This window comes from Achromobacter insolitus (assembly GCF_002209555.1).
GTDB classification, from domain to species: domain Bacteria; phylum Pseudomonadota; class Gammaproteobacteria; order Burkholderiales; family Burkholderiaceae_B; genus Achromobacter; species Achromobacter insolitus.
In genome coordinates this window covers 505,218-562,888 of the sequence record NZ_NJIF01000004.1, presented here as the reverse complement: position 1 = coordinate 562,888, position 57,671 = coordinate 505,218, and the positions used below count along the sequence as shown (strand labels likewise).

Sequence of the window (57,671 nt, the reverse complement as noted above, 5' to 3'; positions counted from 1 at the left end):
ATCCGCCGTGCCGTACTTTTGCCAATGGGAGTCGGCGCATCTGGCAGGCGACATCATTCAAGGCAAGTTGGCGCTGGCCGATGACCCGGCCTGGCGCGGCTCCGGCGCGCGCGATGTGGACGAGTATGCGCGCTGGGCCAGCCACGTCTGCGGCATGGCCTGCCTGAAGATGGTGCTGGCTGCGCGCGACGGCCGGGATTACCCGACACTGGAGCTGGCGCGGGGCAGCCTGCCTTATGGCGCCTATACGGTGGAAGGCGAGCAGATCAAGGGCATGATCTACGCGCCGTTCGTGCGCTATGTCGGTGAGGTGTTCGGCCTACAGGCCCGGGTGCACGTGGATCTGCGCGTGGACCAGTTGCCCGGCCTGATGTCACAGGCCGCGTACTTCATGGCGTCCGTGCATCCGTGGATACGCTGGCCGGAACGGCAGCCGCCCAAGAAGGGCGGCCATCTGGTGCTGGTGACGCGCGCCACGCCGGACTCGGTGGTTTTTCACAATCCCTCTGGAGAGCCGGGCACGCAGGCGGACGTCGCCTTGCCGCTGGCCGTATTCGACGAGTTCTTCGCAGGACGCGGCGTGGCAATTCTTCCTGCCACGAACGCCTGAACGAGGCTGCGGTCGGGATTTTGCGTTGGCGTTCAGGCGTTCAGGCGTTCCGAGCATGCAGCAGATGCCGCCAGGCCAGCATGGCCGCGAGCAGGTAGCCCAAGGTGATAACGACGTAGGACACGGGTAAATTCGCGTGCCAATCAGGCAGCAGATGCAGAATCGCGCCCATCAGGGCGACGCCGACCAGCGCGCCCGATTGACGATTGGCATTCAGCGCCGCCGCCGCGCTATTGGCATGGCTTATGCCCGAAACCTGCATGACCACGCTGGTCATCGCGGGGACGGCGACGCCCACGCCCAGGTTGGCAACCGCGACGATGAGGGCTAACGGCCAGTACGCCATGTCGGGCGAGAAGGCGAAGATGCCTGCGGCGCTCATGGCCGTGGCCAGCGAGACGCCGCCCACCAGGGACGCCGATACGTTCCAGCGCGCGGAGACGCGGCTGGACAGCAGATTGCCGATGGAGAACACCGCAAGCATGGGCACCAGTTGCACGCCCGTCTGCAAGGCGTCCGCGCCGCGACCCTGCTGCAGGAACAGGCTGAGTAGAAAGAGCTGTCCGTAGGCTGCAAGATTGATCAGAAAGCCCACGCCATTGGCCGCCGCGAACTGTGTGGTGGCAAACAGGGCGCGCGGGATGATGGGTTCGGCGTGGCGGCGTTCGCGCCGCACCAGCAGCACGGCGGCAGCCAGGCACAGGGCGACCATGGCCACGATGGGGCCGGACGACCAACCGTAGGCATTGCCCTGGATCAGTGCGAAGCACAGCGAGGACAGTGCGATCACGCCCAGCAGGTGGCTGACCGGATTGAGCGCGCGCGGCCTGCGCGGAGCCGCAAGAATACGGTTGCGCGCCAGCCATAGCCCGACCAAGCCCAGGGGTATGTTGATGAGGAAAATCCCGCGCCAGCCGAACTGGTGGATCAGCACGCCGCCCAGCAGCGGGCCGGCGGCGCCGGCTACCGCCACGATCGCGGACCAGGCCGCCAGCATGCGGTTGCGGACTTGCTCATCGTCATAGGCATGGGTCAGCAGGCTGAGGGAACTGGGCATGAACAGGGCGGCGCCCAGCCCCTGCAGCATACGCGCCAGGATCAGCATGTCGGCGTTTGGCGCCAGGCCGCAAAGCAAGGATGCCAGGGTGAATACACCCAGGCCGGCCAGGTAGACCCTCTTGGCGCCATAGCGGTCGGCCAGCGCCCCGGCCACGAGCAGCAGCGCGGCGAAAGTGAGGGTGTAGCCATCCACGATCCAGACCAGGTCCGTCAGGGGAACGGTGAACTGGAGCGCGATGCTGGGCAGCGCGACGTTGACGACGGTGACGTCCAGCATGGCCATGACGAAGCCGATGGCCAGCGTGACGAGCGGCAGCAGGCCGGTGGCTGGCTTGGCACCGAGAGTGGGGGCCGGAATGTTGGAACAGGCGGAGTTCATGATTGATGAGGAGGCGGCGGCTTTCGAGGAGTGAAGCTTAGGCCTGTAGTCCGATGCAAAAAAGCCGAATAACTGCTTTATAGTGATGCAAAAATGCATCATTGGAAGGCTGCCATGGACTGGGACAACGCCAGGATCTTCCTGGCCATCTATCGGGTAGGCACGTTGCGCGGCGCTGCGGCGCTGCTGCAAATCGACCAGGCCACGGCCGGGCGCAGGCTGGCTGCGCTGGAGTCCTCGCTGGACGCGCGGCTGTTCCTGCGCACGCCCGGGGGCTACGTGCCGACCGCGGCAGGCGAGCTGGCATTTGCGGCGGCTGAACGCATGGAGCAGGCGGCCGATCAGTTGCAGCGGCAGATGCAAGGGCTGGACCACAGGTTGTCGGGCGGGGTCCGCGTGGCGACCTCGGAAACCGTCGCCAGCTACTACGTCCTGGAGGCGGTGCGGCGGGTGCATACCCATCATCCCGATATCCGCGTGACGCTGTCCACGGCGATCCAGCTGAGCAATCTGACGCGCCGCGAGGCAGATCTGGCAATCCGCAACATCAGGCCGGACAATCCAGATCTGATCTACCGGCACCTGGCCCGCAAAGAGGTCGGGCTGTACGCATCGCGAACCTATCTGGAGGCGCATGGCGAACCTCGCCTGGGCACGGCATTCGCCGGGCACGCGCTGGTGACGTACCAGCAGGCGGTACTGCCGGGCTGGTCCGACACATTCTGCGGCGAGCCTACGGGCAACGGGCGCATCGGCGTGGAACTGAACTCCGGCATGATGATCATCGAGGCGGTGGTGGCAGGACTGGGCATCGGCCAGGTGCCGATTCACATGGCGCCGTTGTACCCGGATCTGGTGCGCATCTGGCCCACGCGCAGCGAACCCTATGATCTTTGGCTGGTAATGCACGGCGACCTGAATCGCACGGCCCGCGTGCGCGCCGTGGCCGACGCGATCGTCGAGGTCTTCGAAGAGGACAAGTAGGCGAGGACCGCGGCATGGCTTGTGGGCGGGCGCGGCAGGCGCTAAGGTTTGCCTGACCCGTCAACACACACAGGAACAGGAGTCGCGCGTGTCCGATCTTTGGCGTTTGTCCGCAGTTGAGCTTGCCGCCCGCGTCCGCAAGCGCGAAGTGTCCGCCCGCGAGGCCGCGCAAAGCGCGCTGCAACGGCTGGATGCCGTCAATCCCGCGATCAATGCGGTCGTGGACCACGACCCGGAAGAGGTATTGGCCCAAGCCGCGGAAGTGGACGCCATGCTTGCTCGCGGAGAGGACGCGGGACCGCTGGCGGGCGTGCCGGTCACCGTGAAGGTCAACGTGGACCAGGCAGGGCATGCCACGACCAACGGCGTGCGCCTGCAAAAAGATGTGATCGCGGCCCAGAACAGCCCGGTCGTGGACAATCTGCGGCGCGCGGGCGCCGTGATCCTGGGACGCACCAATACGCCGGCCTTTTCCTTGCGCTGGTTCACCGGCAATGCGCTCCACGGCAATACGCTGAATCCGCGCAATCCGGCTCTCACCCCAGGCGGTTCGTCGGGCGGCGCGGCCGCAGCCGTGGCGGCCGGGATCGGTCACCTGGCGCATGGCACCGATATCGCCGGCTCCATCCGCTATCCTGCCTATGCCTGCGGCGTGCATGGCCTGCGTCCCTCGTTGGGACGCGTGGCGGCATATAACGCCGCCTTGCCGGAACGCTCGATCGGCGGGCAACTGACCGCCGTGTCGGGCCCGCTGGGACGCAGCATCGCCGATCTGAGGGTGGGGCTGGCGGCGCTGGCGGCGCGGGACGCGCGCGATCCCTGGTGGGTGCCGGCTCCGCTGGTGGGGCCCGAGGCGCCGCACCGGGCAGCGTTGTGCCTGAACCCGGACGGCATGGATACTGAACCCGCCGTGGTCAAGGCCTTGCAGGAGGCCGCTCGCCGGCTCAGCGAGGCCGGCTGGACGGTGGATACCCTGGACGCGGTGCCGCCCATGCAGGAAGCGGCAGACCTGCAAATCCGGATGTGGTTGGCCGATGGGTACGAGGCCCTGGTCGCGGCAGCCGAGAAAGAAGGCGACCGCGGGGCCCTGGTGGCACTGGCCGGCCAGCGCGACAATGCCGCCAGCATCGACCTCGCCAGTTTTTCTGCCACTTTGACGCGGCGCGCGACGTTGACGCGCCAGTGGGAGCTTTTCTTTGCCGAGTATCCCGTGCTGCTGCTGCCCGTCTCTGCCGAGCTGCCGTTCCCAGACAACCTGGACCTGCAGGGCGATGCGGCCTATGCGCGGGTCTGGCGCGCACAGATGACGCAGATCGGCGTGCCGTTCATGGGCTTGCCGGGTCTGTCGGTCTCGATGGGTAGCGCCATGAGTGCAGCGGGGCCAAGCCCGGTGGGCGTGCAGGTGCTGGCGGGCCGTTACCGCGAGGACTTGTGCCTGACGGTGGGGGAGATCATTGAAGCGGCCGCCGACCCGGTCGGCGTCGCGGAGCCCGTGGCCCGCTAGCTTCGTGCGTATCCGTCGGCAGGGGTGTCAGGCAGCTGGCGACGCCGGCTGCGCGCCGCGCCATTCCGAGCGCAGCAAGCCCATCATCCCGGTATCCCAGCGTTGCGCGCCTGCTTGCGTGGACGACCGCCTTACGCCTTCTAGGGTGAAACCCAGCGCCTGGTAGGTGCGTATGGCGGGCTCATTGAACATGTATACGTTGAGCTCCAGGCGCTCGATTCCGGGCGTCTTGAACGCTTCATCTATCAGCAGCGCAACCATGGGGCGGGCCAGTCCCTGGCCGCGCTCGGCCGGCGCGATGGCGACGCGGCCCAGGCGGGCGTTGCCGTCGCGCCAGTCGTATGCCAGTTGTGCATGGCCCACAGGCGAACCGTCGCGGCAAGCCATCCAGCAGCGGCGGCTGGGCGGCGTGCTCTGTCCTTCAGCGAGCATAGCGGCCGCGTCGGCCTGCGTCAGTGGAAACGACAGGTGCGAGCCGCCCCACTGCACTACCTCGGCCAGACTGGAAAACCAGCTGGCCAGAAGCGGAAAATCCGCCAGGGCAAAGGGGCGCAAGGTAAGCATGGGCGGGGGCTCCGGGCGCTGCTGGCGCAGGCCTATTTGTCAAAGCGCAGGCGCAGGACGCCGAGATCGCCATAGGTGAGCGCCAGATCGCGGTTGGCAGGCACGTCCAGGAATCCCGCATAGGAACCCGTGATGACATGCTGGCCGGCGCGCAGCCCGAGGCCTTGTTCGCGCAGGAAGTTGGCCAGCCAATAGAGCCCTGCCTTGGGGCGGTCATTCGGATGGATGCCCGCGTGCTGTTCGGTTTCGACCCCGTCCATGGACAGGGTGATGCTCATGCTGCCGGGAGCCTCGTGCGGTGAGGCGATGCGCGGTCCCAGCACCAAGCCCTGGTTGAACATATGGTCGGCGAGGAGCTCAGGCAGGCTGGCATGCTCCGGCGCGGCGTAGCGGCAGCCGAGTACTTCCAGGGCCAGGCGCGCGCTGCCGATGGCGGCATCCACGTCCGCTTCCGAGTACGGCTGGGGGCGGGCGGGCAGATCGTGGGCGATTTCGAACGCGATTTCCGGCTCGATGCGCACAATGTCGGTGCGGGCCGCGATGGGCCCGGCTTCGGCATAGGCAACGGTGGACGCGTAGATGGGCGCCACGACGCTTTTCTCGGGCGTGGGCAGCGCGCTCTTCCAGGCGCCGATGTCGTCTTGATGGTGTTCTCGCAGCAGTTGCGCAGTGCGCTGCTGCACGGCGAAAGCCTGGTTCAGCGACTGCGGCCGGCAGTCGACCGGCAGGCGCGGGCCGGGGATGCCGGATTCACGTGCCGCGATCAGGTGGCGGGCAGCGTCGAGGCTGCCAGGATAGTCTTCGATTTTGATCTGCATGCGTTCAAGCTCCCAGATACAGCATGATCCAGAGGACGATCATCGCGATCAGGCCGAGCCAGCAGGAGCCCCAGAAACCGACGATCGGCCACTTCAGGGACAGCGGCGTTTTCTTCGGGTCGACGTGGGAAAGCAGATCGTTGGCGTTACCGATCAGCCAGAACCGCGTGCCGGGGAACATGAGGCGGAAGAAATAGTCCAGCATGATGGCCGCCTGGATCGATAGCGGATATTGCTTGAACGGGCGGTGCTGGAGATACGGATGCTTCAATGCGGCGTTGATCTGTTTGCTTTTGAAGAACAGCACGATGCCGCACAGCGTGCAGGTAATGAAGCACAGCAGGAAGAGGCTGAAGGCCATGGCCATCGCGGGTGAATGCATGGGGGATCTCAAGAATGCGCGGTGCGCCGCGTTCGGATGGTAGGAATGCCTGCGGGAAATCGCTGGCGGTATTGTAAAAGGCTAATTGCGGCCCCGTGTTCAGGGCCGCGTCAGCCGTTTTGCGGCTAGGGACGGGAGTCCGTCAGCCGCGTACCTGGCCTTCGCCGCTCAGCACCCATTTCAGCGTGGTCAGGCCCTCCAGGCCGACCGGACCGCGCGCGTGCAGGCGATTCGTGGAAATGCCGATCTCGGCGCCCAGGCCGTATTCGAAGCCGTCTGCAAAGCACGTCGGCAGATTGACGTACACCGAGCTGGAGTCGACCTCGCGCTGGAAGCGCTGCGCCGCGGACAGGTCCTCGGTGACGATTGCGTCGGTATGGCCGGAGCCCCAGCGGGCGATGTGCTCGATGGCCTCGTCCAGCGAATCGACGATGCGCACGGCCAGGATGGGGCCCAGGTATTCCGTGGCCCAGTCTTCTTCGGTGGCCGGCTTGGCATGCGGCAGCAGGGCCAGCGTTCGCGGGCAGCCGCGCAATTCGACGCCATGTTCGATGAGAGCGGCGGCCAGGCTGGGGAGGATGGAAACGGCGGCCACCGCGTCGACCAGCAGGGTTTCCATGGCGCCGCAGATGCCGTAGCGGTAGGTCTTGGCGTTGAACGCGATGGCATGCGCCTTGTCCGGATCCGCCGCCGCGTCGATATACACGTGGCAGTTGCCATCCAGGTGCTTGATGAGCGGCACGCGCGCTTCCTGCGAGAGGCGGGCGATCAGGCCCTTGCCGCCGCGCGGGACGATAACGTCGATGTGCTCGGTCATGGTGATGAGCTTGCCGACCGCGGCACGGTCTGCCGTGGCGACGACCTGCACGGCATCCTGCGGCAGGCCCGCGGCGGCCAGGCCGGTTTGTACGATGCGGCCCAGCGCGATGTTGGAGTGCAGGGCTTCGCTGCCACCGCGCAGGATGGCGGCGTTGCCGGACTTCAGGCACAGCGCGGCCGCGTCGATGGTCACGTTGGGACGGGATTCGTAGATGATGCCGATCACGCCCAGCGGAACGCGCATTTGCGCGACGCGCATGCCGTTGGGGCGCACGCTGGTGGCGGTAACGCTGCCGATCGGATCCGGCAGGGCCGCGATCTGGCGCAGGCCTTCGGCCATGTGCGCGAGCGTCTTGTCCGACAGGGTCAGGCGGTCCAGCAGGGCCGGCTCCAGGCCGTTGTTGCGCGCAGCCGCCAGGTCCTTTTCATTGGCGGCCTTGAGGTCGTCATGGCTGGCGGCGAGGGCGTCGGCCATGGCCAGCAGCGCCAGGTTCTTGGCGGCGCCGTTGGCGCGCATCATGGCGCGCGAGGCGCGGCGGGCATTTTCGCCCAGGGTGAGCATGGCTTGTTCTATGGAGGACGAGGACATGGCAGCGTCGATCAGGATGGTGGGGCGGCGCGGGCGCCGCCTGGGGATTCAGTGTATATCCGGCGGCTAGGCCGGGCGAAGTCCAGCTGAAGGGCTGGAGAGAAAGCGAGGGTGGCGGCTATGCCGCCTTCACGGTCGTCCGCCGGCGGCGGCGACGCGCAGCGCGAGCCGCGTCATTTCTTCCCAGGGGTCGGACAGGCGCCCGGGCACCGACAGGCCTTTGATCAGCCGGTCCACCTCGTGGGCGTGTTGGACTGCGGCGGGCCAGACATTCGGCTGGACCCGGCCGAGCGCCTGCAGCGCCAGGCGTTCATGCGCACCGAAAATGCGCAGACGGCGCATCAGGCCGTTGACGTCCTGGCCCAGCGCGCGCGCCTCCGCGACGCGGGCAAGCAGGCGGATTTCCTCGCCGACCGCCCACAGCACCAGCGGCAGGGCTTCGCCCTCGGCGCGCAGGCCGTCGATCATGCGGATGGTGCGGCCGGTATCGCCGGCAAGCATGGCGTCGCGCAGGCCGAATACGTCGTAACGGGCCACGTTCAGCACGGCGCGCTCCACGTCCTCGGCCGCGAGCTGGCCTTCCGGGTAAAGCAGGCCCAGCTTCTGGATTTCCTGGTGGGCGGCCAGCAGGTTGCCTTCCACCTTGTCGGCCATCCATTGCAGCGTGGCGCTGTCGGCCTTCTGGTTCTGGCGCGCCAGGCGCATGCCGACCCAGGCGGGCAGGCGGCCGCGCTCGATGTTGGCGATATCGACCATCATGCCGCCGCGGCCCAGGGCCTGCACCCAGCGGCTTTCGCGGGTGGCCTTGTCCAGGCGGGGCAGGGCGATCAGGATGAGCGTGTCCGGATCCGCCTGCTTTTCGGCCTGTTCGGCCAGCTTGGCCAGGGTATCGGCGCCGGACTTGCCGGGTTTGCCGGTCGGGATCTTGATTTCAAGAATGCGGCGATCACCGAACAGCGACACGCTCTGGGTGGCGGCGATGACCGCGCTCCAGTCGCTGCGCGCATCCATCACCATGGACAGGCGATCGGTGTAGCCGGCGTTGCGGGCCGCAGCGCGCAGGGCGTCCACGGCCTCGGTCACGAGCAGGGGTTCGTCGCCGGACACCGTATAAAGCGGCGCCAGGCGGTTGCCTGGGCGCTGCAGGTGTTCGGCCAGGCGATCCGCGTCCAGAGGCTGTGCCATTTAGCGCAGGATGGCCGGGTCCGTGGTGGACGGGGTCTGCCACGGCGAGGGCGTGCGCTGTTGATCCGGTGCGGTCGGATCGTACAGCGGGGTTTCGCCATCTTCGCCGCGCTGCTCGGCGTTCTCGAACGCGTTGCGCACTTCCGGCGCAGTCATCCGGCGCAGCAGGCGCGACACCAGGTCGCGCTGCATGGCACGGTACAGCGTTTCGATCTGGCCTTGCTTGGCCTGCACGACCTGGTCGTCATACGGCATTGCGCGGTAGATCGACAGCATGGTGTCCGGAATCAGCGCGCGGCCCTTGGCGTCGATGAGGCGGAACGTGTAGTTGATGCCCAGCTCGTATTCCTCGACGCGGCCCTGGGCATTCAGAGAGACTTCCCGCAAGGTCCGGGTATCCGCGACCTGCTGGAGGATGGCCTGCGCTTCCTTGGGGTTGGTCACGAGCTTCGTGTTCGGAGAGGCCGCCCGCAGCGCGCGGCGCACGTCGGCGCCGAACTGCGTGGTGTCCGGGATGCCGATATACAGCGTCTCGAACGGCATGGGGGTGACTCCCCGCAAGGCGAAGCCGCAAGCGGAGAGCAGCATGAACAGCGCCAGGCAGGCGCCGCGCAGCAGCCAGGGTAGGCGGGAGGAGTGCGTTTGTTGCCCGGCGAAGTGCATGCTTGACCTCATCAGCCTACGACGTTGACCAGTTTGCCCGGAACCACGATGACACGCTTGGGCGGACGGCCTTCCAGGAAGCGGGAGACCTCCTCCTGGGAGGCGGCGAGCTTCTCGATATCTTCCTTGGCGGCCTTGGCGGCCACGCGGATGGAGCCGCGCAGCTTGCCATTGACCTGGAGCATGAGTTCGATTTCGTCGGCGATCAGCGCCGCTTCGTCTACATGAGGCCAGGGCGCGTCGAGCAGGTCGCCCAGTTCGTGTGCGTGGCCCAGGTCGCGCCACAGGTGCCAGGTGATGTGCGGCACCACGGGGTACAGCACGCGCAGCAGCACGCCCAGCGTTTCGGCGTAGGCGGCGTCCGCGGCAGCACCTTCGGGCAGCTTGGCGTCGTCGATGGCGTTGAGCATCTTCATGCACGCCGACACGACGGTGTTGTACTGGATGCGCTGGTAGTCGTAGTCGGCTTGCTTGAGCAGGCCGTAGACTTCGCGGCGCAGGTCCTTGACGGCGGCTGGCGCCTGCGTCCAATCGGCGCCATTGGCCAAGCCGCGTGCCACGGCTTCGCGCTGGCCATAGCTGATGGACCAGAGGCGGCGCAGGAAGCGGTTGGAGCCTTCGACGCCGGAGTCGGACCATTCGAGAGTCTGTTCCGGCGGGCTGGCGAACATGACGAACAGGCGGGCCGTATCGGCGCCCAGCGTGTCGATCAACGACTGGGGATCGACGCCGTTGTTCTTGGACTTGGACATCGTGCCCACGCCGCCATAGTTGATGGCGGAGCCGTCCGACTTCAGCTTGGCGCCGACGATGGCGCCGCGGTCGTCATAGACGTTTTCGACGTCTTCCGGCCAGAAGTATTCGATGCCGCCCTGGGGGGTCTTGCGCGAATAGATGTGGTTCAGCACCATGCCCTGGCACAGCAGCTTGGTGAAGGGCTCGTCGAAATTGAGCAAGCCCATGTCGCGCATGACCTTGGTCCAGAAACGGGCATACAGCAGGTGGAGCACTGCGTGCTCGATGCCGCCGATGTACTGGTCCATGGGCATCCAGTAGTCATTGCGCGAGTCGACCATGGCGTTGTCATTGCCAGGCGAGGTGTAGCGCATGAAATACCAGGACGAGTCCACGAAGGTGTCCATCGTGTCCGTTTCGCGCCGCGCCGGCTTGCCGCACTTGGGGCAGGAGCAGGACAGGAAGGCCTCGTTCTTGGCCAGCGGGTTGCCGCTGCCGTCCGGGATGAGGTCGTCGGGCAGCACGACGGGCAGGTCCTTTTCCGGAACCGGGACCGGGCCGCAATCCGCGCAATGGATGATGGGGATGGGCGTGCCCCAATAACGCTGGCGCGAAATGCCCCAGTCGCGCAGGCGCCAGGTGGTCTGTTTTTCGCCCAGGCCCAGGGCGCCGAGATCTGCGGCAATGGCGTCGACTGCTTCCTTGTGCGTGAGGCCGTCGTACTTGCCGGAATTGATGGTGCGGCCGGCTTGTTTGTCGCCGTACCACTCCTGCCAGGCGTTGGTGGAATATTCCTTGCCCGCCACGTCCACGACCTGGACGATGGGCAGGTCGTACTTCTTGGCGAAGGCGAAATCGCGTTCGTCATGCGCCGGCACGCCCATGACGGCGCCGTCGCCATAGCTCATGAGCACGTAGTTGCCGACCCAGACCTCGATGTCGGCGCCCGTGATCGGGTGCGTGACGAACAGCCCGGTGGGCATGCCTTCCTTTTCGCGCGTGGCCATTTCGGCCTCGGTCGTGCCGCCCAGCTTGCATTGTTCGATGAATGCGGCCAGTTGCGGATTGGACGAGGCGGCCTGAGTGGCCAGGGGGTGCTCCGGCGCCACCGCGCAGAAGGTCACGCCCATGATGGTGTCGGCGCGGGTGGTGAATACGTACAGTTTGCCGTCCTGGATCAACTGGCCATCCTGACCGGCGATCTTGTGCGGGAAGGCAAAGCGCAGCCCCTCGGACTTGCCGATCCAGTTTTCCTGCATCAGGCGCACGCGTTCCGGCCAGCCGGGCAGGTCGTTCTGGACGGCGCCCAGCAGCTCGTCGGCGTAATCGGTGATGCGCAGGTAGTAGCCGGGGATCTCGCGCTTTTCCACGAGCGCGCCCGAGCGCCAGCCGCGGCCGTCGATGACCTGTTCATTGGCCAGCACGGTCTGGTCCACCGGATCCCAATTGACGACCTGGGTCTTGCGGTAGGCCACGCCCTTTTCCAGCATCTTGAGAAAGAGCCACTGGTTCCATTTGTAGTACTGGGGATCGCAGGCGCACATCTCGCGCGTCCAGTCGATCGCCAGACCCATCGCCTTCATCTGCTTCTTCATGTAGGCGATGTTGTCGTACGTCCACTTCGCCGGCGGAACCTTGGACTTGATGGCGGCGTTTTCCGCCGGCATGCCGAAGGCGTCCCAGCCCATGGGCATCAGGACGTTGTAGCCGCGCATGCGCAGCTGGCGGGCCATCATGTCGTTGATGGTGTAGTTGCGCACGTGGCCCATGTGCAGCTTGCCGCTGGGATAGGGCAGCATGGAGCAGGCGTAGAACTTCGGCTTTTCGGAGCCGTCGGCGTTCTTCGCGTTTTCATGGACGAGATAGACGTCGCGGGCCTGCCAGTCTTGGTGGGCGGCTGCTTCGACGGTATTGGGGAGGTAACGTTCCTGCATGGGCTCGTGCACGGTGGCAAAAAAAGGGTGAGCCGCCTCGCCGCGCGGGCGCGGAGGCGGCCAAAACCCCTGATTATAGGAGGTGCTAGGCGCGGGCAGGGGACGGAGCCGTTTCGGGGATGCGCGCGCTGGGCGCCAAGGCGCCGTATGCCAGCGTAATCACCCCGAGGACGGCGCCCGCCGTGACCACGCCGGGCCAGCCAAAATGGGCGTACAGCCAGGACGATACCAGCGAACCGGATGCGCCGCCGATGAAGTAGCTGGTCATGTAGCCCGCTGTCAGCCGGCTGCGCGCTTCGGGGCGCAGCCGGTAGAGGGAGCTGCTATTGGTGACATGGACGCCCTGGATCGCCAGGTCCTGCACCAGGATGCCGGCCAGCAAGGCAAGCACCGATACCTGGCCGAAGGCCATCAGCCCCCAGGAGCCCAGCAGCAACAGCAGTCCGACGCGGGTGGCCAGATTGCCCATGCCGCGGTCTGCCAGGCGACCGAAGCGGTTCGCGGCATACGCCCCGGCGGCGCCGGCCAGGCCGAACAGGCCGATGGTCGTATTGCTGTATTGATAGGGCGGGCTGGCCAGCAGGAAGGTCAGGGGCGTCCACAGCATGCTGAAGGCCGCGAACAGCAGCGCGCCCAGGAGCGAACGGGCGCGGAACAGGGGCTCTTCAACGAACATGCGCAGGATGGAACCCAGTAGGCGCGGGTAGCTCAGCCCGGCGGGGCTCTGGTGGCGGGGCAGCAGGCGCCACAGGGCGGCGGACATGAACAGCATCAGAATGGCGGCCACCCAATAGACCGTGCGCCAGCTGCCTACGTCGGCGAGCGCGCCCGCGACGGTACGGGCCAGCAGGATGCCCAGCAGCAGCCCGCTCATGACCGTGCCCACGGCCTTGCCCCGTTCATGGGGCGCGGCCAACGTGGCGGCGAACGGCACCAGGATCTGGGCGACCACGGACAACATGCCGGTCAGCGCCGTGCCCAGGATCAGCACGGTGATGTTGGGGGCGAACGCGGACACCAGCAACCCGCCCGAGGACAGCAGGCTCATCAGCACGATCAGGCCGCGGCGTTCGAACATGTCGCCTAGCGGCACCAGCAGTATCAGGCCCACTGCGTAGCTCAGTTGCGCGGTGGTGACGATGCTGCCGGCTGTCGCCGTGGACGGCGAGAATTGCTCGCTGATCGTGTGCAACAGCGGCTGCGCGTAGTAGTTGCTGGCGACGGCGAGGCCGGTGGCCACCGACATCAGCAGGATGATGGGGGCGGTCAAGACCGGCGTCTGGGAAGGCTGGGTAGCGGAAGTCATGGATTTGAATCGGGGAAAAGCGGCTGCGGGGACGTTCGGGCGGCAGGCTCAAGTGCCGATGCCGCCGGGCGTTTCCTGGTCTTGCTTGATCAGCAGCTTCTTCAGCAGGCCCGCCAGTTGCTTGCGTTCGCTGGCGGACAGCGGTTCCAGCAATTCGTTGAGGTCTTTCAGGTAGTCCTTCAGTACCAGCTTGATGACGCGCAGGCCTTCGGCCGTGAGCGACACGATGACGCCGCGGCGGTCTTCCGGATTGGGGCTGCGCGTGAGCAGGCCGGCCTGTTCCAGGCGGTCAAGGCGGTTGGTCATGGCGCCGGAGGTCAGCAGCAGGGCTTCCACCAGTTTCTGGGGATTCAACGCGTAGGGGGCGCCGCTGCGGTAGAGCGTGGCCAGGACGTCGAATTCGCCCTGATGCAGGTCATAGCGGCGAAAGCTGCGGTTCACATTGCGCGCGGCCAGCGCATTCAGGCGGAATACGCGGGTGACGACGGACATGGCGGCGAAATCCTGGGCGGGACATTCCCGCGTCCATTGCGAGATCACCAGATCGACGAGGTCATTCATGGGGCAGGCCGTATTTGTTTTTACGTGAAGTATCTTAACATAAAGATAAATTCGGACGAGGCTCAGTGCATGGCTCGCGGGAGCGCCGCAAAAAAGAAGGGCCCGCCTCTTGCGAGGCGGGCCCTTCCGGCTTGACCGGATGTACGCGCGGAATTACTGCGCGGCGTCCTTCAGCTTCTTGAGCGGGCGAACCTTCACCTTGACCGAAGCCGGCTTGGCGGGGAACCAGCGCTCTTCACCGGTGAAGGGATCCTTGCCGAAGCGCTTGGCCTTGGCGGGAACCTTCTGCACGGCAACCTTGAACAGGCCGGGCAGCGTGAATTCGCCAGCGCCCTTCTTGTCCACGGAGCTCAGCACCGAGGTTTCCAGGCTGGCCAGGACGGCCTTGACCGACTTGGCTTCAACGCCGGATTGCTCAACGATGTAAGCGATGAGCTGGGTCTTGTTCAGGGCTGCCTTGATGGCCTTGGGGGCAGCAGCGACCTTCTTGGCGGCGACGACCTTTTTGACGGCCGGCTTTGCAGCGGGCTTCACAGCGGGTTTGGCAGCAGTTGCCTTCTTTGCGGGCGCCTTGGCGGCGGGCTTGGTGACTTTCTTGGCAGGAGCTTTTGCTTTCGTGGCCATGGTCAAAATCCGTATGTTGAGGTCATGGAGCAGCGCGCGCCGGTTATCGGCATTTAACGCTACGCGGCCGATGATAGCGGAAGAGTGGTGATTTATGCGGTTTTCCAGCGGGTTTTTGACCTTTGTTTGTTGTTTTCGACACAGAAAGTGCTTTGTAGAAGGCGTCTTGCAAGATGTCGTGACATTCCTCGCCCATCTTTTCATATGCCGACGGCGCTGAACCAACCGCGCCGCGCGTGTTCCAATTGCGGGCGCCGAGCGGGCTCTCGCGCGGGAAAAAACCAAGCATGGAAGTGAAGCAGCGATATGTTGATGAAGAAGTTGGCGGCGGGCTTGCTCGTCGCGGCCGCGTGCGTGTCGAGCGCCTTGGCACAGACGGCGCCGGCCTTGTCGGCCAAGGCCTGGCTGTTGCTGGACGAGACCAGCGGGCAGGTGATCGCGTCGCACGCGGCGACGGCGCGGATCGAGCCGGCGTCCTTGACCAAGATCATGACGGCCTACGTGGTGTTCGAGGCCCTGAGCAAGAAAGAACTGTCGGCCACGCAGCTGGTCACGGTGTCGACGCGCGCCTGGAAGGTGCCGGCCGGCAGCTCGAAGATGTTCCTGGAGCCGGGCTCCAAGGTGTCGGTGGATGACCTGCTGCGTGGGCTGATGATCCAGTCGGGCAACGACGCGGCGATTGCGCTGGCGGAAGCGGTGTCGGGCAGCGTCGAGGCCTTCGTGGCGCGGATGAACGATACCGCCGCCAAGCTGGGCCTGCATGCCACGCGCTTCGCCAGCCCGCATGGCTTGCCGGATGCGGGGACCTATTCCACCGTCAGCGACCTGTCGATCCTGGCGACGCGCTTCATCCGCGACTATCCCCAGCTCTACAAAACCTACGATTCGGCCAAGCAGTTCACCTACAACAAGATCACGCAGCCGAACCGCAACCGCCTGCTCTGGCTGGATCCCAGCGTGGACGGCCTGAAGACCGGGCACACCGACTCGGCCGGGTACTGCATCGTGGCCACCGCGCAGCGGCCAAATGGCGCGGACCAGCGCCGCCTGATCACCGTGGTGGTGGGCACGGCGTCGGACAAGTTGCGCACGCAGGAAAGCCGCGAGTTGCTGGAGTGGGGCTTTCAGGGGTTCAATACCATCAAGCTGTACGCGCGCGGGCAGGCCGTCGCCACGCCCGAGGTATGGAAAGGCGAGCACGACAGCCTGAAAGCCGGATTCGCGCGCGATGCGTATGTGACGGTGCCCGCGGGCGCCAAGGTCGAACCGGTCTGGACGCCGCAGGATCCGCTGATTGCGCCGATCGCTGCCCAGTCCACCGTGGGCGCGCTGCGCGTGATGGTCGACGGCAAGCCGGCCATGCAGTTTCCCGTGGTGGCCCTGGAGCCCGTGGCCGAGGCGGGATTCGCGGGGCGCGCGTGGGATTCCATCCGCTTGTGGTGGCGCGGCCACGCCGGATAACGGAGGTGTGCAATGGCGGTGAGCTTTCCTGGAGGTCCGGCCCCGGCGCCCGGAGCCGATGATCCGTTGGCCTTGCTGTCGGCCTGCCACGGACGCATTTCCCGCCAGTGCGCCACGCTGGAGCGCTTGAGCCGGCACTTGCCCGCGCACGGGAGCGACGCGGCGGCCCAGACCGCCGCGGCCAGCGTCCTTCGCTACTTCGATACGGCGGCCGTGCATCACCACGAAGACGAGGAAGAGGACTTGTTCCCCGCCTTGATCGAGTCGATGGCCGGGTCCGACGCGGTCTGCCTGCATGCGCTGGTGGACGGCTTGATCGCCGAGCACCGGCAACTGGCGCAGCGCTGGGAGCCCTTGCGCCAGGCGCTTTCCGACATTGCGGCGGGGCGCCAGGCCGAGCTGCCCATGAGCCAGGTCCAGGATTTCGCCAGCGCCTACGCCGCGCATATCCAGCGCGAAGAGAGCGAACTGCTGCCGATGGCGGCGAGGTTGATTGCGGACGACGTGCTGGTTGCCATTGGGCAGGCCATGAAGTCGCGGCGCGGGGGCGAGGCAGGCTGACGTCCCGGCGAGACCGGGATTGGCGCTACGATGGCCGGAGCCGGCGCGCGGCGCGCCGGGTTTACGCCCACGTTCCCGCCATGAATAGAAACGCCCGTTTTCGCCAGAAATTGCAGGATCCCGCCTTGATGCACGCCATGTCGGCGCACAACCCGCTGGCCGCCAAACTCGCGGCCGACGCCGGGTTCGACGCGATCTGGGGTAGCGGCTTCGAACTGTCGGCGAGCTACGCCGTGCCCGACGCCAATATTCTCTCGCCATCGCAGCACCTGGACATGATGCGGGCGATCGCAGCGACGGTGGAGGCGCCCGTCATTGCCGATATCGACACCGGGTTCGGCAATGCGATCAACGTTTCCTATATGGTGCCGCAGTACGAAGCCGCCGGCGTATCGGCGGTGGTGATGGAGGACAAGACCTTTCCCAAGGACACCAGCCTGCGTGCCGCCGGCAGGCAGGAATTGGTGCGGGTTGCGGAGTTCCAGGGCAAGATCGAAGCGGCCTGCGGCGCGCGCCGCGACGCGGATTTCTGCGTGATCGCCCGGACCGAGGCGCTGATTGCGGGCGCCGGCGAACGGGAAGCGCTGGCGCGCGCCCGCGAATACGAAGCCGCGGGCGCGGACGCCATCCTGATCCATTCCAGGCAGAATACGCCCGACGAGATCCTGTCGTTCGTTTCCGCCTGGCAAGGCCGCGTGCCGCTGGTGCTGGTGCCCACGGCCTATCCGCAGTTGCGCGAATCCGATATCCAGGCGCTGGGCAAGGTCGGCCTGGTCATTTATGGCAATCACGCCATCCGCGCCGCGGCGGGGGCGATGCGGGACGTGTTCGCCCGCATCCGCCGCGAGGGGGGCATCCACGAGGTGGACGCCGTCCTGCCGACGGTCAAGGAGATCATCGCGCTGCAGGGCGATGCCCAGATGCGCGAGCTGGAGCGCCGTTACCTGAAGTAAGCGGAACGCGTTGCGCGCGAGGGGCGCTAGCGATTACGCTAGACGGCCCCGATGCCGGCTCAAACGCGCCGCGGTCGGGACCAAAGGCCTCGCCGCCACGGCGTGACGCGGGCCGATTCAAAAGCAGATGCCGAGGGACAAGAAAGAATGATGCAGGGGGGGATGAGCGTAGCGCGCCGGCTGTTTGGCTCGTGGGTGGATGAGGTCAATGCGCGGACCTTGCGCGCGGATGCCACGGCGGGCCTGCTGGGCGCGTTGCTGGTGCTGCCGCAGGGCGTGGCGTTCGCCATGCTGGCCGGGCTGCCGCCCGAGTATGGCCTGTATTCCGCCATCGTTCCCTGTATCGTCGCGGCGTTGTTCGGATCGAGCCGCCATGTCATGTCCGGCCCGACCAATGCCAACTCGCTGGCGCTCTATGCGGTGCTGACGCCGCTGGCGGTCGCCGGCAGCCAGGGCTACATCCAGCTGGCGCTAGCCGTCACCGTGCTGGTCGGGCTGATGCAATGGCTGGTGGGCACCCTGAGACTGGGATCGCTGGCGCATTTCATCTCGCCTTCGGCGTTGTTCGGCTTCACCAGCGGCGCGGCCCTGCTTATCGCCGTGCATGCGCTGAAGGACGCCCTGGGCATGCCGGCGCCGGACGCGCACGGCGCGGGCGCCCTGCTGGCGACGCTGGCCACGCACCTTGGGCAGGTGCACCTGGGCGCCTTGCTGGTGACGCTGACGACCTTGGCCGTGGCCCTGTTGCTGCGGCGGCTGGATAAACGCAAACCGTACATGCTGGCGGGGCTGGCGGCGGGGGCGCTCGCGGCCGCGGCCTTCAATGCGCTGACCGATGGCGAACCGGTGTCCGTGCTGGGCGCGCTGGCCCGGCCCTGGCCGCCATTTCACATACCGAGCGTCGATTGGCGCGCCTTGCCGGAGCTTTTGAGCGTGGCCTTCGCGCTGACGATCGTGGCGTTGGCGCAGTCCATTTCCATCGCCAAGGCCGTGGCTACCCGATCGGGCCAGCGCATCGACGCCAATCGCGAGTTCGTGGGGCAGGGGCTGTCCAACATCGTGGGCGGCTTTTTCTCGTGCTACCTGTCCTGCGGATCCCTCAACCGCTCCATTCCCAATTACGAAGCTGGCGCCAAGACGCCGCTGGCATCCGTATTCTCGGCCTTGTTGCTGGTGGCGCTGGTGGCCTTGTCGGCCCCGTTGCTGGCCATGATTCCGCATGCCGCGATCTCCGGCCTGCTGCTGCTCGTGGCCTGGACCCTGTTCGACATTCCGCGCTGGCGGCAACTGATCCGTACCCAGCGCGGCGAATGCATCATCGCGGCCGCGACACTGGCCGCCACCATCACCATACGCATGGAAGTGGCGATCCTGCTGGGCACGGTGCTGTCCTTGATGGTCTATCTGCACCGTACCTCGCGGCCCGCGATGCGCACCATGGGTTTCGATTCGCGCGGGCTGGAGCGCCGTTTCGTGGTGCTGGAGCACGCGTCCGATGCCTTGCCCGAGTGCCCGCAGCTCAAGCTGCTGCGCATGGAGGGCTCGGTGTATTTCGGCGCGGCCACCCATGTGGCGCAGCGTCTGCATGAGCTGCGCGCCGCGCCCGGCGCTGCTCGCCATCTGTTGGTCATGGCCAAGAGCATGAACTTCATCGATATGGCTGGCGCACAGGTCTGGGAGGACGAGCTGGCTGCCCGGCGCGCCATGGGGGGCGACCTCTATTTCCATCGTCCGCGGCCGGAAGTGATGGACATGTGGCGCCGCACGGGATTCCTGGAGCGCCTGGGCGAGGACCACATCTTTCCCGACAAGGCGACGGCATTGCATTCGATCTACGCCAAGCTGGACCGCGGCATTTGCGAGGGCTGCCAGGCCAAGATCTTCTGGGAATGCCAGCCCAATGGGCTGAGGAACGACTGATGCGGCGCGGGCGCTGCCGGCTTCAGATCGGCTGCGGCGCTTCCGTGCCGAGGTAGGCGGCCCTTACCCGCTCGTCGGCGGCAATCTGCGCGGGCGCTCCCTCGGCCAGCACGCTGCCGCGCACCAGCACCGCAATGCGGTCGGCATGCTTGAACACGACGTCCAGGCTGTGCTCCGTAAAGAGGACCGCCATGCGCTGCGTGTCGGCCAGTGTGCGCGTCAGTCGCATCAGCGCATGACGTTCATTGGTCGCCATGCCGGCCGTGGGTTCGTCCATCAGCAAAAGACGGGGTCGGTGCGCCAGCGCCATGGCCAGTTCGACACGCTTGACGTCGCCATAGGCCAGCGTGCCGCAATGCGCTTCCGACTTGTCCGTCATCTGTACTTGCGAAAGCAGCGACATGGCCTCTTCGACCGCGTGCCGGGCCGCCCGCCGCCACGGATTCAGCAGCAAGCGGTCGCGCGACAGCAGCGCCGTCTGCACGTTTTCCCGCACGGTCATGGAGCGGAAGGTGGCGGCGGTCTGGAAACTGCGGCCTACGCCCAGCTGACAGATCCTGCGCGCCGAGAGCCCGACCAGCTCGCGCCCGTCCAGAAGGACCGATCCGGAGTCGGGCCGGAGCTGGCCGCCCAGCGCGTTGAAGCAGGTGGACTTGCCTGCGCCGTTGGGGCCAATCAGCGCCAGCATCCTGCCAGCTTCCAGCGTAAAGGAAACGCCGGCCAGGGCATCGATGCCGCCGAAGGATTTGCGCAGGTCGCGGACTTGGAGCAGCGGGGCGGGCGTCATGCGCGCCTCCCGTTCCAGCGCGCGGCAAGGCGGGCCGCGGCGCCGGCCAGGCCCTCGGGAAAGGCCATGACCAGGGCCAGGATGGCCAGCCCCAACACGGCATGCCAGTATTCGGTGCTGCGGGCGGCGGCGTCCTGCAGCCACGTATAGGCGGCCGCTCCCACGAGCGGGCCGGCCAGGGTCTGCAGGCCGCCCAGCAGCACCATGACCAGTCCGTCCACGGACCGGCTCACGGCCAGCGTGTCGGGCGCGATGCTGCCTTTGGAGAACGCATAGAGCGAGCCTGCCACGCCCGCGGCGAAGGACGCGGCCACGAAGCCTGCCCATTGCACGCGGCGGGTGTCCATGCCCAGCGCTTCGGCTCGCAAGGCGGAATCCCGCACGCCGCGCAAGGCATAACCCAGGGGCGAGAACGCCAGCCGGCGCAGCCAAGCGATGCCGGCCGCACAAAGCGCCAGCGTGAGGTAATAAAACCAGGGGCCCTGGGTGAGCCAGGCGGAAGGCCACAGGCCGATCAGCCCGTTGCTGCCGCCGGTCACATCGTCCCATTGATAAGCGAGCGCCCAGAGGATCTGCGCCACTGCCAGGGTCAGCATGGCCAGATAGACGCCGGACAGGCGCACGCAGAACCAGCCGAAGAGCAGAGCGCCCAGCGCCGCGGCGAAGGGCCCCAGAAGCAGCGCAGCCTCCATCGGCACGGCCGCCAGCTTCAAGAGCAGCGCGGCGCCGTAGGCGCCGAGGCCAAACCAGGCCGCATGGCCGAACGAGGTCATGCCGGCCAGGCCGGTAAGGAAATGCAGGCTGGCGGCGAACAGCGCGGCGATCAGGATCTCGGTCAGCAGGATGCCCAGGTAGGGGTTGTGCGCGGCCACTACCGGCGCCAGCGCCAATAGCGCCAGCAGCACGCCGTAGGCCAGGCGCAAACGCCGGCCGGCGGGAGCGATGGGACGCTCGGCGGCGGTGGCGTAGGAGGCGGCTTCGGAGGGCTTGCCCAGCAGGCCCCAGGGGCGGACCACCAGCACAACGGCCATCACGGCGAATTCGGCCAGGAGCGTGAGCTTGGAAAGATTGAAGACCCAGGGGCCGATCTGCACCTGTCCCAGGAAAACGAACAGCGCCTTGACGGAGCAGATCAGCAATGCAGCCAGGAAGGCGCCGGGGATCGAACCCAGGCCGCCCACCACGACCACCACAAAAGCGCTGGCGATGATTTCCAGGTCCAGGCCCAGCGTGGCCGGCACGCGGGGCGCCGCCAGCGCGCCGCCCAGTCCCGCCAGGAACGCGCCCAACGTGAAAGCCGAGGTGAACAGCCAGGCCTGATTCACGCCCAGCGCAGCAAGCATCCGGCGATTTTCGGCCGCCGCGCGCAGCAGGCGGCCCCAGCGTGTGCGCATCAGCAGCAGCCAGAGCAGACCCAGTACCACGGGACCTGCGGCAATCAGCAGCAGGTCGTATTCGGGATAGCGGCGTCCCAGGATCTGCACGGCGCCGGACAGGCCAGGCGCGCGCGCCGCGAACAGGTCTTCCGGCCCCCAGATCGCCAGCGCCGCGTCGCCGATGATGAGCACCAGCGCAAAGGTGGCCAGCAGTTGGAACAGTTCGGGAGCCTGGTACAGGCGCCTGAGCACCAGCCATTCGGCGGCCGCGCCGACTAGGCCGGTCACCAGCGCCGCCAGCAGCAATCCAGCCCAGTAACCCGCCCCGTCGCCAAAATATCCGGTGAAGGTCCAGGCCAGGTAGATGCCCAGCATGTAGAACGAACCGTGCGCGAAATTCACCACGCGTGTGACGCCGAAAATCAGCGACAGGCCGGCGGCGACCAGAAACAGCGCGCTGGCGTCCGCCAGCCCATTGAGCAGCTGCAGCAGCAGCCCGGACAGGCTCATCAGTGCGCCGGACGCATCTTGCGCACTTGCTCGTCAGGGGGCTGGAGGCGCGCGCCGTCGATGTAGGCGAAATCCTTCATCACGCCCTTGCCGTCTTCCACCGCGGTCACGCCCACGTACACGCCCATGGTGGATTGGTGGTCGATCTTGCGATACTGGATCTGGCCGTAGGGCGTGTCCACCTTCAGGCCGGCGAAGGCGTTGACCAGCTTCTCCGTATCCACGGCGCCGGCGGCCTTCAGGCCCTCGGCGATGGACATGAGGGAGGCGTAGCCCACCACCGAGCCCACCTTGGGCGTTTCGTTGTAGCGTTTCTTGTAGGCGTCGACGAAGGTGGTATTGGCCGGCGTGTCGATGGCATACCAGGGATAGCCGGTAACGATCCAGCCCGTGGGGGTGTCGGCGCCCAGGGGTTCGAGATATTCGGGTTCGCCGGAAAGCACGGAGACGACGGCTCGGTTTTCGAACAGGCCGCGGGTATTGCCTTCGCGCACGAATCGGGTCAGGTCGGCGGCGAACAACACGTTGAAGATCGCATCGGGCTTGGCGTCCGCCAGGGCCTGCACGACGGCGCCCGCGTCCACCTTGCCCAGCGGCACGGCTTGCTCGGCAACGAATTCCACGTCGGACTGGAACGAGGTCATCATGGCCTTGAAGGTGGCCACGGCGGACTGGCCGTATTCATAGTTGGGGTAGACGATGGCCCAGCGTTTCTTGCGCAAGGCCAGCGCCTTGGGGGCCAGGGCCGCCACGTGCATCCAGGTGGAGGGGCGCAGGCGGTAGGTGTAGCGGTTGCCCTCCTGCCAGGTGATCTTGTCGGTGAGCGGTTCGGCCGCCAGGAAGAACACCTGCTGCTGCTTGGCAAAGTCCGTCAATGCCAGGCCGGTATTGGAAAGAAAGCCGCCGAACAGCAAGTCCACCTTTTCGCGCGCCAGCAATTCCTGGGCGGCACGCACTGAATCGCCCGGGTTGCCGTTGTCGTCGCGCGAGATCACCTCCAGCTTCCTGCCCAGCACGCCGCCGCTTGCGTTGACCTCTTCCAGTGCCAACTGCCAGCCCTTTTTGTATGGGCCCAGGAAGGCGGGGATCGCTTTGTAGCTGTTGATCTCGCCGATTCGGATGGGAGGCTCCTTGTCCTTGGCGGAGGCGGTCGGGGCCAGCGCCAGGGCCAGGAGTGCCGGCGCCGCGGCGCGGCGCAACAGGGTAAGGCAGGGACGGAACATGGCGGATATCGCGTGGAAAGAGGACCAGGCGCCTCGAGGCGGCGGATGACAGCGGCCCAATTGAAACATGCACCCCGGCGCCGGGCAACAGGGAATCAAGGGATGCGCGGCGGCGGGCAGGCGAAAAAAAAGCCCTGCGATGCAGGGCTTTTTTTGTCTTGCGGGAATACCGGCTGAATTACTTCAGCTTGGTTTCCTTGTAGTCAACGTGCTTGCGAGCGACTGGATCAAATTTCTTGATCAGCATCTTCTCGGGCATGTTGCGCTTGTTCTTGGTGGTCGTGTAGAAATGACCCGTGCCGGCGGTCGACTCGAGCTTGATCTTTTCGCGGATACCTTTGGCCATGTCGTGCTCCTAGTATGTAGATTGGCGGGGAGGCCGATTAAGCCAGTTCGCCGCGGGCACGCATTTCGGCCAGCACGGCGTCGATGCCGTTCTTGTCGATCGTGCGGATGGCCTTGGCCGAAACACGCAGGCGGACCCAGCGGTTTTCGCTTTCAACCCAGAACCGGCGCGATTGCAGGTTGGGCAGGAAGCGACGCTTGGTCTTGTTGTTCGCGTGCGAAACATTGTTGCCCACCATCGGGCCTTTGCCGGTCACTTGGCATACGCGTGCCATGGATGCACCTCTTTAGGTCGTTCTTTTGCGCGCATCGCTTGGGGGGTAGACGGGGTTTCAGCCGCCGGGCTGTAAAGGCGTTGTACGCTGCTGCAGTACCTTGCCTATGCCGGCCACCCAGTCTTAGTGGATGAGGGGAGATCGGAATGGTCATTAAAGCCCAGACTGGTCCGCCCCAGTGCTTATACCCGCTGCCTGCCACCCGACGAATTCTTGGAATTGCCGGGAATTCCTGAGGAGTTCGCTCCTGGGGGAATCGCCAGACTTAGCCAATTACGCGGTTGGGGTCAGAGTGCTGAACTACAAAGCATAGTAGTCCGGCACGGGAAACTTCATGTGAAGACTTAGATTCTAATACGAAAAGTCTAAATAAATCAAGCAGCCAGGCTAGCTGGTGTGCGATTGCGCCACGCGGCCCGAGATCCAGGACAGGCAGGCGCAGGCCGCGAGCGTGGTTGTCAGGGGCAGGGCACTGTCGGTCTGCCAGGCGCTGACAGCGAAGCCGGCCAGCGCGCCACAAGACAATTGCAGCGTTCCCAGCAGCGCGGAAGCCGCGCCCAGCCGCTTGCCCTGGTCTGCCAGGGCAAGCGCCGCCGAATTGGGATTCACGAAGCCCTGGCTGCCCATGTAGCTGATGAGGCACAGCATGAGCAGGGGCAGGGTCATCCAGCCGACCAGCGTCAGTGCGACCGCGGCCAGGCTGGCGCAGGCCAGCGAGGTCAGGGCACGGCGCTGCAGCTGTCGCGGTGTGTAGGTGCGCAACAGGCGGGCGCTGATCTGCGAGCAGACGATGAGCGACAGCGCGTTGGTGCCGAAAAGCAGGCCGTAATACTGCGGCGCGACGCCGTAGAGTTCGATGAAGACGCGCGGAGAACCAATGATGTAGGCAAACATGCCGGCCTGGCCGAAACCGCCGGCCAGGCTGTGCGCCATGAAGCCGCGGTGGGCGAACAGGTCGCGGTAGTTCCGCAGTATGGTCTCCCAACGCAGCGGCACCACGCGTTCGGGCGCCAGCGATTCCTTCATGATCAATATCACGGCGGCCATCAGCATGGCGCCGCCAGTCAGCATGACCCAGAACAGGCTGCGCCAGGAGGTGATGGCCAGCAATTGCCCGCCGGCCAGCGGCGCGAGGATAGGGGCCAGCCCCATGATGAGCATCAGCAGCGACATGGCGCGCGCGGCTTCATGGGTTTCGTAGTGGTCGCGGATGACCGCGCGCGGGATCACGATGCCTGCGGCGCCGCCCATGGCCTGCACCACGCGCCAGCCGGTCAGCGCTTCGACCGATCCGGACAGCGCGCAACCCAGCGAGGCGATCATGAACAGCGTCAGGCCAACCAGCAGCGGGGGCTTGCGGCCGTAGCGGTCGGCCATCGGTCCGTAGAACACCTGCGCCATGGCCAGGCCGATCAGATAGGCGGCCAGCGTGCGTTCGACGTCGCCGCGGGGCACACCCAGGTTTGCCGCAATCGTGGGGAATGCGGGCAGGTACATATCGATGGCGAACGGGCCGATGGCCGTTAGCGCGCCCATGAGTATCAGCCAGCCGGGCAGGCCGCTGCGAAAGGAATTTGCTGGGGGCATGTGGATCGCGGTAAAGCGCAGAGACAGGGCCCGGATGCGGTTTGTTGCACGTTTTGGGCCAAGTAAACGACTGTATCACGGGCAACCTTACAAGCAAATTGCAAGTTTTTTCCGATACAGTCATCGAGGTCCGTAGCTAGTTCAGAGGAGCAGTCGTGAATCCTTTGTTGTCTGTAGTGGAACGCAAACTTCAGGCCTTGCCGGTCCCGGTCCAACTGGTTCTGCCGGATGGCGCCGTGCTGGGGCCACCAGAACCCCGCGTCCGTTTCGTCACGCATGACAAGACCGCGCTGGCCCATCTCGCCGAAGGCGCGGTGGGCGTGCTGGGGCAGGATTACGTGGAGGGCCGTATCGACATCGAAGGCAATATGCGCGATGTCATGACCGCCGCCGCCGCCTTGCTGCCGGGGTCGCCCGTGGATGCCGCCAGGGGCGGTTGGCTCACGGAGCTGGTCCGCAAGGTGATGTCGGTCTGGCGCCATTCGGTCGAGCGCGACGCCAAGCAGATCGAGTTCCACTATGACCTGTCGGATGATTTCTACGCGCTCTGGCTGGATCCGCGCCGGGTTTATTCCTGCGCCTATTACCGCGAGCCGGGCATGACGCTCGCCCAGGCCCAGGAAGCCAAGCTGGATCACATCTGCCGCAAGCTGCGTCTGCGGGAAGGCGAACGTTTCCTGGATGTGGGCGCGGGTTGGGGCGGATTGCTGCTGTGGGCGGCGGAAAACTACGGCGTGGACGCCACCGGCATCACGCTATCGCGCAATCAGCATGCGCATGTGAGCAAGCTGATCCAGGAAAAGGGGCTGGCCGGCCGGGTCCGGATGGAGCTGCTGGACTACCGCAAGCTGGATGAGTCCGCACCCTACGACAAGATTGCATCGGTCGGCATGTTCGAGCATGTGGGCCGCGCGCAGCTCGAGGGCTATTTCGCCAAGCTGCGCCGTCTGCTCAAGCCGGGCGGGCTGATCATGAACCACGGCATTACCGCGGCCGGCGTCTACAACGCCGAACTGGGCAACGGCATGGGTGAGTTCATCGAGAAGTACATTTTCCCCGGCGGCGAGCTGACCCACGTCAGCGTGGTGATGGAAACCTTGACCAACGGCGGGCTGGAAGAAGTGGACGTGGAAAACCTGCGGCCGCACTACGCGCGCACCCTGTGGGCCTGGAGCGATGCGCTGGAGGCGCGCCTTTCTGAGGCGGCGCGCATCCTGGGCGGTGAGCAGGGCGAGCGTTCGCTGCGCGCCTACCGACTGTACCTGGCGGGCTGCGCCATGGCCTTCGAGCATGGCTGGATCGCATTGCACCAGATCCTGGGCCAGCACCCGGCGACGGGGCGCGCCGATGAGCTGGACAATCCACCGGACCTCGCCTATCCCTGGCGCCGGGACTATATGTACGGCGAGAACGTGTACGGCAAGAACGGCTAGCGGCCGTTAAGCGTCCACAGTGTGGCCGTTTCCCCTCGAAAATTCGGGGAAAGCCTGCTGCTGGCGTGTCCATGCACTGGCCGGAACGCGTATTTCCGGCCATTTTGAGGCGGTTAAAGCGTGTGGATATGAATTTATTTTTTACTAAATGTGTCTTCGCTTCTGAATCAAAATCCTCTAGGGAAAATCGCTGTTTCGCCCCTTGCCGTTGCGGGTAATCCCGGATCATTTTTTCCGGAAATGTATCTGATTCATTCCGGGATGGGGTTGGGTTGAGCATCAATTTCGTTTAAGATGCTGGCTTCTTCGTTCAGTTTGTTCACTTTCTGTGGGTTTTCAAAAATCACGTTTTTGAAACTCCTGTCTTGCAAGATGCCGCACCCTCGCGGACCGTCTTGTTGCTAGTGTCGGTTTGTATTGGCGGTTCTGCCCGTCTTCCGCACAACCCCCTTAGCTCCATGGCACCTCCGGGCCCAAGCCTGGCGAGTGTCCCTGAACCTATGGAGGCAAAAGCCAATGCGTTTTACCCCTGTCAAGACCCTGGCCGCCGCGGCTGTGTTCTTCGCCTTTGCCGGTGCGGCCCAAGCCGCCGACGTCCAATGCGAAATCAAGCGTCCGGTCAATTTCGGCGGCATGAACTGGGAATCCAACCTGGTCCTCGTTGACGTCGAACGTTTCATCATGGAAAAGGGCTACGGTTGCAAAACCGAAACCCTGCCCACCGAAACCCTGCCCGCCCTGGCCGCGCTGGAGCGTGGCGATCTGGATATCAATACCGAGATCTGGCTGAACAGCGTGGCCGAGCCCTGGGACCGCGCCGAAAAGACCGGCAAGGTCAAGCGCATCGGCGATCTCTACATGGGCGCCGAGGGTTGGTACATCCCCCGCTATACGGCCGAGCGTCTGCCCGAACTGAAGTCCGCGGCCGACCTGCCCAAGTTCAAGGACAAGTTCAAGGATCCCGAAGAGCCCGGCAAGGGTCGCTTCTATGGCTGCCCGGCAGGGTGGGGTTGCGAAATCACCAGCAACAACCTGTTCCACGCATTGAAGCTGGACGACACCTACACGCTGTATTCGCCCGGTACGGGCGCCGCGCAGAAGGCGGCGCTGATGTCCGCATACAAGCGCAAGCAGAACGTGGTCTTCTACTACTGGTCGCCCACGCCCCTGGTTGGCTCGATGGACCTGGTCAAGCTCGACATGCCGCCCTACGACGCCGAAAAGCACAAGTGCCTGACGTCGCCCAAGTGCGCCAAGCCCGAGCCCAGCGCCTATCCGGACAATCCCGTCTTCACTGCGGTGAACACCAAGTTCTCCGAGGAGGCGCCCAAGCTCACTGAATTCCTGTCCAAGGTTTCGGTGCCGCTGCCGGTGATCAACGAAACCCTGGCCCACATGGAAGAGTCTGGCGACGAAGCCAACGCCGTGGCCAAGTGGTTCCTGAAGAACAAACCCGACGTCTGGACCAAATGGGTCCCCGCCGACGTCGCCGGGCGCGTCCAGAGCGCGCTGTAACCCGCCATGTGCCTGGCTGCGCGCCGTCCGGGCGCGCACCGGCCCCGCCTGGGGCCGGATTTCTTTGCCGGGATGGCCGCCGGCCGGGCCCCAGAGCCCGGACCGAGACGCGCTGGCGCTGCCGGGATGGCCGGCCGTTTTCTAGCTGGAAGCCGCAAGCTTGCGCCGCATTGCCCGATTCCGGGGATGCGGGCGCGGTCCGGGCGGTGAGTGCGCCAGAATGGAGTAGAACGAATGTTTCCTGAAATTATTCCCGCCCGGCAGGTCCGGGGGGCGATCGACGGCTTTGTCGATCACTTGGTCACCAACTATGCCGACACGCTGGAGACACTGTCCCAGCCTGTGCTGCATGCCCTGGTGTGGTTGGAGCAATTGCTGCGCAGCTCGCCCTGGTGGGCGGTGGTCGCGGTCACTGTCGCGATCGCCTGGGGCGTCAGCCGCCGCATCGGCCTGAGCCTGGCGATGGGCGCGCTGCTATGCGTGATCGGGGTCCTGGGCCTGTGGGACGCCGGCATGCAGACGCTGGCGCTGATGATCATGGCAGCCGGCCTGTCGGTACTTATCGGCATCCCGCTGGGCGTGCTGATGGCGCGCGTCAACTGGCTGCGCTCCATCATGCTGCCGGTGCTGGATGTGATGCAGACCATGCCCAGCTTCGTGTACCTGATCCCCGTCGTCATGCTGTTCGGCCTGGGCAAGATTCCCGCGATCATCGCGACCGTAATCTACGCCGTGCCGCCGCTGATCCGCCTGACCGACCTGGGTATCCGCCTGGTCGACCGCGAAGTGCTGGAAGCCTCGCGTGCCTTCGGCGCCAATCCGCGTCAGCAGCTTTTTGGCGTGCAGCTTCCGCTGGCGCTGCCCAACATCATGGCGGGCATCAACCAGACCACGATGATGGCACTGTCGATGGTGGTGATTGCCTCGATGATCGGCGCGCGCGGGCTGGGCTACGAAGTGCTGCTGGGCATCAACCGCCTGGAAGTGGGCCGCGGCCTGCTGGCGGGCTTGGGTATCGTGGTACTGGCCGTGCTGTTCGACCGGATCACGCAATCGTATGGACAGCGCATGCGCAAGGGAGGCCAGCGATGAGCAAGATCGAGGTCAAGAACATCTACAAGGTCTTTGGGCCGCATCCGAAGAAATGGCTGGAAGCCGCCCAGGGCGGCATGAGCAAGGAACAGTTGCTGGCCGAGAGCGGCCACACGCTGGGCCTGCGCGACATCAGCCTGTCGATCGAAGAGGGCAGCATCTACGTCATCATGGGCCTGTCGGGTTCCGGCAAGTCCACGTTGATCCGCCACTTCAACCGCCTGATCGAGCCCAGCGCCGGCCATATCCTGGTTGATGGCGTGGACGTGGTCAGCCTGAACAAGCGCGACCTGGAAGTTTTCCGCCAGAAGAAGATGAGCATGGTGTTCCAGCGCTTCGGCCTGTTCCCGCACCGTACCGTGCTGGACAACGCCGCCTACGGCCTGACCGTGCAGGGCGTGGGGCGCGCCGAACGCGAAAAGCGCGCCCGCGAATGGCTGGACCAGGTGGGCCTGTCGGGCTTCGAGAACCAGTATCCGCACCAATTGTCGGGCGGCATGCAGCAGCGTGTCGGCCTGGCCCGTGCGCTGGCCACCGATGCTGAAATCCTGCTGATGGACGAAGCCTTCTCGGCGCTGGATCCGCTGATCCGCCGCGAGATGCAGGACCAACTGCTGCAACTGCAGGCCAAGCTCAACAAGACCATAGTCTTCATCACGCATGACCTGGACGAGGCGCTGCGCCTGGGCAATCGCATCGCCATCCTCAAGGACGGCGAACTGGTGCAGGAAGGGACGCCGGAAGACATTCTGCTGAACCCCGCCAACGACTACGTGCAGTCGTTCCTGCAGGACGTGAACCGCACCAAGGTGCTCAACGCCACGCACGCCGTGAACCCGGCGCGTCTGACGCTGACCATGCGTTCGCGTCCCGCCCACGCCATGGACCGCATGCGTGCCCTGAACTATGAATACGCGCCGGTGCTGGACGGCAAGCGGCTCGCGGGCGTGCTGACCGCCGAGGCGGCCACCCGAGCCATCGAGGAGGGCGCGCGCGATATCTCGCGCTACGTCGAGGATCTGGCATCCGTGCCGGCCACGGCGGGCCTGGGCGAAGTGCTGGCGCAACTGGTGCACAGCGACCAGCCGGTTGCGGTGACAGGCGAAGACGACGAGTTCATCGGCATGCTGTCGCGCAAGAAGGTCGTGGAGCTGGTCACCCCGGCGCTGGCCGAAACGACGGCTCCGGCCGAAGAGGTTTCCGCCGACACGCAGGAACAGCCCGCGCCGCAGCAACGCGATCAGGCCGCCTGACAGGGAGAAACCCTAATCCGGACCGGGACCGCGCGGCCGTTTGCGCGGGCCAAGTCCGGATATGATGGTTTGCCGGCCGCCTGGGCCGGTTTCTCCTTTTTCGGAACATCGGAATCAGTCATGCCTATTTTGAATGTCCAGATCATGGAAGGCCATTCGGCCGCCCAGAAGGCCGCTCTGTTGAAGGCCGCTTCCAACGCCGTCGTCGAGAGCATCGCGGCGCCGCTTCCCAGCGTGCGCATCGTGTTGCAGGAAGTGCCGGCGGAACACGTGATCGTGGGCGGAGAAATCGGCAAGGCCATGGCACGCGTCGACGTCGCCCTGATCTCGGGCCGCGACGAAGCCAAGAAGGCTGCCCTGATTGCTGCGCTGAACGAGGCGGTATGCGGCAGCATCGGCATCTCGGGCCAGGACGTGCGCGTGCTGCTGCGCGATGTGCCCAACACCGACATGGGCGCGGCCAACGGCATTACGGCCAAGGCCAACGGCCGCTGAGCGCCGCCTTGGCGCCGGCCGGTAGCCAGATGAATAGACGCCCGCTTTTGCGGGCGTTTTTGTTGCGAGGGATGTGAATGTTTATCCGCCAACTCAACTATCTTTTGGCGCTGGACAAGTATCGGCATTTCGGGCGGGCGGCGGAAAGCTGCCATGTATCGCAACCTGCATTGTCCAATGGGATCCGGGAGCTCGAGCGCGAACTCGGAATCACCATCATCAAGCGCAATCGGACCTTCGAAGGCGTTACGCCCGAGGGCGAACGGGTGATCCAGTGGGTGCGGCAGGTGGTCTCATCCCTGGATGGGCTGCGGCAGGAGGCCGATCTGGTTCGCAGCGTGCCGCAGGGGCATCTGGCAATAGGCGCGATCCCGACGGCCAACCATGCGGCCACGCTGCTCAGTGCGGAGTATCGCGAGATCCTGCCCCAACTGACGTTGGAGGTTACCTCGCTCAGCACGCCCGAAATATTGCGCAGGCTGAAGGCCCAGGAAATCCAGCTGGGCATTCTCTATGAACGATCCGTGCTCGACAACGCCGAATATGACGCAATGCCGCTGTATTCGGAGCGCTACGTGCTGGTGGCGAACGAGCAGGCGTCATTGCCGCGCCAGCTCGATTGGTCGGAAGTCGGTGAGCTGCCGCTATGTTTGCTGAGCCCCGACATGCAAAACCGCCAAACCCTGAATAAATGCTTCGATGCCGTGCAGGCAAAGCCGCGAGTCGTGTTGCAAAGCAATGATATCCGCGTGCTCCTGGCGGAATGCCAGAGCGGACGGGCATTCTCGATCCTGCCTATGAGCGCCTTGCCGGCGCAGTACGAAGGGGCTGGATTGCTGGCCCACCCCATTACCCCAGAACACGCCGAGGATGTTTGTCTGGTGAGGTTGCGGCGCGACACGCAACCCGCCCTGTCCTCGGCAGCCTGGCAGATCGCCAGTCAATCCGACCTGGAAGCCGTCCTCAATCACGCCCTGCCGCCCAAGCCTTGATAATCAGGGGTTATCAAGAGGTTCAAAGGAAAAATTGGCTGACTTTTCCCGATTGCCGCATTCTGGCGGGACAGCTTGCGCGCAATCGCGGCGCAAAAGTGCTGCCAGGAGACTTTCATGACCAAACGACGCGAAGTGCCAGGTATCCGACCCTATGACGGCCCGGCGGGCGGTTGGGGGGCATTGAAGGCGACGGCCCAGGCCGTGCGGCAGCAGATGGAGGTCATGGAAGCCCCCGTGGTCCTGCTGCGCACCAACCAGCCTGCGGGCTTCGATTGTCCTGGCTGCGCATGGCCGGACAAGGAACACAGATCCACTTTCCAGTTCTGTGAAAACGGCGCCAAGGCGGTCACGTGGGAGGCGACGAGCAAGCGCGTGACACCGGAGTTCTTCGCCGAGCGCACGGTGTCGTCATTGCTGGAACTGTCGGACTATGAGCTTGAGGATTTCGGCCGACTGACCCATCCGATGGCTTACGACGCGGCCACCGACAAGTTCGTGCCCGTGTCGTGGAATGCGGCCTTCGAACGCATCGGCCAGACGCTGCGCAGTCTGGATGCGCCAGATCGGGCCGAATTCTATACCTCGGGGCGCGCATCAAATGAGGCGGCCTATCTGTTTCAACTGTTCGCGCGCGAGTTCGGCACCAACAACTTCCCCGATTGCTCGAACATGTGTCACGAGGCGACCAGCGTGGGGTTGCCGCAGTCCATTGGCATCGGCAAGGGAACGGTGTCGCTGGAAGACTTCGACCATGCGGAACTCATTCTTTCGATCGGCCACAATCCCGGCACCAATCACCCGCGCATGATGGGCACGCTGCACGAATTGGCGCGGCGCAAGGTCCCCATCATTGTCTTTAATCCGTTGCGCGAACGCGCCCTGGAACGCTTCGCCGATCCGCAGAGCATCGTGGAAATGGCGACTTTCAGCTCGACCGATATCGCTTCCACGTACCACCAGGTAAGGGCTGGCGGCGACGCGGCCGCGCTCAAGGGCATCATGAAGGCGCTGCTTGCGCTCGAAGCGCAGCGCGGCAACGTGCTGGATCGTGGTTTCATCGCCGAGCACACCCTCGGCTTCGATGCGCTGGCCGCGGACCTGGAAGCGACTTCCTGGACCGACATCGAAACCGAAAGCGGCTTGCAGCGTGCCGACCTCGAACATGTGGCCGAAGCCTATGCCAAGTCCAACGCGACCATCGTTACCTACGGCATGGGGATCACCCAGCACAACACGGGCACGGCCAATGTGAAGCTGATCGCCGACCTCCTGCTTTTGCGCGGCAACTTCGGCAAGCCCGGCGCGGGCATCTGCCCATTGCGCGGCCATTCAAACGTGCAAGGCAACCGCAGCGTTGGCATCACGGAAAAGCCGTCCGCCGAGTTTCTCGGCAAGTTGGAGGAGGTCTTCGGCTTCAAACCGCCCCATGGCCACGGTCACGATGCGGTACAAGCCATGCAAGCCATGGTTGACGGAACGGCCAGGGCGCTCATCTGCCTGGGCGGCAATTTCGCCGTCGCCTTACCCGATCCCGAACTCTGCTTTGCGGCGATGAAGGAACTGACCCTGAGCGTGCACCTCGGAACCAAGCTCAACCGTTCGCATCTGCTGGTCGGCCGTGAAACCTTCCTGTTGCCGGTATTGGGGCGAACGGAGCTCGACGTCCAGGCCGAAGGCCCGCAGTCGGTGACCGTGGAAGATTCGATGTCCATGGTCCATGCCTCGGCAGGAAAGCTCAAACCGGCGTCCACTGAACTGAGGTCGGAGCCCGCAATCGTGGCCGCCATGGCGAAGGCGACCTTGCCGCATAGCAAGGTGGACTGGCTGGGGCTGGTGGAAAACTATGACCGCATCCGCAGCCTGATTGAACGCACGATACCGGGATTCGAAGACTACAACGCGCGTATCCGCGTGCCCGGCGGCTTTCGCATGCCTCTGCCGCCCACGGAGCGCAAATGGAACACTCCGACGGGCAAGGCGATGTTCTCGGTGTTTCCTGGCGTGCGCGAGCGCTATGAACCTTGGCCTGATGACGTGCTGCGGTTGGTGACCATCCGCAGCCACGACCAGTACAACACCACCATCTATGGCTTGGATGATCGCTACCGCGGCGTTTTTGGCCGCCGTGACGTACTTTTCATGAATCGAGAAGACCTGGCCGCGCAGGGCCTGGAACACGGCGACCTGGTGGACATCGAAACCGTGTCTTCGGTGCGGACCCTGAGGTTGACGGGTATCACCGCGATTGAATACAGCATCGCGCGAGGCTCCGTGGCGGCCTACTATCCCGAAGCCAATGTGCTGGTTCCGCTGGACTACATCGACAAGGAATGCGGCACCCCTTCCTACAAATCGATTCCGGTGCGTATCCGCAAGGCCGCGCAGGCAGACATGCAAGCTTAGGCCGCCATGATAGTCCGCCCCGCCTCCCGCTCTCCCTGGTTGCTGCTTTTCACGCTCAAAGGGTCCATCGTTTCGGTTATCTGGAAAAGGGTGGCGGCCATGATGCTCCTGGCGACGGCCGTGGTGCTGGCGGAGCATCGCCTGCCTTTGAGCGGCGTCGGACTTGGCGCGGTTCCGCTGACGCTGGTGGGTTTGACCCTGGCCATTTTCCTGGGGTTTCGCAACAGCGTCGCCTACGAACGCTGGTGGGAGGCGCGTACTCTCTGGGGTGAGCTGCTGATCGTCATTCGCAATCTGACCCGGCTGACGCTGAGCTTTCCCGACGGCCTGCCTGCCGCGCGCCAGCGTGAACTGGCGCATGGCTTGGTTGCCTACGCCCATGCCTTGCGGCACATGCTGAGGCAAAGCGACGCCAAGGAAGACCTGCAGCGATGGTTGCCCGGGGATCGAGCGGCCCGTCTCATGCAAGCCTCGAATCCGCCCAGTGTGCAGCTGGGTGACTTAAGCCAGGCATACGCGCAATTGAGACGGGAAGGGCGGCTGGATAGCATTCTTCTCGCGGAGATCGATGGCCAAATTACGCGGCTGTCCTACATTGGCGGCGGCTGTGAGCGGATACGCGGTACGCCGATACCCTTTGCCTACATCCTGCTGCTGCACCGCACCGTATACATCTATTGCCTGCTATTGCCGTTCTGCCTGGTCGGCAGCATAGGCTGGGTAACGCCTTTCATGGTGGGCGTGTTGTCCTACACCTTCTTCGGCCTGGATGCCTTGGGCGAACAGATCGAGGAACCTTTCGACCGCTTGCCCAACAACCTGCCGCTGGACGCGTTGTGCCGCAGCATCGAGATCAATGTGGGAGAGCTGCTGGGCGATAAGGACCTGCCGCCGCCGCTGTCGCCGCAGGAGGGCGTGCTGTTCTAGGTGGCGCAGTGTCTCAGGGATGGGTATTCGTACGGAGGCAGTCCAATTGGGCTGCCCCGAAAAATCAGTTCGTCCCGAAGGCCTGGACCTCCACGCGACGGTCTGGGGCGGAGCACCGTATCAATTCCGCCTTGGACATGGGTCCGCATTGCGATTGCGGCGGGACGGATTTACCCATGCCGCGGGCCTGGATGATATTGGCGTCGACCCCGGCGCGGACGAGTAATGATCGTATGGAAGCCGCGCGCTTTTGTGAGAGCGCCACGTTGTAGCTGTCGCTGCCGATGCTGTCCGTATAGGCAGAGATCTCCACGCGTGTGATGCTCTTGAGGCTGGCCAGTTCGCGCGCCAGATGTTGCAGCTGCTCAAGTCCTTTGGGAGTGATGTCGGCCAGGCTGGAACCATTGAATGCAAACAGCACATCGCCCGAAAGCACCGTGCGCTTCAACAACGTCGGGGGCGAAGCATGGGCGCGTAACGGCGCTGATTCTGTTCGCTCTGCGCAATTCTCGGGCTTCCAATGATAAGAGGCCGCTTTCATGTTGGAATCGAAAAGGACTTTCAACTGGCATGTGGTCACGCCATCCTGGGGCGTGGGACCGGTACGGATCTGTAGCAGGTAGTTCCACTCCCGTACGTTGAAGAACCCTTCATTGAAATGTGGTCGTCCGAGCAGACCGTATAACTGATCCTTGGTCATTCCGGGACCAAGCAGGCGGAGATTCTCCACGTTGGGGTAGGACCCTTCCTTGGGCCAGGCTTTTTCGGGGGCAGGGAAGCGCAGCGCGGCTTCCTGTCCATCGATAGCGGAGGAAGAGGCCGGGGGAGTGTTGGCGCACGCCTGCAAGAGCGCGATGACGGCCGCGGCCAGGCTACGGGCCGCCCATGTTTGGTTGATCTTCATAATCTTCAGCTTGAGGAGAGTCCTGCGGCCTCCGTGGCCGCAGGGACAGGTTGAGGAACGAGTGGATTACCAGTGGAAGCCAACCCCGACCGCGGCGCCGACATTGCCCCGGGTGTTGGTGGTCGCATTCGCCTTGAGTACCCACTTGCCGCTTTCGGACATGCCGGATACCCCGACAGCCAAGCTGCTCTGGCCGCCATAAGTGCCACCGCCGAGCGCGAACATGCCCTTGCCAGGAAGCGTCGCCTGGGGCAGCGCGGCCATGGCCATGGCCGACGCGGTGCCGGCGTTGGCATCGTTACGCAGATTGCGCAGCTTCCCGTTCGTGTAGTTCATGATGTCGTTCTTGGTGTCGTTCAACTGGGACACGTTGACGCCGTCGGTCGGGGCGGTGCCCGCGGCCATGTTCGTGATTTGCCGCTCGCCGCCGGCATAGCCGACCGAGACCGAGTTGTCGCGATTCGTCACCGAATCTGCTCCCAGCGCCACGCTGTTGGCATTCGAGGCCTTGGCGCCCGCGCCCACGGCAACGGAGTTGTTGCCGCTGGCGCTTGCGTTTTGTCCGACCGCGGAGCTCCTCTTGCCGGACGCTCGCGCGCCGCTGCCGGTGGCGGTTGCTCCGGACGCCGATGCCTTGGCATTGGCTCCGACGGCGACGGTCTCTTCCGCGGAGGCAGCCGCGCCATTTCCGATGGCCACGCCATTCTTTCCGGAAACGGCGGCATTGGAGCCGGAGGCAACGCCGTTGGTGCCCGCTTGCACGGTCGCTTTGTCGGCGTCCGTGTTCGTGCCGTCGGCCTTGAAGTAGCGCGAGCCATTGTCCAGGTCGCTGAATGCGTCGATGAACTTGTTCTCGACGTTGCTTACGCGCACATCGATATTGTCGACACGCTGGTTGGTTTCATACAGCTGGCTGCCGTTGACGGCATCTGTGCTGGTATTGGAAACCGCGCCTTGCTTGACATTGGTAATGGTCGTCCCGCCGGTCTTGCCGCCATCGGTCGACTGTGCGCCCTGCAGTGTCACCTGGTCCTTGGGGGAGCCGGCGGCACCGTCGTAGGTCACCGCGCGGTCATTGCCCGAGGGGTTGCTGGAGATCGCGCTGACCGCCGACTTCAGTTGGCTGACGTTCACCGCGTCTGTGTCAGCAGCGCCGGCAGCGACGTTGGTGATGCGGCGCTCCTTGCCGGCCGAACCCACCGACACCTCCCCGATCGGGGTCAAGCCCGCCAGCGTGTAGAGCGCGGTGGGGTTGTAGGCGCTGGCGATCAGGCTGGCGTTGGCGATGCTGTTGGCGCCAAGCGCCACGCTTTGGGAAGAATAGGCCTTTGCGTTGTAGCCGATCGCGACGCTCTCCGTGGCGCTCGCTTGTGCGGCGACGCCAGCGGCCAGCGAGTTGGTCCCGGTGGCGCCGTCGTTCGCGTGGTTGGCACCGACCACGCCACCGTCATTGACGCTGTAGTAACGGGTCTTCGCTGCTTCCAGTTGATCGACGTTGACGGCATCGCCGCCATCGACGCCTGCTGCGACGTTGGTGATCCGCGTGCCGCCGGTCTTGGTGGTCGAGTTGTACGTGTTGCCCGTCAGCGTGATGGTGTTGTGCGTGCTGTTGTCGTACTTGACCGCGTCGGCCGTGGAGTCGACGGCAACCTGCTTCAACTGCGCGACGTTGACGGCGTCGGTGTCCTCGGCGCCGGCCGACAGGCCGGTGATGCGGCGGTTACCCACGTTGACTTCACCGGTGGCGGTGCCGCCCACCAGGTAGGCCTGGTTGCCCAGCGTGGCGCCGGAGGCGCTGGAGCCTGCGCCCAGCGCGACGCTGCCGTCATGGGTGGCGACCGCGCCCATGCCGATGGCGACCGAGTCCTGACCGATGGCCTGGGAGTCGGCGCCGGCGGAGTTGGCGTGGAAGTACTTGGTGCCTTTGTTGTAGATGTTCTCGACGCGGTCACCGATGGTCGTCACATCGCCCGCCACCGTGGTGACGCGGTTATCGATGGACGTGACCTGGTCATTGGTGGCCTTCAATTGGCTGCCATTGACGGCGTCGGTGCTGGTGTCGCTGAGTTCCGCTGCGGCGACGTTGGTGATCTTGTTGGGACCGGTGCCGCCGTGCTTGGCGCTATAGGCGCCCGTGCCGCCGTTGGCGGTCGGGTCCCATTGCAGGGCATCGGTCTCCAGACCAGTGACGCGGTTGTCGACGTTGGTTACACGGTTGTCTACCGTAGTGACGCGGTTGTCGACATTGGAGACCTGGGTATTGGTCTCGTTCAGCTGCGACATGTTGACGGCATCGCTGTCGCCCACGCCGCGAGCGACGTTGGTGATCTTGGTGCCGCCGGTCTTGGTGACCGAGTTGTAGGTATCGCCCGTCATCGTCACGGAGTTGTGCGTGCTGTTGTCGTACTTGACGGCGTCGGCGGTCGCGTCGGTGGCAACCTGCTTCAATTGCGCGACGTTGACGGCGTCCGTGTCCTCGGCGCCGGCCGACAGGCCGGTGATGCGACGGTTGCCCACGTTGACTTCACCGGTGGCGGTGCCGCCCACCAGATAGGCCTGGTTGCCCAGCGTGGCGCCGGAGGCATTGGAGCCCGCGCCCAGGGCGACGCTGCCGTCGTGGGTAGCGACCGCGCCCATGCCGATGGCGACCGAGTCCTGGCCAATGGCCTGGGAGTCGGCGCCGGTGGAGTTGGCGTGGAAGTACTTGGTGCCTTTGTTGTAGATGTTCTCGACGCGGTCACCGATGGTCGTCACATCGCCTTCCACGTTGGTGACGCGGTTGTCGACATTGGAGACCTGGGTGTTGGTCTCGTTCAGCTGCGACATGTTGACGGCGTCGCTGTCGCCCACGCCGCGAGCGACGTTGGTGATCTTGGTGCCGCCGGTCTTGGTGACCGAGTTATAGGTGTCGCCCGTCATCGTCACGGTGTTGTGCGTGCTGTTGTCGTACTTGACGGCGTCGGCGGTCGCGTCGGTGGCAACCTGCTTCAACTGCGCGACGTTGACGGCGTCCGTGTCCTCGGCGCCGGCCGACAGGCCGGTGATGCGACGGTTGCCCACGTTGACTTCACCGGTGGCGGTGCCGCCCACCAGGTAGGCCTGGTTGCCCAGCGTGGCGCCGGAGGCGCTGGAGCCTGCGCCCAGGGCGACGCTGCCGTCGTGGGTGGCGACCGCGCCCATGCCAATGGCGACCGAGTCCTGGCCGATGGCCTGGGAGTCGGCGCCGGTGGAGTTGGCGTGGAAGTACTTGGTGCCGGTGTTGTAGATGTTCTCGACACGGTTGCCGATGGTCGTCACATCGCCTTCCACGGTGGTGACGCGATTGTCGATGGAGGCGACGTTGTCGTTGGTAGCCTTGAGCTGGCTGCCATTGACGGCGTCGGTGCTGGTGTCGCTGAGTTCCGCTGCGGCGACGTTGGTGATCTTGTTGGGACCGGTGCCGCCGTGCTTGGCGCTATAGGCGCCCGTGCCGCCGTTGGCGGCCGGGTCCCACAACAGGGCGTCGTTCTCCAGGCCGGTCACGCGGTTGTCCACGTTGGTTACACGGTTGTCTACCGTAGTGACGCGGTTGTCGACATTGGAGACCTGGGTGTTGGTCTCGTTCAGTTGCGACATATTGACGGCATCGCTGTCGCCCACGCCGCGAGCGACGTTGGTGATCTTGGTGCCACCAGTCTTGGTGACCGAGTTATAGGTGTCGCCCGTCATCGTCACGGTGTTGTGCGTGCTGTTGTCGTACTTGACGGCGTCGGCGGTCGCGTCGGTGGCAGCCTGCTTCAACTGCGCGACGTTGACGGCGTCGGTGTCCTCGGCGCCGGCCGACAGGCCGGTGATGCGACGGTTGCCCACGTTGACTTCACCGGTGGCGGTGCCGCCCACCAGGTAGGCCTGGTTGCCCAGCGTGGCGCCGGAGGCATTGGAGCCCGCGCCCACGGCGACGCTGCCGTCGTGGGTGGCGACCGCGCCCATGCCGATGGCGACCGAGTCCTGGCCGATGGCCTGGGAGTCGGCGCCGGTGGAGTTGGCGTGGAAGTACTTGGTGCCGGTGTTGTAGATGTTCTCGACACGGTTGCCGATGGTCGTCACATCGCCTTCCACGGTGGTGACGCGGTTATCGATGGAGGCGACGTTGTCGTTGGTGGCCTTGAGCTGGCTGCCATTGACGGCGTCGGTGCTGGTGTCGCTGAGTTCCGCTGCGGCGACGTTGGTGATCTTGTTGGGACCGGTGCCGCCGTGTTTGGCGCTATAGGCGCCCGTGCCGCCGTTGGCGGTCGGGTCCCACAACAGGGCGTCGTTCTCCAGGCCGGTCACGCGGTTGTCCACGTTGGTGACGCGGTTGTCGACATTGGAGACCTGGGTGTTGGTCTCGTTCAGCTGCGACATGTTGACGGCATCGCTGTCGCCCACGCCGCGAGCGACGTTGGTGATCTTGGTGCCGCCGGTCTTGGTGACCGAGTTATAGGTGTCGCCCGTCATCGTCACGGAGTTGTGCGTGCTGTTGTCGTACTTGACGGCGTCGGCGGTCGACGCCTTCAGTTGCGCGACGTTGACGGCATCCGTGTCTTCCGTGCCGGCGGCCAGGCCATTGATCTGCCGGGTCTTGCCGCTGGCGGCGTTACCCAGGCTCAAGGCGCCCAGCGTGCTCTTCCAGGCGGCGCTGGCGTTGGTGGAAGCTGTGCCCGTGCGAGGATCGTAGCCCGAGACGGAAGCGCCGGTCGTTGCCTGCGAGCCCGAGCCCAGCGCGATGCCGTCGCTGACCGAGGCCACCGCGCCATTACCCAGCGCAAGGGAGTTGGCTGCGGAAGTCGTCGCTCCGGTGCCGATGGCAATGGCGTTGAATGCGCCGGTCTGGGCTTTTGCCCCTTGACCTATCGCCGTCGAGCCGGTCGCCGAAGTCGCAGCCTGATAGCCGATTGCTGTGGAATTGTCGCCAGCAGCATTGGCGGCGTTGCCCAAGGCTACCGCGCTACCCTTGGACGCGTTGGCATTCAAACCCAAAGCCGTGCTCGAGGGTCCGCTTGCCGTCGCCTTGTGGCCGAACGCAGAAGCTGCGTCGCCGCTTGCCGTGGCGTTAGCGCCTACCGCCGTGGAGTTCGCGTTCTTCGCTACGGAAGAAAAGCCGATGGCGACAGCATGGTCGTTGGAGGCGTTGGCATTCAATCCGATGGCGATCATGTCGGTATGGGCGGCATTGGCGCTCGCCGCAGTCGCGTTATGACCGATGGCTACTGCGTCATTGTTCGAGGCCTTCGACAACTCACCCATTGCAAGGGCGCTCCGTCCGCTCGCGGTTGCGCCGACTCCGCCGGCCAGCGCGTTGATGCCGGTTGCTCCATCGTTGTTGTAGTTTCCGCCGGCAACGCCCGCATCGTTCACACTGTAGTAGTGCGTTTGAGAGTTGGAGACAGCGCCCTTCAACTGGGCGACGTTTACCGCATCGCTGTCGGCCGTGCCCCCGGCCACGCCGGTGATCTGGCGATACAGGCCGTTCGTGGAGTCTCCTACCGAAACAGCGCCGCTTGTGCTCGTCGTCGCAGTGATGGAACTGGCTTGAGTCGCAGATGCACTGGGCGGAACAAACGGCGCGGCAGCGGCGGCCGTACTCGACACCGAATCGTTACCCAGGGCGACGCCGCCGGGCACTGTAACGCTGGCTCCAGGACCGGCCGCCAGGGACTTGTAGCCTGAGGCAGAAGCGCTGGTGCCAATGGCGATGGCGTATGTGTCGGTGGCGCTGGCGTCCTTGCCCATGGCCACCGAACCTTCGGCGCTTGCATTGGCGTGGGGACCGACGGCGGTGGCAGAGTAAGCTCCCGCCGAGGAAAAGTAGCCCACTGCGGAAGAGGAAGTGCCGGTCGCCTGGGCGCCTTCGCCTACGGCCGTGGCGTTACTGTCCGCCACGGCTACCGCACCTAAGGCTGTGCCATAGTAGGCGGCACGCGCACCAAGTCCGATGGCGGTCGATCCTTCTCCATTGGCGTTGGTGCCCCGTCCGACGGCGGTGCTCCAGAATCCGGATCCTAAAGAGCCGTCGCCTATGGCGACGGCGGATACATTGGTGGCTTGCGCCGCCGATCCCAAGGCAATTGAATTGATGCCGGACGCATACGCGCTTTCGCCAAATGCGGAAGATTGGCCACCGACGGCCCGCGCTCCCGTTCCTACGGCCACGTCATAGGCGAGCTCGGCAACGCTTTGGAATCCCAACGCGGTGCTGCCATAGCCGGATGACCGGGCCTGCGTGCCGATGGCGATGCTGAACTCTCCAGATGCCATGGGAGACGCGGTAGGGTCACCGCTATTCGAGAACGACCGAGATCCAATCGCAATGCTGCTGCCACCGGAAGCAGTGGCGCCGTGGCCGACCGCGACGTCTTCATCGCCAGATGCGGTGGCGGCGATGCCTGCGGCCAACGCGTTGGTGCCAGTGGCGCCGTCGTTCGCGTAGTTCGCCGCCGGCGTGCCGCCGTCATTGACGCCGTAGTAATGTGTTTGGGCGGACGCTGCCGATGCGACGAGCGCGCCCGCGATGGCGATGAGTGCACGTGACGAGCGCTTCTTCTTGCCCTTCGCCAGTTCGGACGCCACGACCCATTTTCCGGTGGCCTCGTTAAATATGCACTTATAGACCTTGTTCATGATCAACTCTCAGTACAGTGGACAAGCAAAATAAAAAATGCGTGCTCTCGTCTTTGCATCGGGCGCTAATGCACGGTCTTTCGCGCCTTGATACAAGGATGAAGCGGTCCAGGAATCCTGAGGTTGGGAAATGGGCGAATGCGGATACGGAAAATTCCGAACGTGCCCAGTGACACTATGACGGTGGGACCTACGCGCCCAGGTTTGCCGGCGCGTCAGCCCGGCGTGCGGGGGCGGCGTTTGGGGCGGCGGCTGAGCTTTCCAAGATGGCGTGGCTATTCGTCTTCACGGCGATAGGCGGCCGCAAGCATTTCTGCCTTCAGCAGCAGGTCTGGCCCCACGCGCAGCGCTTTTGCCAAAGGGCCGACGGTCCATTCGCACAAGGCCACCTCTCCACTGTCCAATGCCAGCAAGGTGGGAAGGCGCAGATTGGTGCGCGCCTGTGTCGTTGCCATGGATAGCCCGCGATGGGTGCGCCAGGCGCGCATCGCGCTGACGCGGTGCGTGTCTATCAAGGCCTGCACCGGCTCCGGAAGGTATATCTCGTGCCTGGGTAAGGGGTGAGGCGACTCCGACGTCAGAACATTGAGTCGACGTGTGGGCTGCGGCGGGATGTAAGTACTTTGGGCGCGTCTGATCGGCCGGGCAGGCGTGAATAGCATCATGGTCTCGGAAGAGGCATCCATCGGGCACGGCCACGAGGATTTGCAGGCAGGGGGAGCCGCCGCCGGTCATCGTCGGTGTGTCTCCATGTGCGTAAAAGAATGCATGGGTTGCATCAATCCGAAAACGGGAAAATTCCGCAAGTCGCCCAGGAAATTTCCGAACGTGAGTGTCGACGCGCGAGGGAAAGCCTCGGGCGACTAAGAACTTTCCACAAAACATGAGGAAATTTCCACAGCAGGATGCGACGCGAGTTGTTGCAGACTTCAACGAGGCCGGATGCGGTGTCTGGCAGTCTGCCAAGGCGGCGATGGAAGGAGCTGATCAGATGATGGCGCGCGCATTGATAATCTCGGACAGGCTGTCCACCTACGACTGCTTTCGGCGGACGCTGAACCAGTATCCGGAGCTCTCGATATGGGTGTTGGATGCGTCCGACCTGCGCTTTTTTGAGCTGGAGAAGCACGCTGACGCGCCAGAGCTTGTCATCCTGGACGTGTTGGCCAGTCCAACCAAATGCCTGGCCGCGACGGCGAGAGTGCGGGCCTTGTTTCCCGGGGCAAAAATCGCGGTCAGGGCGCTTGCCTTATGGGAGCGATTCCTGCCGCTGATTCTGCAGGCGGGCGCCCATGGCATTATCGATGGATACACCTATCACAGCAGGCATGCGATGTCGATGTTGATAGATTCGATGATGGCGGGGAACATCATCTACCGAGCCCGCGGTTCAGACTGAACTTGCCGCGGCGTCCAATCCGTTGCTTTCGCCAGGAAGGTGGCCGCGTTGGCCGCGCCGATCCCGCGGAAGCGTCAGGAGCGCTTCCAGGGACATGGGGCGGCCGAGGTAGTAGCCCTGCCCGTGGCGGCAGCCTAGCTGGTATAGCGCGCGCAGTTCGGTTTCCGTGGAAATGCCTTCCGCCACGACGCGCCAACCCATTTCCTTGGCCAGGCACAACGCGAAGCGTACCGACTGGCGGGCAATGGAGTTGTCCCCGATTTGAGCGGCGAATACGCGATCCAGCTTCAGCTCGTCTATGTCCAGATCGAGAAGCAGGTCCAGATTGGCATAACCCACCCCGAAATCGTCAATGCTGACTTTGAAGCCGCATTGCCTCAAGCGGCTCACTGCGGCCTTGAGTGCCTTGATGTCCGTGACGGGCGCATCTTCGGTCAGTTCGACCTTGACCAGCGCCGGGGCGACGCGTCTGCGCAATGCCGTTGATCTCAGGAATTCGATGTTTTCCTGCGTCGACAGGGTCGCGGCGCAGGCATTGATGGCCAGCGGCAATGGTTTGCCCGCGAGAGTCAGCGCGGCACTGGCCGCCAGCGCAAGTTCCGCCACGCGCCTGAACAGGGGGCCTTGCAGGCCCAGGCCCAGAATCCCGCCAATGAAGCGGCCCGCGGGCAGTACGCCCCAGACGGGATGATTCCAGCGAGCAAGCGCTTCCGCGGACTCGATACGGCCTGTCTTCAGATTCACTTGCGGCTGGAACACGAGCTGGAGCTGCGAAGGATCCCGCAGCATTTCAACGACTTCGTGCTCATGGAACTGAATGAGCTGAGCCGAATTTTCCTGGCACCTCATGGCGCGAGCTTCCTGGTTATGGTCCAGACAACATGCTTGCAAGGCTAGCAACTCCGGTACGCGCGAAGCGTAGGAAATTTCACATTTGGAAGTTGCCTCGACCGTAGGAAATTTCCGCGGAAGGTTCCGAATTTTCGACAGTCCGGGGTGCTGAAGAACCCTTAGATTGCGTCCGTGCGCAAGCCATTCTCTGGTGTCCCGTCATGGATCCGGCCTCACTTGTTCGTTCCTGTCGTCCTACTTCCAGCATACGGTTGCGATTGGGCCGCAACACGATGTCGTGCGCCACAGCCGCATTCGGCGTCGCAGTGGCTGGGTTTCCCGGTTTCTCCGAGCCCATTGCCGACCTGTGGGCGAAGCTCGCATCCCTGGCCTGTGTCATGGGGGTTGTCGCGGCGTTGCTGGCATTGATCCTGCTGGCCCGCAAGAGCCGGCAGCATCTGCGCTCCGAAGAGCGCTTGAAGGACTTGCTGGCGTTTCAGACGGGGGTGCTCGATGCCATTCCGCAGCCTATCGTGCTGCGGGACAAGGACCTTAACCTGCTTGCGTGCAATAGCGCATATGAGAAGCTCCTGAAGCGGTCGCGGGCATCGCTGAGAAATACCTCGGTCAGTCGGGCTGCGCAGATGTTGGTCTGCGATCTGGAATTGGCTCAGATAGAAAAGGATTACCGCGAAGTCATGGCGACGGGCATCGCATTGAGCACGGACCGCGAGTTCCACGTGCACGGCCGGGAAATGACGGTGCAGCACTGGATGGAGCCCCTGCGCAATGCTCGTGGCGCGGTGACTGGCGTGGTGGCTGGGTGGATGGACATTACCCACCGCCAGCGCGTCCTGAAGGAATTGGCAATCGCCAAAGACCGGGCGGAGGGAGCCGACAGGGCCAAGACCACTTTTCTCGCTTCCGTCAGCCATGAGATTCGCACGCCCATGAATGCGATCATGGGCGTGCTGGAACTGACGCTGTCTCACCCGGACTTGCCGAGCGAGGACCGGACGCAGTTGGGCACGGCCTACAACGCATCCAAATCTCTGCTTACCCTGATAGACGACCTGCTCGACCTGTCCAAGATGGAGGCTGGCAAGTTCCAGTTGTCTCCCAGGCCCACCGAGCTTGTCGAGCTGGTTGAAGAGGTAGTGAACGTATTCCGACCCATCGCGGAAGGTAAGGGCCTGGACCTTGTCCTGACCGTCGATATGCCAGAGGGCAGCACAGGCGCCTACTATGTGGACCCCTTGCGGCTCAAGCAGGTCATGAATAACTTCGTGTCGAATGCGATCCGGTTCACGAGCCATGGCGTGGTCCGGGTGCACGTGCAGGCCGATGCGCGGGAAGAAGACCTCCAGTGGGTTTCGTTGAAGGTCGTCGACACCGGCGTGGGCATTCCTGCCCAGGCGCTGGGCACGTTGCTGCAACCTTTCGTCCAGGTCGCCGAAACCCTGCCGAGGTTGGACCGTGGGACGGGACTTGGACTTTCCATATGCGACAGGCTGGTCCGGAAGATGGGCGGCCAGATTGTCATAGAAAGCGAACTTGGCATGGGTACGAGCATCACCGCACGCGTGCCGCTGCGTATTGCTCCACCGCTTGCGGAGCAGCCTGCGCGACCTGAAGTGTTCGAACTGACGGCACCCGCGGGCGTGGCGCTGAATGTGCTGGTGGTGGATGATCAGCCTTCCAATGTGCTGCTGTTGCAGCGTCAGTTGCAGAAACTGGGGCATCGGGTTGCCTGCGCCTCCAACGGTGCCGAGGCGCTCAAGCTGGTGGAGGAGCAGCGTTTCGACGTTGTGGTGTGCGACTGCGCCATGCCCGTGATGGACGGCTATGCCTTTGCTCGCACGCTGCGGCAACGTGGCGATGCGAGCGCTACATTGCCGATCCTGGGCTACACCGCAGGCGCCCACGAGGCGGAGATCGAGCGGGCCAAGGCGGCGGGCATGGACCAGATTCTGATCAAGCCAGTGAGCTTGGGCTCGTTGGGGCGCGCGATCGATGAGGTTGTGCGCCTGACTCCGAATAGCCGGGACGACGGCGCGGGAGCAGGCGTCAGCGCCGAGGTTTGAGATTGCCAGCCAAGCGCGGCAGAGCGGCAAGCTGGAGATCAGCGCGCCTGCTGCAGGCGATGCAGCTGGTCGCAGAGCCGTTGCAGCGAAGGTTCAAACAGGGTGTTAAGCCGCTCTACCTGCGCGCCGTCGCCATTCCGGGTGACGGCCTCGACATGTTCACATAGCTGGGTCAGCGACGCGCACCCGGCCAGCCGCGCCGTGCCCTTGATGCGGTGCGCCAGCGTGCCGGCGCCAGTCCAGTCCTGGTCCGCGCAGCACACGCGATAGGCAGCCAGGTCGGCGAGCCCGGTGTCGGTCAGGCTGTCGATCAGCTCGGCCACCACGGCGGAGTCACCGTCAACCAGACCGTGGAGCACACTGGGAATGGCCGCGCATTCGGAATCCTCCGGCAAGCAATAGCCGGCGTTCAGTAGGGCTTGCAGGAGGTCGGACTCGGTGGTGGAGCTTGCGGGGTGCGATTCGATGTCGGGGATGGCGTTGCCCAGGGGCGAAACGCGAAGATGTATTGGCGCGGCCCTGACCGCTGCGGGCAGCCTAGCCGCTGACGCCCGAGGCAAGCCCAGGTCCCATACGACCACGCGGGGCGAGGCAGGGTAACCGGACAACTCCGCCGCGTCCGAGCAAGTATCGACCACTAAGCCCAGTCCTTCCAGGCGGGTACTCAATTCGTGCAACCTTGCAGGATCAGGTCCGAGAACGAGGGCGAGGTTCATCCCATACTTCCTGAGACAACCACGGTATTCAGTGGGAAATTCCGCACTGGCGGGCGAAGTCGATCAATTCAAGCAGTGTTTGTACCTTCAGTTTTTCCATGATGCGTGTCTTGTGCGTGCTGACGGTTTTGTTGCTGATGAAAAGCGCTTCGCCGATTTCCTTGTTGGACATACCGCGCGCCAGCATTTGCATGATGACGATCTCCTTGTCCGACAGGCGGCTCAGGCGGTCCACGTTATCCGTTGCGCCAGGCTGGCGTGAAGTGTGTTGCGCCTCGGTGTTCGGAAACACGGTGTAGCCTGCCAGGACGGCTTCGACGCAGCGAAGAATCTCGGATATCTCTTGCGATTTGCTGACATAGCCGTTGGCGCCGGCAAGCTTCACGCGAGGCGAAAAAACGGACTGATCCTGTCCCGACACCACCAGGATGCGGATGTCCGGCTGGATCGATTTGATGCGCGGAATCACGTCCAGTCCATTGATCTTCGGGATGTCTATGTCCAGGATGACCAGGCCGGGGTGGCTGTCCTTGACGGTCTGTATCGTGGACTGGCCATTGTCGGCTTCCAGTATGCCTGTCACGCCCAGCACCTGCGTCAGGTGCGTCTTCAAGACGAGGCGCAAAGAAGGGTGGTCGTCTACGACGAGTACAGTGGTCAAGTGCGACTCCGTTCGGTAAGGGGCTGGTGTCGAAAAGGCCGGATCGTCCGGCCCGGGTCAGCGGGATTCATTGGTCCACCTCCCTATGCACTCGCGCAGCGTGGAAAGGTTGACGGGCTTGACCAGGAAGTCATTGAGCCCAGCTTGCCGCAAGCGCTCCACGTATTCGCTCTGGACGTCGGCGCTCAAGCCGACAACGGGCAGGGCGCGGATGCGGGCATCTTCGTGGTCGCGAACGCGACGGGTCAGTTCAAAGCCGTCCATGTCGGGCATATGGCAATCCGTCAGCATCAACGCATATTGCACACGTTCCAGCTGATTCAACGCCTGCCTGCCGTCTGCGACCACATCCGCAGGCCATCCTAGCTTGTCCACCATGTTTCGAATCACTATCTGATAAGGCAAATGGTCTTCTACGATCAGTATCCGCCTCGTTTCTGGATCGGCGCCATTTTCCCGTAGCGGGACAGAGGGTTTGGTAACAGGATGCTCCGTCTGCAACGCGCCAAGACAGGCTTGCAATAGTTCGCCAAATCGCACGGGCCCGCCTGCGACGACGAGCGCCGGCGGCGTTCCTGGCGGCAGGTTTTCGGGCGAATATCCGTCGGGGGCGAAATACAGGGTGGCGGGCAGCGGAGCCGGCCCCGGCTGCGGCAATTCGACGATGTGGAGATCGGACGGACTGGGAGGCTCGACCGGCCGCATGCCCAGTGTTTGGGCATATGCCTGGAGGGCCGCGTCGTCCGCCGCGCGGTGCACGTCTATGCGGATGCGCTTGCCCGTCAATATGGAATCTGGCGGGGTGAGCCGCAGTACATGCAGGGGCAAGGTGACGTCGAAGCGGCTGCCGACGCCTTCAGTGCTTTGCACCTGGATGCTCCCACCCATCAGCCGGCTCAGGCGCGAACAGATGGCCAGCCCCAGCCCGCTGCCTCCATATTGGCGCACTGTCGATGCATCCGCCTGCGAAAAGGGGCGGAACAGGCGGCTCTGCGCTTCGGCTGAAATCCCGATGCCGGTATCGGACACCGAAACGAGGATAGTCTGGACGGACGCGCCGGCCGCAGGGGCGTTGGGTGCCGCCTTCACGGTGACATTGATCCCGCCGCTTACGGTGAACTTGATCGCATTGCCGATCAGGTTCAAGAGGATCTGCTTCACGCGTACGGGGTCTCCCTGGTACTGCGCGGCCACCTCGGGCGCGACGCACACGTCCAGCGTCAAACCCTTCTCCCGCGCCTTGGCCGAGAAGATGTGGGTCACCTGGTCCAGGACGTCCCGCACGCTGTACGGTATCGATTCCACCGGCACCGGCCCGTCCTCCAGGCGCGAGAAGTCGAGGATATCGCCGAGAATTTCGATCAGGAGCCGGGAAGCACTGTCCGCCAGATCGACCTGTTGGCGCTGGTAGTCGTCCATGGGGGTGTCGCGCAACAGCTCCAGCGCGCCCAGCGTCGTTGCCAATGGCGTGCGGATTTCGTGGCTCATCGCGGCAAGAAAGCGGGACTTGGCCTGGGCGTTTGCATCGGCTTCGGCCTTGGCGCGACTGAGCGCTTCCGCATCACGATGCTCTTGCGTGACGTCCATCAGATACCCATTCCAGAGGACCGAACCGTCCGGCAGGCGCCGGGGCAGGGCGGTGCCGATCCTTACCCATCCGTCGTCGTTCGCGCGATGCGTTTCCAGGTCGATCTGTATCGGTCCACCGCTATCGCGGGATGCGTCCGCCGCTGCGTGGGCTGCCGGCCAGTGGGCTTCCAGTACGCTGGGCAGGTTTCCCCCGCTGGACCGTTCGAGGATTTCGCGAGACGACTGGCGCAGGAATTTCTCTGTTTGCCCCACCAGATACGGGACCCAGCGATGGCCGCCGGGCTCCTCCCGAATCCGAAAAAACGCCATGGGCAGGGTTTGCGTCAAGTCTTCCACGGTGTCTTTGATTTCGCGGGCTTCGCGTTCTGCTGCAAGGCGCGCGCTGACATCGACCAGGGCGACCAGGGCCCCGCGAGGAGTGCCGTCATCGCCGTGAAAGGGCTGTACGATCAACATGCCCTCGATGGCCCGCCCGTTGGCGGCGCGCACCTCGATGACCTCGGTGATTGCCTGGTCCGCCACGACACATTGGGCAGCGAACGCTTCTAATTGGGCACCCAGCGACCCGGCGACGCCTTGCAGGGATCCAGCCTTTGCTCCGATCAGCCGGCTGCGGTCCAGCCCCACCATTTCCTCGAAAGCCTGGTTCACACTCAGATAGCGGTTCATTCCATCCAAGGCGGCGATCAGCGTGGGGGTGGCGTCCAGTAGACGCGCCTGCATCTTGTGGGATGCCCGGGCCTCCTGGACATCGGCGCGCAGGCGCCGCGCTTCGGCCCGCACCCCCCGCGCGACATGCAGCAAGACCAGTATGGCGGCGAAAAGCAAGAGGGCGATGCCGCTCAGGAACGCTTCCATATAGGTCGACATGGACTTCGGGTTCTCCGAAAGGGAGCCGGCCTGTTGCCCGCTGCCGCCCACGGGTTTGCAAGCCCTGCGAATTGTGTCACTACATCACCAAGGTGCAATATTTGCACAAGGATTGTGTAACAACAATTGTCCGGCGGGGCTGCGGCTTGAAAGCGGCCCATTTCCAGGGCACGGATCCGTGCCTTGCCGACCTGGGCAGCGTCACGGTATACGACCTTACCAGCGCGCTGAAAGGTTAGGTGATCTCCACGGAGCAGGCCGGGCGACCGATCGAGTTTTTGGGCGTGCGCGTGATGTAGAGGTACAGGCGCTGCCGGAGGAATGCGCCGGGCGGAGAGCCCGGCGCGCCGAGTTTATCCGCGGATGAACTTCAGAAGGTCTGCGTTCACGACATCAGCGTTCACGGTGAGCATTCCGTGCGAGAAGCCAGGATAGATAATCAATGTGCTGTTTCGCAGAAGCTTGTCTTGCATGACGGCCGCGCATTGATAGGGAACGATCTGATCGTCATCGCCCTGCATCACCAGGGTCGGGACGGTGATCGCCTTCAAATCCTCGGTCTGGTCGGTTTCGGAGAAGGCTTTGATGCCTTCGTAATGCGCCTTGGCGCTGCCCATCATGCCTTGACGCCACCAATTCTCGATCACGCCTTGCGATGGCTGGGCGCCGGAACGGTTGTACCCGTAGAAAGGGCCTGCCGGTACATCGCGGAAGAACTGTGCCCGGTTCGCCGCGAGCGCGGCGCGAAATCCGTCGAACACCTCAAGCGGCGTGCCGTTCGGGTTGGCGTCGGTCTTGACCATCAGAGGCGGCACGGCGCTGACGAGAACGGCCTTGGCGACACGCCCTTGCGGCTGGCCGTGCTGCGCGACGTAGCGGGCGACTTGGCCGCCACCGGTCGAGTGACCGATATGGATAGCATTGCGGAGGTCGAGATGTTCGGCGACCGCCGAGGCATCGGCGGCATAGTGGTCCATGTCGTGGCCTTCGCTGACCTGCGATGAGCGGCCATGCCCGCGTCGATCGTGGGCGACGACGCGGAAGCCTTCCTTGAGGAAGAACAGCATCTGGTTGTCCCAGTCATCGGCGCTGAGCGGCCAGCCATGATGAAAATGAATAGGCTGCGCGTCTTTGGGGCCCCAATCCTTATAAAAGATCTCGGTTCCATCCTTCGTAGTTACGTATGCCATGGTGTCGTTTCCTTTGTTGGCTGGGCAACCGGGCAAGGTGGACTCTTGCGGAAGGCAGAGTCTGCAACGATCGCGTCAAACACGATATCACCTGCGCATTCTCGTGATGGTGTCGAATCGCAAGAGGGTTCCGTACTCCAAGGCGGTCGAGCAGCTGGCAGACGACAAAGGCGCGCTTTATTCCTCGTACCAAGGGTTTTCCCTCATCCTATTTCCTCTTGCGGAAAATCAATATCCTATAGGACACTTCGTGTCATGATGGTGCCGATCGGCGGCGCCCGTAGGGGGATGACATGAAGATTTCGGGAATTGCCGGCTCGCTGGCATTGGTTGCCGCGATGGCGGGAAGTGGCGCACAGGCGGCGTATCCGGACCGGCCGATACGGCTGGTGGTGCCTTTTGGCGCGGGCGGGATCACGGACATCGTGGCGCGCCAGGTGGGCAAGGGCATGGGCGACGTGCTGGGGCAGGGTATCGTGATCGAGAACCGGCCGGGCGCGGGCGGCGTGATTGCGGCGCAGGTGGCGGCGACCGCGCCGGCCGACGGCTATACGATCTTCATGGGCACGGTGGGCACGCAAGTGGTCAACCCGCTGATCTACAGCAAGCTCAGCTACGACGCGGACAAGTTCGCGCCGGTGGGCATGGTGTCGGGGTCGCCGTATCTGCTTGCGGTTCGGGCGGGCGTGCCGGCGAAGACGTTCGGGGAGTTCGTGGCCTACGCCAAGGCCAACCCGGCCAAGCTGAATTTCGGTTCGGCGGGCAACGCGAGTTCGCCGCATCTGGGCCTGGAGTTGCTGAAGCTGACGGCAGGGCTGGACATCGTGCACGTGCCGTTCAAGAGCGGCAGCGAGGCCGTCAACGCCGCCATCGGCGAGCAGGTCGACGTGGTGATGGATGCCAGTCCCGTGATCATGCCGCATGCGGCATCGGGCAAACTGCGTGCCCTGACGGTGGCTGCCGACAAGCGCCTGCCTTCGGCGCCGGACGTCCCCGCCAGCAGCGAGGTGGGCGATGCGGCGCTGCAGATCAGTTCGTGGAATGCGTTCTTCGCGCCTGCGGGCACGCCGCCTGAAGTGCTGGAAAAGCTGAATGCGGCGCTGCAGAAGACTCTGGCCTCGCCGGAATTGAAGGAACGGCTCGCATCCCAGGGGACGCAGCTGTACACGGGCAAGCCGGATGAGTATCAGCGCTTCATCGCCGGCGAGAAAGCCAAGTGGACCGAGATTGTGAAGCGCGCCAACATCAAGATGGATTGACGATGAACCAGATACCGCATCCTCTCGCGGGCAAGCCGCTGGAACTGGCAGATACGCTGCGTTCGGGCAATGCCTGGAAGATCCGGCTGGCCTGCGGTTACATGGGCCTTGCCGTGACGCGGCGCACTTTCGATATCGTGCAGGGTGACCTGGAGACCGAGGCGTTTGCGCGCATCAATCCATGGCGGCAGGTGCCTGCCCTCTTGACGCCGGAGGGCCAGTGGCTGGCCGAGTCTCAAGCCATCCTCTGGTATCTGGGAACGGACACGCCCTGGCTGCCCGCCGGCCGCCTGGAGCAGGCACAGGTCAGCAGTTGGCTGAGCTTCGAGCAGACCCAGCATATGCACGCCTTCGCGCAGCCGCGGCTGCTGATCCACTTGCGCCGCACGGCGCAGGTTGACGATCCCGCCATGCGGGCGTGGCGCGAGATCGGCATGAAGGCGGCGGCGCTGATGGACGCGCATCTGGCTGGACGCAGCTATCTGGTGGGAACCACGCCAACCATCGCCGACATCGCGCTGTATCCATACACGAGCATGGCGGCCGAGGGCGGCTACGACCTGTCCGGCTTTGCCCACATCAACGCCTGGCTGGCGCGCATGCGCGCCTTGCCCGGTTTTACGCCGCTGATTGAAGCGGCATGACACAGACACAATCTTGGGAGTGACCACAATGGCCGATACGATGCACCTGGGCAAGGACGAACTGATCGCGCGGGCGAAAGCCGAAATGCAGCGCCAATTCGAGACGCCGGAATGGAGCTTGCGCGAACGCCTGGCGCTGACCTGCCGCATCCTCTTCGACGGGGGGCATGATTCCGGGCTGGCCGGGCAGATCACGGCCCGCGCGCCGGAACCGGACCGCTACTTCACGCAGCGCCTGGGACTGGGCTTTGACGAGATCACGGCCAGCAACCTGTTGCTGGTGGACGAGGACCTGCGCGTGCAGGAAGGCGGTGGCATGCCGAATCCGGCCAATCGCTTCCATTCGTGGATCTATCGCGCGCGTCCCGACGTGAACTGCATCATCCATACCCATCCGCTGCACGCCGCGTCGCTGTCGATGCTGGAGGTGCCGCTGGAAATCTCTCATATGGACAACTGCCCGCTGTATGACGATGTGGCTTTCCTGAAGGACTGGCCCGGCGTGCCGGTGGGCAACGAGGAAGGCGAGATCATTTCCGCTGCGTTGGGCTCCAAGCGTGCCATCCTGCTGTCGCACCACGGCATGTTGATCGCGGCGGGGTCGGTGGAAGAGGCCTGCGTGCTGGCCCTGCAGTTCGAGCGGGCCGCGCGCATGCAATTGCTGGCCATGGCCGCCGGCAAGATCCAGCCCATCCCCCCGGCGCTGGGCCGCGAGGCGCATGACTGGATCCTGACGCCCAAGCGGTCGCAGGTCGGTTTTTCGTATTACGCGCGGCGCGCACTGCGGGCGCACCCCGACGTGCTGGCTTGAGGGCGGCAGGGCGCGGGGCCGGCTCGACGGCGGAGCCGGATTAGGGCATGCTTACCGGTCGTATTCCGCGACCGTATCGCAACCCCGCCCATGATAGACCTGCCGCACCGCCTGCGCGCCTTGCGCCGCCAGCAAACCTTGTCCCTGGAACAGCTGGCGCAGCGCACGGGCCTGACCAAAAGCTACCTCTCCAAACTGGAGCGGGGCTTGAGCGAACCCTCCATTTCCACCGTGCTGCGGCTGGCGGAAGCCTACGGCCTGGGGGTCTCGGAACTGGTGGGCTCGGATGACGCCGCGCAAGAAGAAGTGGTCAGCGTGGTCAGGGTGGCGGACCGCGAAGCGCTGCAACGCCGGGGCCTGGGCAGCGAGTATCACTACGAGTCGCTGGCCGGGCGCCGCAAGGTCAAGGCGATGGAGCCCTTTGTGGTGCATCCGCCTCGCGATTTTCCCGACGCGACCGCGGTGTTTCCGCACCCCGGCGAGGAATTCCTGTTGGTGCTCAAAGGCGCCATCGAAGTCCAGGTGGGCGAACGTCAATTCCGCCTGGAAACTGGGGATTCCGTCTATTTCGATTCCGAACTGCCGCACCGCATGCGCACCGTCAGCCGGGCCTTGGCCGAAGTGCTGGTGGTGGCTGCGCACTGAGCGCGACGCCGGACTCTCCCTCTATCCGCATACAGGAACTGCCATGAAGAATGATCAATCGCGGCTCGTCCGCATCGACGCCGGTCCCATGAAGAATCCCGTGCCCGGCAAGCCGCGCCGCCCGATTTCAGGCGATGCGGCGTTCCGCACCGTGACCGCCTTTGAAGGCAACGGCGGGAAGGCCGAGGCTGGCGTGTGGGAAAGCACGGCTGGCGTGTTCCAGTCCAACACCACGGGCTATATCGAATTCGGCTACATCGTCGAGGGCTCGGCGCGCCTGGTCGATCCGGACGGCACCGTGCACGAACTGACCGTGGGCGAGGCCTTCGTCATGCCCGAAGGCTATACCGGACGCTGGGAAGTGGACCAGTTCGTCAAGAAGATCTATTTCATCACCCGCATGTAGGCTGGCGCGAGCCGCGGTCCTCCAGGAGCATAGCCCCATGAGCGCAATCCCCGCCGTTACCGCGCAGGTGGATATCGTTTCCGTCCAATCCCAGGTTGTGTATGGCTGCGTCGGCAACAACGCCGCCATGCCGGTTTTCCGCAAAGCGGGCCTGCGCGCGATCGCGGTGCCTACGGTCATCCTGAGCAACACGCCCCACTATCCGACCTTGCACGGCGGCGCGGTGCCGCTGGATTGGTTCGAAGGGCTGTTGCAAGGTCTGGACGAGCGTGGCGTTACCCGCAGGGCGCGCGCGGTGGTCTGCGGTTACCTGGGCCAGCCCGGGCAGGCCGGGCTGCTGGCCGGCTGGCTGCCGGCGCTGCGAGCCTCGCGCCCGGACCTGAAAGTGCACATCGATCCCGTCATGGGCGACCGCAACGACGGCCTGTACGTGAACGAGGGGTTGGTCCAACAGTACCGCGATCTGCTGGTGCCTTTGGCCGACGGCATGACGCCGAACCACTTCGAACTGGAACTGCTGGTAGGAAGAGCCTTGTCGTCGATCGAAGAAGTGGTGGCCGCCGCCCGCGAGTTGATTGCGCGCGGTCCGGACTGGATCGTGGTGACCAGCGCCGCGCCCATGGCCGCGGCAGCCGGCACGTTGCAATTGGCGGTCGTGACGCGGGATGAGGCCACGGTCGTGACGCACCCGGAGATCGCCATCCCGCCTTCGGTGCATGGCACGGGCGACGTGTTCATGGCCGGCGTGACGGCGCGGCTGTTGACGGGGCAGTATCTGGTCGAAGCAGTGCGTTCGGCCGCGGCCCAGGTCACGGCGGCGCTGGAACGCACGCGCGAGCTGGGCTGGGAAGAATTGGCGGTGGAAGGCTAGGGGCGGGACTTGCCGCCCCTTATGCCTGAGGCAGGCCCTGAAGGCAGGCCCGGTGGGTCTTAGGGCACCAGCGACAGGCCGACCCGGAACTGCGATTCGTTGCGCTGGTTGTAGCCGAGCAGCGTTTCGCCGTAGCCGTTGAAGTATTGCAGATGCAGATAGCCGTTCATGTTCAGCCACGTGCGTTGCAGCGGCCACGCGAAATCCAGCTGGGTGGTGCGGCGCTTCTGGTCGCCCTGGCGGTACATGGCGGACACGACTGCGCCATTGTCCTGCGCCCAGCGCAACTGCCAGTCGACGTGGCCGGCGTAGTCGGAGTAATCG

General features: G+C 64.5%; 49 protein-coding genes (2 of these 49 cut by a window edge). 23 read left to right on the top strand and 26 right to left on the bottom strand.

The window, feature by feature from the left end; all coding sequences use genetic code 11:
* A protein-coding gene (locus CEY08_RS17760) for a hypothetical protein (RefSeq protein WP_042794617.1) crosses the window boundary here: on the top strand, window positions 1–610 show its 3' portion. 23 nt of this gene lie to the left of the window's left edge; 610 of the gene's 633 nt are visible here — the last part of the coding sequence; its start codon lies off the left edge, out of view; it ends in the stop codon at window positions 608–610.
* 40 nt (window positions 611–650) lie between these two features.
* Here CEY08_RS17760 and CEY08_RS17755 read toward each other — a convergent pair whose 3' ends face one another.
* Entirely contained in the window at window positions 651–2,048 is a 1,398-nt protein-coding gene (locus tag CEY08_RS17755) for an MFS transporter (protein WP_084738589.1), read from the bottom strand.
* 114 nt (window positions 2,049–2,162) lie between these two features.
* Here CEY08_RS17755 and CEY08_RS17750 point away from each other — a divergent pair, with 114 nt between their 5' ends.
* Window positions 2,163–3,032, top strand: a complete 870-nt coding sequence (locus CEY08_RS17750; RefSeq protein WP_076814941.1) for a LysR family transcriptional regulator — start codon at window positions 2,163–2,165, stop codon at window positions 3,030–3,032.
* 88 nt (window positions 3,033–3,120) lie between these two features.
* Window positions 3,121–4,536, top strand: coding sequence for an amidase family protein (locus CEY08_RS17745; protein ID WP_076814939.1), 1,416 nt, complete (start codon window positions 3,121–3,123; stop codon window positions 4,534–4,536).
* A 27-nt stretch (window positions 4,537–4,563) separates the two neighbouring features.
* On the opposite strand, the gene CEY08_RS17740 is transcribed toward CEY08_RS17745, so the two are convergent.
* From CEY08_RS17740 to CEY08_RS17695, 10 genes are all read right to left on the bottom strand, one after another.
* A complete protein-coding gene (locus tag CEY08_RS17740) occupies window positions 4,564–5,100 on the bottom strand; it encodes a GNAT family N-acetyltransferase (RefSeq protein WP_063960775.1) in 537 nt (178 codons plus the stop codon).
* 32 nt (window positions 5,101–5,132) lie between these two features.
* Complete coding sequence (locus tag CEY08_RS17735; protein WP_076814938.1) at window positions 5,133–5,918, bottom strand: 2-keto-4-pentenoate hydratase; 786 nt, start codon at window positions 5,916–5,918, stop codon at window positions 5,133–5,135.
* A gap of 4 nt (window positions 5,919–5,922) precedes the next feature.
* Complete coding sequence (locus CEY08_RS17730; protein WP_170946331.1) at window positions 5,923–6,300, bottom strand: hypothetical protein; 378 nt, start codon at window positions 6,298–6,300, stop codon at window positions 5,923–5,925.
* A 142-nt stretch (window positions 6,301–6,442) separates the two neighbouring features.
* The gene (locus CEY08_RS17725; protein ID WP_042794613.1) at window positions 6,443–7,708 is read right to left on the bottom strand and encodes a glutamate-5-semialdehyde dehydrogenase; all 1,266 of its coding nucleotides are present in this window, start codon (window positions 7,706–7,708) and stop codon (window positions 6,443–6,445) included.
* A 129-nt stretch (window positions 7,709–7,837) separates the two neighbouring features.
* Window positions 7,838–8,893, bottom strand: coding sequence for a DNA polymerase III subunit delta (gene holA / locus CEY08_RS17720; RefSeq protein ID WP_042794612.1), 1,056 nt, complete (start codon window positions 8,891–8,893; stop codon window positions 7,838–7,840).
* The gene (locus CEY08_RS17715) at window positions 8,894–9,556 is read right to left on the bottom strand and encodes an LPS-assembly lipoprotein LptE (protein ID WP_063640943.1); all 663 of its coding nucleotides are present in this window, start codon (window positions 9,554–9,556) and stop codon (window positions 8,894–8,896) included. It lies immediately after the preceding gene.
* A gap of 11 nt (window positions 9,557–9,567) precedes the next feature.
* A complete protein-coding gene (gene leuS, locus CEY08_RS17710) occupies window positions 9,568–12,225 on the bottom strand; it encodes a leucine--tRNA ligase (protein ID WP_076814936.1) in 2,658 nt (885 codons plus the stop codon).
* Window positions 12,226–12,310: 85 nt separating this feature from the next.
* A complete protein-coding gene (locus CEY08_RS17705) occupies window positions 12,311–13,531 on the bottom strand; it encodes an MFS transporter (protein WP_076814933.1) in 1,221 nt (406 codons plus the stop codon).
* 48 nt (window positions 13,532–13,579) lie between these two features.
* Entirely contained in the window at window positions 13,580–14,092 is a 513-nt protein-coding gene (locus CEY08_RS17700; RefSeq protein ID WP_042794608.1) for a MarR family winged helix-turn-helix transcriptional regulator, read from the bottom strand.
* Window positions 14,093–14,245: 153 nt separating this feature from the next.
* Window positions 14,246–14,716 carry an HU family DNA-binding protein gene (locus CEY08_RS17695; RefSeq protein ID WP_042794607.1) on the bottom strand — a complete coding sequence of 157 codons (471 nt, stop codon included), beginning with the start codon at window positions 14,714–14,716 and terminating at the stop codon, window positions 14,246–14,248.
* A 306-nt stretch (window positions 14,717–15,022) separates the two neighbouring features.
* Between CEY08_RS17695 and CEY08_RS17690 the strand changes: the two genes are divergently transcribed.
* The 4 genes from CEY08_RS17690 (at window position 15,023) to CEY08_RS17675 (ending at window position 19,611) form a co-directional block, all read left to right on the top strand.
* Window positions 15,023–16,177 carry a D-alanyl-D-alanine carboxypeptidase family protein gene (locus tag CEY08_RS17690; RefSeq protein ID WP_084738588.1) on the top strand — a complete coding sequence of 385 codons (1,155 nt, stop codon included), beginning with the start codon at window positions 15,023–15,025 and terminating at the stop codon, window positions 16,175–16,177.
* A gap of 12 nt (window positions 16,178–16,189) precedes the next feature.
* On the top strand, window positions 16,190–16,738 hold the full coding sequence (locus CEY08_RS17685) for a hemerythrin domain-containing protein (RefSeq protein ID WP_076814931.1): 549 nt from the start codon (window positions 16,190–16,192) through the stop codon (window positions 16,736–16,738).
* A gap of 80 nt (window positions 16,739–16,818) precedes the next feature.
* Window positions 16,819–17,691 carry a phosphonopyruvate hydrolase gene (locus CEY08_RS17680; protein WP_076814929.1) on the top strand — a complete coding sequence of 291 codons (873 nt, stop codon included), beginning with the start codon at window positions 16,819–16,821 and terminating at the stop codon, window positions 17,689–17,691.
* A 162-nt stretch (window positions 17,692–17,853) separates the two neighbouring features.
* The gene (locus CEY08_RS17675; protein ID WP_076814928.1) at window positions 17,854–19,611 is read left to right on the top strand and encodes a SulP family inorganic anion transporter; all 1,758 of its coding nucleotides are present in this window, start codon (window positions 17,854–17,856) and stop codon (window positions 19,609–19,611) included.
* A 22-nt stretch (window positions 19,612–19,633) separates the two neighbouring features.
* Here CEY08_RS17675 and CEY08_RS17670 read toward each other — a convergent pair whose 3' ends face one another.
* From CEY08_RS17670 to CEY08_RS17645, 6 genes are all read right to left on the bottom strand, one after another.
* Window positions 19,634–20,398 (bottom strand): ABC transporter ATP-binding protein, encoded by a 765-nt coding sequence (locus CEY08_RS17670; RefSeq protein WP_042794604.1) that lies wholly within the window; start codon window positions 20,396–20,398, stop codon window positions 19,634–19,636.
* Window positions 20,395–22,284, bottom strand: a complete 1,890-nt coding sequence (locus CEY08_RS17665) for an ABC transporter permease (protein ID WP_076814926.1) — start codon at window positions 22,282–22,284, stop codon at window positions 20,395–20,397. The genes CEY08_RS17670 and CEY08_RS17665 overlap by 4 nt, the downstream gene beginning before the upstream one ends.
* Entirely contained in the window at window positions 22,284–23,507 is a 1,224-nt protein-coding gene (locus CEY08_RS17660) for an ABC transporter substrate-binding protein (RefSeq protein WP_076814924.1), read from the bottom strand. The genes CEY08_RS17665 and CEY08_RS17660 overlap by 1 nt, the downstream gene beginning before the upstream one ends.
* 178 nt (window positions 23,508–23,685) lie before the next feature.
* The gene (rpmG, locus tag CEY08_RS17655) at window positions 23,686–23,853 is read right to left on the bottom strand and encodes a 50S ribosomal protein L33 (protein ID WP_003810296.1); all 168 of its coding nucleotides are present in this window, start codon (window positions 23,851–23,853) and stop codon (window positions 23,686–23,688) included.
* A gap of 37 nt (window positions 23,854–23,890) precedes the next feature.
* On the bottom strand, window positions 23,891–24,127 hold the full coding sequence (rpmB, locus tag CEY08_RS17650; RefSeq protein ID WP_006385639.1) for a 50S ribosomal protein L28: 237 nt from the start codon (window positions 24,125–24,127) through the stop codon (window positions 23,891–23,893).
* A gap of 387 nt (window positions 24,128–24,514) precedes the next feature.
* On the bottom strand, window positions 24,515–25,663 hold the full coding sequence (locus tag CEY08_RS17645) for a Bcr/CflA family multidrug efflux MFS transporter (protein WP_076814922.1): 1,149 nt from the start codon (window positions 25,661–25,663) through the stop codon (window positions 24,515–24,517).
* A 206-nt stretch (window positions 25,664–25,869) separates the two neighbouring features.
* On the opposite strand from CEY08_RS17645, the gene CEY08_RS17640 reads away from it, so the two are divergent.
* From CEY08_RS17640 to CEY08_RS17605, 8 genes are all read left to right on the top strand, one after another.
* Complete coding sequence (locus CEY08_RS17640; RefSeq protein ID WP_088607738.1) at window positions 25,870–27,147, top strand: class I SAM-dependent methyltransferase; 1,278 nt, start codon at window positions 25,870–25,872, stop codon at window positions 27,145–27,147.
* 516 nt (window positions 27,148–27,663) lie between these two features.
* Window positions 27,664–28,662, top strand: coding sequence for an ABC transporter substrate-binding protein (locus CEY08_RS17635; RefSeq protein ID WP_042794603.1), 999 nt, complete (start codon window positions 27,664–27,666; stop codon window positions 28,660–28,662).
* A 234-nt stretch (window positions 28,663–28,896) separates the two neighbouring features.
* Window positions 28,897–29,754 (top strand): ABC transporter permease, encoded by an 858-nt coding sequence (locus CEY08_RS17630; protein WP_063640950.1) that lies wholly within the window; start codon window positions 28,897–28,899, stop codon window positions 29,752–29,754.
* On the top strand, window positions 29,751–31,007 hold the full coding sequence (locus CEY08_RS17625) for a quaternary amine ABC transporter ATP-binding protein (protein ID WP_076814920.1): 1,257 nt from the start codon (window positions 29,751–29,753) through the stop codon (window positions 31,005–31,007). The genes CEY08_RS17630 and CEY08_RS17625 overlap by 4 nt, the downstream gene beginning before the upstream one ends.
* Before the next feature lie 120 nt (window positions 31,008–31,127).
* Window positions 31,128–31,502 (top strand): tautomerase family protein, encoded by a 375-nt coding sequence (locus tag CEY08_RS17620; RefSeq protein ID WP_042794601.1) that lies wholly within the window; start codon window positions 31,128–31,130, stop codon window positions 31,500–31,502.
* Between the two features lie 77 nt (window positions 31,503–31,579).
* The gene (locus CEY08_RS17615; RefSeq protein WP_076814919.1) at window positions 31,580–32,494 is read left to right on the top strand and encodes a LysR family transcriptional regulator; all 915 of its coding nucleotides are present in this window, start codon (window positions 31,580–31,582) and stop codon (window positions 32,492–32,494) included.
* Window positions 32,495–32,611: 117 nt separating this feature from the next.
* Complete coding sequence (locus CEY08_RS17610; protein WP_076814917.1) at window positions 32,612–34,900, top strand: FdhF/YdeP family oxidoreductase; 2,289 nt, start codon at window positions 32,612–32,614, stop codon at window positions 34,898–34,900.
* 6 nt (window positions 34,901–34,906) lie between these two features.
* Window positions 34,907–35,827: a bestrophin family protein gene (locus CEY08_RS17605; protein ID WP_076814915.1), complete on the top strand. Its 921-nt coding sequence runs from the start codon at window positions 34,907–34,909 to the stop codon at window positions 35,825–35,827.
* A gap of 64 nt (window positions 35,828–35,891) precedes the next feature.
* On the opposite strand, the gene CEY08_RS17600 is transcribed toward CEY08_RS17605, so the two are convergent.
* The 3 genes from CEY08_RS17600 to CEY08_RS17540 form a co-directional block, all read right to left on the bottom strand.
* Complete coding sequence (locus tag CEY08_RS17600; protein ID WP_076814913.1) at window positions 35,892–36,731, bottom strand: OmpA family protein; 840 nt, start codon at window positions 36,729–36,731, stop codon at window positions 35,892–35,894.
* 66 nt (window positions 36,732–36,797) lie between these two features.
* Window positions 36,798–43,370, bottom strand: coding sequence for a YadA-like family protein (locus tag CEY08_RS29845; RefSeq protein ID WP_076814912.1), 6,573 nt, complete (start codon window positions 43,368–43,370; stop codon window positions 36,798–36,800).
* 275 nt (window positions 43,371–43,645) lie between these two features.
* Window positions 43,646–43,885 carry a hypothetical protein gene (locus tag CEY08_RS17540; RefSeq protein ID WP_126389563.1) on the bottom strand — a complete coding sequence of 80 codons (240 nt, stop codon included), beginning with the start codon at window positions 43,883–43,885 and terminating at the stop codon, window positions 43,646–43,648.
* Between the two features lie 317 nt (window positions 43,886–44,202).
* On the opposite strand from CEY08_RS17540, the gene CEY08_RS17535 reads away from it, so the two are divergent.
* Window positions 44,203–44,769: a hypothetical protein gene (locus CEY08_RS17535; protein WP_126389566.1), complete on the top strand. Its 567-nt coding sequence runs from the start codon at window positions 44,203–44,205 to the stop codon at window positions 44,767–44,769.
* On the opposite strand, the gene CEY08_RS17530 is transcribed toward CEY08_RS17535, so the two are convergent.
* Complete coding sequence (locus CEY08_RS17530; RefSeq protein WP_076814906.1) at window positions 44,761–45,618, bottom strand: EAL domain-containing protein; 858 nt, start codon at window positions 45,616–45,618, stop codon at window positions 44,761–44,763. The two genes, CEY08_RS17535 and CEY08_RS17530, sit on opposite strands and share 9 nt — an antisense overlap.
* A gap of 275 nt (window positions 45,619–45,893) precedes the next feature.
* Between CEY08_RS17530 and CEY08_RS17525 the strand changes: the two genes are divergently transcribed.
* Window positions 45,894–47,684 (top strand): ATP-binding protein, encoded by a 1,791-nt coding sequence (locus CEY08_RS17525; RefSeq protein ID WP_076814904.1) that lies wholly within the window; start codon window positions 45,894–45,896, stop codon window positions 47,682–47,684.
* Between the two features lie 38 nt (window positions 47,685–47,722).
* Here the strand turns inward: CEY08_RS17525 and CEY08_RS17520 are convergent, their stop codons facing one another.
* The 4 genes from CEY08_RS17520 to CEY08_RS17505 form a co-directional block, all read right to left on the bottom strand.
* Window positions 47,723–48,400 (bottom strand): Hpt domain-containing protein, encoded by a 678-nt coding sequence (locus CEY08_RS17520; protein WP_076814902.1) that lies wholly within the window; start codon window positions 48,398–48,400, stop codon window positions 47,723–47,725.
* A gap of 28 nt (window positions 48,401–48,428) precedes the next feature.
* Window positions 48,429–49,061, bottom strand: a complete 633-nt coding sequence (locus CEY08_RS17515; RefSeq protein ID WP_076814900.1) for a response regulator transcription factor — start codon at window positions 49,059–49,061, stop codon at window positions 48,429–48,431.
* 57 nt (window positions 49,062–49,118) lie between these two features.
* A complete protein-coding gene (locus CEY08_RS17510; RefSeq protein WP_126389568.1) occupies window positions 49,119–51,572 on the bottom strand; it encodes a PAS domain-containing sensor histidine kinase in 2,454 nt (817 codons plus the stop codon).
* A gap of 302 nt (window positions 51,573–51,874) precedes the next feature.
* On the bottom strand, window positions 51,875–52,711 hold the full coding sequence (locus tag CEY08_RS17505) for an alpha/beta fold hydrolase (RefSeq protein ID WP_076814896.1): 837 nt from the start codon (window positions 52,709–52,711) through the stop codon (window positions 51,875–51,877).
* A 293-nt stretch (window positions 52,712–53,004) separates the two neighbouring features.
* On the opposite strand from CEY08_RS17505, the gene CEY08_RS17500 reads away from it, so the two are divergent.
* The 6 genes from CEY08_RS17500 to pdxK all read left to right on the top strand — a co-directional run bounded on the left by CEY08_RS17500 (window position 53,005) and on the right by pdxK (window position 57,347).
* Window positions 53,005–53,970, top strand: coding sequence for a Bug family tripartite tricarboxylate transporter substrate binding protein (locus tag CEY08_RS17500; protein ID WP_063640955.1), 966 nt, complete (start codon window positions 53,005–53,007; stop codon window positions 53,968–53,970).
* Window positions 53,971–53,972: 2 nt separating this feature from the next.
* Window positions 53,973–54,614, top strand: coding sequence for a glutathione S-transferase family protein (locus tag CEY08_RS17495; protein WP_076814894.1), 642 nt, complete (start codon window positions 53,973–53,975; stop codon window positions 54,612–54,614).
* 28 nt (window positions 54,615–54,642) lie between these two features.
* Window positions 54,643–55,425: an aldolase gene (locus CEY08_RS17490; RefSeq protein ID WP_042794595.1), complete on the top strand. Its 783-nt coding sequence runs from the start codon at window positions 54,643–54,645 to the stop codon at window positions 55,423–55,425.
* A gap of 90 nt (window positions 55,426–55,515) precedes the next feature.
* Window positions 55,516–56,070: a helix-turn-helix domain-containing protein gene (locus CEY08_RS17485; protein ID WP_076814892.1), complete on the top strand. Its 555-nt coding sequence runs from the start codon at window positions 55,516–55,518 to the stop codon at window positions 56,068–56,070.
* 43 nt (window positions 56,071–56,113) lie between these two features.
* Entirely contained in the window at window positions 56,114–56,476 is a 363-nt protein-coding gene (locus CEY08_RS17480) for a cupin domain-containing protein (RefSeq protein WP_042794593.1), read from the top strand.
* 37 nt (window positions 56,477–56,513) lie between these two features.
* Window positions 56,514–57,347 (top strand): pyridoxine/pyridoxal/pyridoxamine kinase, encoded by an 834-nt coding sequence (gene pdxK, locus CEY08_RS17475; RefSeq protein WP_076814890.1) that lies wholly within the window; start codon window positions 56,514–56,516, stop codon window positions 57,345–57,347.
* A gap of 59 nt (window positions 57,348–57,406) precedes the next feature.
* Here pdxK and CEY08_RS17470 read toward each other — a convergent pair whose 3' ends face one another.
* Window positions 57,407–57,671 carry the final stretch of a phospholipase A gene (locus tag CEY08_RS17470; protein ID WP_063640958.1) on the bottom strand. It continues 1,028 nt past the right edge of the window, so 265 of the gene's 1,293 nt are visible here — the last part of the coding sequence; its start codon lies beyond the right edge, outside the window — the gene reads right to left on this strand; its stop codon occupies window positions 57,407–57,409.

Coding starts and splice junctions, on each gene's coding strand:
- CEY08_RS17755 (WP_084738589.1), bottom strand. CDS start 2,048: ATGAACTCCGCCTGTTCCAACATTCCGGCCCCCACTCTCGGTGCCAAG.
- CEY08_RS17750 (WP_076814941.1), top strand. CDS start 2,163: ATGGACTGGGACAACGCCAGGATCTTCCTGGCCATCTATCGGGTAGGC.
- CEY08_RS17740 (WP_063960775.1), bottom strand. CDS start 5,100: ATGCTTACCTTGCGCCCCTTTGCCCTGGCGGATTTTCCGCTTCTGGCC.
- CEY08_RS17735 (WP_076814938.1), bottom strand. CDS start 5,918: ATGCAGATCAAAATCGAAGACTATCCTGGCAGCCTCGACGCTGCCCGC.
- CEY08_RS17730 (WP_170946331.1), bottom strand. CDS start 6,300: ATGCATTCACCCGCGATGGCCATGGCCTTCAGCCTCTTCCTGCTGTGC.
- CEY08_RS17725 (WP_042794613.1), bottom strand. CDS start 7,708: ATGTCCTCGTCCTCCATAGAACAAGCCATGCTCACCCTGGGCGAAAAT.
- holA (WP_042794612.1), bottom strand. CDS start 8,893: ATGGCACAGCCTCTGGACGCGGATCGCCTGGCCGAACACCTGCAGCGC.
- CEY08_RS17715 (WP_063640943.1), bottom strand. CDS start 9,556: ATGCACTTCGCCGGGCAACAAACGCACTCCTCCCGCCTACCCTGGCTG.
- leuS (WP_076814936.1), bottom strand. CDS start 12,225: ATGCAGGAACGTTACCTCCCCAATACCGTCGAAGCAGCCGCCCACCAA.
- CEY08_RS17705 (WP_076814933.1), bottom strand. CDS start 13,531: ATGACTTCCGCTACCCAGCCTTCCCAGACGCCGGTCTTGACCGCCCCC.
- CEY08_RS17700 (WP_042794608.1), bottom strand. CDS start 14,092: ATGAATGACCTCGTCGATCTGGTGATCTCGCAATGGACGCGGGAATGT.
- CEY08_RS17695 (WP_042794607.1), bottom strand. CDS start 14,716: ATGGCCACGAAAGCAAAAGCTCCTGCCAAGAAAGTCACCAAGCCCGCC.
- CEY08_RS17690 (WP_084738588.1), top strand. CDS start 15,023: ATGTTGATGAAGAAGTTGGCGGCGGGCTTGCTCGTCGCGGCCGCGTGC.
- CEY08_RS17685 (WP_076814931.1), top strand. CDS start 16,190: ATGGCGGTGAGCTTTCCTGGAGGTCCGGCCCCGGCGCCCGGAGCCGAT.
- CEY08_RS17680 (WP_076814929.1), top strand. CDS start 16,819: ATGAATAGAAACGCCCGTTTTCGCCAGAAATTGCAGGATCCCGCCTTG.
- CEY08_RS17675 (WP_076814928.1), top strand. CDS start 17,854: ATGAGCGTAGCGCGCCGGCTGTTTGGCTCGTGGGTGGATGAGGTCAAT.
- CEY08_RS17670 (WP_042794604.1), bottom strand. CDS start 20,398: ATGACGCCCGCCCCGCTGCTCCAAGTCCGCGACCTGCGCAAATCCTTC.
- CEY08_RS17665 (WP_076814926.1), bottom strand. CDS start 22,284: ATGAGCCTGTCCGGGCTGCTGCTGCAGCTGCTCAATGGGCTGGCGGAC.
- CEY08_RS17660 (WP_076814924.1), bottom strand. CDS start 23,507: ATGTTCCGTCCCTGCCTTACCCTGTTGCGCCGCGCCGCGGCGCCGGCA.
- rpmG (WP_003810296.1), bottom strand. CDS start 23,853: ATGGCCAAAGGTATCCGCGAAAAGATCAAGCTCGAGTCGACCGCCGGC.
- rpmB (WP_006385639.1), bottom strand. CDS start 24,127: ATGGCACGCGTATGCCAAGTGACCGGCAAAGGCCCGATGGTGGGCAAC.
- CEY08_RS17645 (WP_076814922.1), bottom strand. CDS start 25,663: ATGGGCGCGCTAACGGCCATCGGCCCGTTCGCCATCGATATGTACCTG.
- CEY08_RS17635 (WP_042794603.1), top strand. CDS start 27,664: ATGCGTTTTACCCCTGTCAAGACCCTGGCCGCCGCGGCTGTGTTCTTC.
- CEY08_RS17630 (WP_063640950.1), top strand. CDS start 28,897: ATGTTTCCTGAAATTATTCCCGCCCGGCAGGTCCGGGGGGCGATCGAC.
- CEY08_RS17625 (WP_076814920.1), top strand. CDS start 29,751: ATGAGCAAGATCGAGGTCAAGAACATCTACAAGGTCTTTGGGCCGCAT.
- CEY08_RS17620 (WP_042794601.1), top strand. CDS start 31,128: ATGCCTATTTTGAATGTCCAGATCATGGAAGGCCATTCGGCCGCCCAG.
- CEY08_RS17615 (WP_076814919.1), top strand. CDS start 31,580: ATGTTTATCCGCCAACTCAACTATCTTTTGGCGCTGGACAAGTATCGG.
- CEY08_RS17610 (WP_076814917.1), top strand. CDS start 32,612: ATGACCAAACGACGCGAAGTGCCAGGTATCCGACCCTATGACGGCCCG.
- CEY08_RS17605 (WP_076814915.1), top strand. CDS start 34,907: ATGATAGTCCGCCCCGCCTCCCGCTCTCCCTGGTTGCTGCTTTTCACG.
- CEY08_RS17600 (WP_076814913.1), bottom strand. CDS start 36,731: ATGAAGATCAACCAAACATGGGCGGCCCGTAGCCTGGCCGCGGCCGTC.
- CEY08_RS29845 (WP_076814912.1), bottom strand. CDS start 43,370: ATGAACAAGGTCTATAAGTGCATATTTAACGAGGCCACCGGAAAATGG.
- CEY08_RS17530 (WP_076814906.1), bottom strand. CDS start 45,618: ATGAGGTGCCAGGAAAATTCGGCTCAGCTCATTCAGTTCCATGAGCAC.
- CEY08_RS17525 (WP_076814904.1), top strand. CDS start 45,894: ATGTCGTGCGCCACAGCCGCATTCGGCGTCGCAGTGGCTGGGTTTCCC.
- CEY08_RS17520 (WP_076814902.1), bottom strand. CDS start 48,400: ATGAACCTCGCCCTCGTTCTCGGACCTGATCCTGCAAGGTTGCACGAA.
- CEY08_RS17505 (WP_076814896.1), bottom strand. CDS start 52,711: ATGGCATACGTAACTACGAAGGATGGAACCGAGATCTTTTATAAGGAT.
- CEY08_RS17500 (WP_063640955.1), top strand. CDS start 53,005: ATGAAGATTTCGGGAATTGCCGGCTCGCTGGCATTGGTTGCCGCGATG.
- CEY08_RS17495 (WP_076814894.1), top strand. CDS start 53,973: ATGAACCAGATACCGCATCCTCTCGCGGGCAAGCCGCTGGAACTGGCA.
- CEY08_RS17490 (WP_042794595.1), top strand. CDS start 54,643: ATGGCCGATACGATGCACCTGGGCAAGGACGAACTGATCGCGCGGGCG.
- CEY08_RS17485 (WP_076814892.1), top strand. CDS start 55,516: ATGATAGACCTGCCGCACCGCCTGCGCGCCTTGCGCCGCCAGCAAACC.
- CEY08_RS17480 (WP_042794593.1), top strand. CDS start 56,114: ATGAAGAATGATCAATCGCGGCTCGTCCGCATCGACGCCGGTCCCATG.
- pdxK (WP_076814890.1), top strand. CDS start 56,514: ATGAGCGCAATCCCCGCCGTTACCGCGCAGGTGGATATCGTTTCCGTC.